Annotated in this window: 47 protein-coding genes and 2 tRNA genes (1 of these 49 running past the window's edge); 23 read left to right on the forward strand and 26 right to left on the reverse strand. The window is 61.5% G+C overall.

Annotation, left to right across the window (positions count from 1 at the left end):
• Positions 1–52 precede the first annotated feature (52 nt).
• Both ACP2AV_RS14200 and ACP2AV_RS14205 read right to left on the reverse strand, forming a co-directional pair.
• Complete coding sequence (locus tag ACP2AV_RS14200; protein ID WP_426373445.1) at positions 53–772, reverse strand: RNA polymerase sigma factor; 720 nt, start codon at positions 770–772, stop codon at positions 53–55.
• A 426-nt stretch (positions 773–1,198) separates the two neighbouring features.
• Positions 1,199–3,448 (reverse strand): hypothetical protein, encoded by a 2,250-nt coding sequence (locus ACP2AV_RS14205; RefSeq protein WP_426373446.1) that lies wholly within the window; start codon positions 3,446–3,448, stop codon positions 1,199–1,201.
• 395 nt (positions 3,449–3,843) lie between these two features.
• Between ACP2AV_RS14205 and ACP2AV_RS14210 the strand changes: the two genes are divergently transcribed.
• Genes ACP2AV_RS14210 through ACP2AV_RS14220 form a run of 3 tightly spaced genes read left to right on the forward strand, consistent with a single transcriptional unit; the run spans position 3,844 to position 5,992 of the window.
• Positions 3,844–4,296: a DUF2924 domain-containing protein gene (locus ACP2AV_RS14210; RefSeq protein ID WP_426373447.1), complete on the forward strand. Its 453-nt coding sequence runs from the start codon at positions 3,844–3,846 to the stop codon at positions 4,294–4,296.
• Positions 4,293–5,603 carry a recombinase family protein gene (locus ACP2AV_RS14215; RefSeq protein WP_426373448.1) on the forward strand — a complete coding sequence of 437 codons (1,311 nt, stop codon included), beginning with the start codon at positions 4,293–4,295 and terminating at the stop codon, positions 5,601–5,603. Before ACP2AV_RS14210 ends, ACP2AV_RS14215 begins: the two co-directional genes overlap by 4 nt.
• A complete protein-coding gene (locus ACP2AV_RS14220) occupies positions 5,600–5,992 on the forward strand; it encodes a hypothetical protein (RefSeq protein ID WP_426373449.1) in 393 nt (130 codons plus the stop codon). Before ACP2AV_RS14215 ends, ACP2AV_RS14220 begins: the two co-directional genes overlap by 4 nt.
• Positions 5,993–6,139: 147 nt before the next feature.
• Here the strand turns inward: ACP2AV_RS14220 and ACP2AV_RS14225 are convergent, their stop codons facing one another.
• From ACP2AV_RS14225 to ACP2AV_RS14245, 5 genes are all read right to left on the reverse strand, one after another.
• Positions 6,140–7,201: a PD-(D/E)XK motif protein gene (locus tag ACP2AV_RS14225; protein WP_426373450.1), complete on the reverse strand. Its 1,062-nt coding sequence runs from the start codon at positions 7,199–7,201 to the stop codon at positions 6,140–6,142.
• An 11-nt stretch (positions 7,202–7,212) separates the two neighbouring features.
• On the reverse strand, positions 7,213–9,915 hold the full coding sequence (locus ACP2AV_RS14230; RefSeq protein WP_426373451.1) for a Z1 domain-containing protein: 2,703 nt from the start codon (positions 9,913–9,915) through the stop codon (positions 7,213–7,215).
• 107 nt (positions 9,916–10,022) lie between these two features.
• Positions 10,023–11,957 (reverse strand): DUF262 domain-containing protein, encoded by a 1,935-nt coding sequence (locus tag ACP2AV_RS14235; RefSeq protein ID WP_426373452.1) that lies wholly within the window; start codon positions 11,955–11,957, stop codon positions 10,023–10,025.
• Positions 11,954–13,384 (reverse strand): DNA (cytosine-5-)-methyltransferase, encoded by a 1,431-nt coding sequence (gene dcm / locus ACP2AV_RS14240; RefSeq protein WP_426373453.1) that lies wholly within the window; start codon positions 13,382–13,384, stop codon positions 11,954–11,956. Before dcm ends, ACP2AV_RS14235 begins: the two co-directional genes overlap by 4 nt.
• A 466-nt stretch (positions 13,385–13,850) precedes the next feature.
• Positions 13,851–13,940 (reverse strand) — tRNA-Ser (locus ACP2AV_RS14245).
• Between the two features lie 230 nt (positions 13,941–14,170).
• Between ACP2AV_RS14245 and ACP2AV_RS14250 the strand changes: the two genes are divergently transcribed.
• From ACP2AV_RS14250 to ACP2AV_RS14290, 9 genes are all read left to right on the forward strand, one after another.
• A complete protein-coding gene (locus ACP2AV_RS14250) occupies positions 14,171–15,016 on the forward strand; it encodes an SPOR domain-containing protein (RefSeq protein ID WP_426373498.1) in 846 nt (281 codons plus the stop codon).
• Positions 15,017–15,031: 15 nt separating this feature from the next.
• Positions 15,032–16,195, forward strand: coding sequence for a D-alanyl-D-alanine carboxypeptidase family protein (locus tag ACP2AV_RS14255; protein ID WP_426373454.1), 1,164 nt, complete (start codon positions 15,032–15,034; stop codon positions 16,193–16,195).
• Positions 16,196–16,200: 5 nt separating this feature from the next.
• Positions 16,201–16,803, forward strand: coding sequence for a dTMP kinase (gene tmk / locus ACP2AV_RS14260; RefSeq protein WP_426373455.1), 603 nt, complete (start codon positions 16,201–16,203; stop codon positions 16,801–16,803).
• Positions 16,800–17,936, forward strand: coding sequence for a DNA polymerase III subunit delta' (locus tag ACP2AV_RS14265; RefSeq protein ID WP_426373456.1), 1,137 nt, complete (start codon positions 16,800–16,802; stop codon positions 17,934–17,936). The genes tmk and ACP2AV_RS14265 overlap by 4 nt, the downstream gene beginning before the upstream one ends.
• Positions 17,937–17,945: 9 nt before the next feature.
• Positions 17,946–18,725, forward strand: a complete 780-nt coding sequence (locus tag ACP2AV_RS14270; protein ID WP_426373457.1) for a TatD family hydrolase — start codon at positions 17,946–17,948, stop codon at positions 18,723–18,725.
• Positions 18,725–19,528, forward strand: coding sequence for an MBL fold metallo-hydrolase (locus tag ACP2AV_RS14275; RefSeq protein WP_426373458.1), 804 nt, complete (start codon positions 18,725–18,727; stop codon positions 19,526–19,528). Before ACP2AV_RS14270 ends, ACP2AV_RS14275 begins: the two co-directional genes overlap by 1 nt.
• On the forward strand, positions 19,528–20,466 hold the full coding sequence (locus ACP2AV_RS14280; RefSeq protein WP_426373459.1) for an AEC family transporter: 939 nt from the start codon (positions 19,528–19,530) through the stop codon (positions 20,464–20,466). The genes ACP2AV_RS14275 and ACP2AV_RS14280 overlap by 1 nt, the downstream gene beginning before the upstream one ends.
• Positions 20,467–20,805: 339 nt before the next feature.
• A complete protein-coding gene (locus tag ACP2AV_RS14285) occupies positions 20,806–23,403 on the forward strand; it encodes a Hint domain-containing protein (protein WP_426373460.1) in 2,598 nt (865 codons plus the stop codon).
• An 82-nt stretch (positions 23,404–23,485) separates the two neighbouring features.
• Positions 23,486–24,607, forward strand: coding sequence for a hypothetical protein (locus ACP2AV_RS14290; RefSeq protein WP_426373461.1), 1,122 nt, complete (start codon positions 23,486–23,488; stop codon positions 24,605–24,607).
• 215 nt (positions 24,608–24,822) lie between these two features.
• Here the strand turns inward: ACP2AV_RS14290 and ACP2AV_RS14295 are convergent.
• A tRNA-Leu gene (locus tag ACP2AV_RS14295) sits at positions 24,823–24,909 on the reverse strand.
• A 93-nt stretch (positions 24,910–25,002) separates the two neighbouring features.
• Entirely contained in the window at positions 25,003–26,358 is a 1,356-nt protein-coding gene (locus ACP2AV_RS14300) for a peptidoglycan-binding domain-containing protein (protein ID WP_426373462.1), read from the reverse strand.
• Between the two features lie 185 nt (positions 26,359–26,543).
• Here ACP2AV_RS14300 and lipB point away from each other — a divergent pair, with 185 nt between their 5' ends.
• From lipB to ACP2AV_RS14325, 5 genes are all read left to right on the forward strand, one after another.
• A complete protein-coding gene (lipB, locus tag ACP2AV_RS14305) occupies positions 26,544–27,263 on the forward strand; it encodes a lipoyl(octanoyl) transferase LipB (RefSeq protein WP_426373464.1) in 720 nt (239 codons plus the stop codon).
• A gap of 118 nt (positions 27,264–27,381) precedes the next feature.
• Positions 27,382–27,792, forward strand: a complete 411-nt coding sequence (locus ACP2AV_RS14310; protein ID WP_426373465.1) for a c-type cytochrome — start codon at positions 27,382–27,384, stop codon at positions 27,790–27,792.
• Between the two features lie 210 nt (positions 27,793–28,002).
• Positions 28,003–29,673, forward strand: a complete 1,671-nt coding sequence (gene ctaD, locus ACP2AV_RS14315; RefSeq protein WP_426373466.1) for a cytochrome c oxidase subunit I — start codon at positions 28,003–28,005, stop codon at positions 29,671–29,673.
• 133 nt (positions 29,674–29,806) lie between these two features.
• Entirely contained in the window at positions 29,807–30,352 is a 546-nt protein-coding gene (locus ACP2AV_RS14320) for a DUF2244 domain-containing protein (protein WP_426373467.1), read from the forward strand.
• A gap of 35 nt (positions 30,353–30,387) precedes the next feature.
• Entirely contained in the window at positions 30,388–30,831 is a 444-nt protein-coding gene (locus ACP2AV_RS14325; protein ID WP_426373469.1) for a DUF305 domain-containing protein, read from the forward strand.
• A gap of 250 nt (positions 30,832–31,081) precedes the next feature.
• On the opposite strand, the gene ACP2AV_RS14330 is transcribed toward ACP2AV_RS14325, so the two are convergent.
• Both ACP2AV_RS14330 and ACP2AV_RS14335 read right to left on the reverse strand, forming a co-directional pair.
• A complete protein-coding gene (locus tag ACP2AV_RS14330) occupies positions 31,082–31,261 on the reverse strand; it encodes a DUF3008 family protein (RefSeq protein WP_426373471.1) in 180 nt (59 codons plus the stop codon).
• 82 nt (positions 31,262–31,343) lie between these two features.
• Positions 31,344–31,802 carry a GatB/YqeY domain-containing protein gene (locus ACP2AV_RS14335; protein WP_426373472.1) on the reverse strand — a complete coding sequence of 153 codons (459 nt, stop codon included), beginning with the start codon at positions 31,800–31,802 and terminating at the stop codon, positions 31,344–31,346.
• Between the two features lie 184 nt (positions 31,803–31,986).
• Between ACP2AV_RS14335 and carA the strand changes: the two genes are divergently transcribed.
• Both carA and ACP2AV_RS14345 read left to right on the forward strand, forming a co-directional pair.
• Positions 31,987–33,153: a glutamine-hydrolyzing carbamoyl-phosphate synthase small subunit gene (carA, locus tag ACP2AV_RS14340; protein ID WP_426373473.1), complete on the forward strand. Its 1,167-nt coding sequence runs from the start codon at positions 31,987–31,989 to the stop codon at positions 33,151–33,153.
• Positions 33,154–33,223: 70 nt separating this feature from the next.
• Positions 33,224–35,170, forward strand: a complete 1,947-nt coding sequence (locus tag ACP2AV_RS14345) for a glycosyltransferase family 2 protein (RefSeq protein WP_426373475.1) — start codon at positions 33,224–33,226, stop codon at positions 35,168–35,170.
• Here the strand turns inward: ACP2AV_RS14345 and ACP2AV_RS14350 are convergent, their stop codons facing one another.
• Positions 35,171–35,812, reverse strand: a complete 642-nt coding sequence (locus ACP2AV_RS14350) for a GntR family transcriptional regulator (RefSeq protein WP_426373476.1) — start codon at positions 35,810–35,812, stop codon at positions 35,171–35,173.
• 100 nt (positions 35,813–35,912) lie between these two features.
• Between ACP2AV_RS14350 and ACP2AV_RS14355 the strand changes: the two genes are divergently transcribed.
• Both ACP2AV_RS14355 and ACP2AV_RS14360 read left to right on the forward strand, forming a co-directional pair.
• Positions 35,913–36,602: a pyrimidine 5'-nucleotidase gene (locus ACP2AV_RS14355; protein ID WP_426373477.1), complete on the forward strand. Its 690-nt coding sequence runs from the start codon at positions 35,913–35,915 to the stop codon at positions 36,600–36,602.
• Positions 36,599–37,798, forward strand: a complete 1,200-nt coding sequence (locus ACP2AV_RS14360) for an FAD-dependent monooxygenase (protein ID WP_426373478.1) — start codon at positions 36,599–36,601, stop codon at positions 37,796–37,798. Before ACP2AV_RS14355 ends, ACP2AV_RS14360 begins: the two co-directional genes overlap by 4 nt.
• 65 nt (positions 37,799–37,863) lie before the next feature.
• Here ACP2AV_RS14360 and ACP2AV_RS14365 read toward each other — a convergent pair whose 3' ends face one another.
• The 3 genes from ACP2AV_RS14365 to ACP2AV_RS14375 form a co-directional block, all read right to left on the reverse strand.
• Positions 37,864–38,994, reverse strand: a complete 1,131-nt coding sequence (locus ACP2AV_RS14365) for an aminotransferase class V-fold PLP-dependent enzyme (RefSeq protein ID WP_426373479.1) — start codon at positions 38,992–38,994, stop codon at positions 37,864–37,866.
• Positions 38,995–39,487: 493 nt separating this feature from the next.
• On the reverse strand, positions 39,488–39,943 hold the full coding sequence (locus ACP2AV_RS14370) for an Lrp/AsnC family transcriptional regulator (protein ID WP_426373480.1): 456 nt from the start codon (positions 39,941–39,943) through the stop codon (positions 39,488–39,490).
• Positions 39,940–40,398: an Lrp/AsnC family transcriptional regulator gene (locus tag ACP2AV_RS14375; RefSeq protein ID WP_426373481.1), complete on the reverse strand. Its 459-nt coding sequence runs from the start codon at positions 40,396–40,398 to the stop codon at positions 39,940–39,942. The genes ACP2AV_RS14370 and ACP2AV_RS14375 overlap by 4 nt, the downstream gene beginning before the upstream one ends.
• Before the next feature lie 147 nt (positions 40,399–40,545).
• Between ACP2AV_RS14375 and ilvC the strand changes: the two genes are divergently transcribed.
• Positions 40,546–41,568 carry a ketol-acid reductoisomerase gene (gene ilvC / locus ACP2AV_RS14380; RefSeq protein WP_426373482.1) on the forward strand — a complete coding sequence of 341 codons (1,023 nt, stop codon included), beginning with the start codon at positions 40,546–40,548 and terminating at the stop codon, positions 41,566–41,568.
• Between the two features lie 392 nt (positions 41,569–41,960).
• On the opposite strand, the gene glmM is transcribed toward ilvC, so the two are convergent.
• From glmM to ACP2AV_RS14420, 8 genes are all read right to left on the reverse strand, one after another.
• A complete protein-coding gene (gene glmM / locus ACP2AV_RS14385) occupies positions 41,961–43,307 on the reverse strand; it encodes a phosphoglucosamine mutase (protein WP_426373483.1) in 1,347 nt (448 codons plus the stop codon).
• Positions 43,304–44,314: a dihydropteroate synthase gene (gene folP, locus ACP2AV_RS14390; RefSeq protein WP_426373484.1), complete on the reverse strand. Its 1,011-nt coding sequence runs from the start codon at positions 44,312–44,314 to the stop codon at positions 43,304–43,306. Before folP ends, glmM begins: the two co-directional genes overlap by 4 nt.
• Positions 44,315–44,323: 9 nt before the next feature.
• Positions 44,324–45,232 (reverse strand): dihydroneopterin aldolase, encoded by a 909-nt coding sequence (locus tag ACP2AV_RS14395; RefSeq protein ID WP_426373485.1) that lies wholly within the window; start codon positions 45,230–45,232, stop codon positions 44,324–44,326.
• A 51-nt stretch (positions 45,233–45,283) separates the two neighbouring features.
• A complete protein-coding gene (locus tag ACP2AV_RS14400; protein ID WP_426373486.1) occupies positions 45,284–45,943 on the reverse strand; it encodes a cell wall hydrolase in 660 nt (219 codons plus the stop codon).
• A gap of 214 nt (positions 45,944–46,157) precedes the next feature.
• Complete coding sequence (locus tag ACP2AV_RS14405; protein ID WP_426373487.1) at positions 46,158–48,695, reverse strand: putative PEP-binding protein; 2,538 nt, start codon at positions 48,693–48,695, stop codon at positions 46,158–46,160.
• A 78-nt stretch (positions 48,696–48,773) separates the two neighbouring features.
• Positions 48,774–50,999: a glycine--tRNA ligase subunit beta gene (gene glyS, locus ACP2AV_RS14410; protein WP_426373488.1), complete on the reverse strand. Its 2,226-nt coding sequence runs from the start codon at positions 50,997–50,999 to the stop codon at positions 48,774–48,776.
• 1 nt (position 51,000) lies between these two features.
• Positions 51,001–51,522, reverse strand: a complete 522-nt coding sequence (locus tag ACP2AV_RS14415; protein ID WP_426373489.1) for a DUF6446 family protein — start codon at positions 51,520–51,522, stop codon at positions 51,001–51,003.
• Positions 51,519–52,457, reverse strand: coding sequence for a glycine--tRNA ligase subunit alpha (locus ACP2AV_RS14420; RefSeq protein WP_426373490.1), 939 nt, complete (start codon positions 52,455–52,457; stop codon positions 51,519–51,521). The genes ACP2AV_RS14415 and ACP2AV_RS14420 overlap by 4 nt, the downstream gene beginning before the upstream one ends.
• Positions 52,458–52,612: 155 nt before the next feature.
• Here ACP2AV_RS14420 and ACP2AV_RS14425 point away from each other — a divergent pair, with 155 nt between their 5' ends.
• A complete protein-coding gene (locus tag ACP2AV_RS14425; protein ID WP_426373491.1) occupies positions 52,613–54,325 on the forward strand; it encodes a trypsin-like peptidase domain-containing protein in 1,713 nt (570 codons plus the stop codon).
• 27 nt (positions 54,326–54,352) lie between these two features.
• Here the strand turns inward: ACP2AV_RS14425 and ACP2AV_RS14430 are convergent, their stop codons facing one another.
• The 3 genes from ACP2AV_RS14430 to ACP2AV_RS14440 all read right to left on the reverse strand — a co-directional run.
• Positions 54,353–55,801 carry a TrkH family potassium uptake protein gene (locus tag ACP2AV_RS14430; protein WP_426373492.1) on the reverse strand — a complete coding sequence of 483 codons (1,449 nt, stop codon included), beginning with the start codon at positions 55,799–55,801 and terminating at the stop codon, positions 54,353–54,355.
• A 59-nt stretch (positions 55,802–55,860) separates the two neighbouring features.
• A complete protein-coding gene (gene folE2 / locus ACP2AV_RS14435) occupies positions 55,861–56,958 on the reverse strand; it encodes a GTP cyclohydrolase FolE2 (protein ID WP_426373493.1) in 1,098 nt (365 codons plus the stop codon).
• Positions 56,959–57,036: 78 nt separating this feature from the next.
• On the reverse strand, positions 57,037–57,671 hold the 3' portion of the coding sequence (locus ACP2AV_RS14440) for an aminotransferase class I/II-fold pyridoxal phosphate-dependent enzyme (RefSeq protein WP_426373494.1). It continues 547 nt past the right edge of the window; 635 of the gene's 1,182 nt are visible here — the last part of the coding sequence; its start codon lies beyond the right edge, outside the window; the stop codon is at positions 57,037–57,039.

The following is a 57,671-nucleotide window of genomic DNA, read 5'->3' on the forward strand; positions in this document are numbered from 1 at the left end:
GGTGGCGTCTGAATGGGAAAAGCCACCGCGCTGCAGGGATCGGGACATCGGCTCAGCGAAATTCTTGCAGGGCGTCGCGCAATCGCCGGGTCGCCCGCTGATAGCGTTTGCGTGTCGCCGCCTCAGACAGCCCCAACTCCGATGCGACCTCAGCCTGCGAGAACCCGTCGACGGCCACGCGGATCACCAGATCAGAATCCTTGCCGACGATGCGGACGAGATCGCGGTGGAGCAGTGCCGGGCTGGCGCTGGCTGGCGCTTCGCCGTCAGACGGGGTTTCATCGGGATCAGCGTCGGTAAGCTGGTTCTGGTGCCTGTCCTCGCGTTGACGCGTTCTGATCAGGTCGCGCTCGATGTTTCGGAGGATGGTGGAAGCGATCCAGTTGACGCGCTGCAGATCCAGACAGCGAATGGCCTCGGAGGCCCGTGCCAGGATTTCAGATGCAACCTCGTCACCGGTGCCGATCCTGCGCCAGGTCGATCTGCGCCGAACGGCATCCAGCCCCGGCCAGAGCGCCAGCAGCATGAGCGTCAGGGCACAATCGGCGGCCTCGTCGCCAGACTGTGCAGCCCGGACCAGAGCAACCAATATTCGGTTCTTCTCATCTGGCCCGCGGCTGCCGACTTGCAGCGTGTCCAGCAATGCAGCCGGATCAGCGAAATGCGCGAGCGGTTCGCTGATGCGCCGAAGGGCTTCGAAGTTCCTTTGGAAATTGAGAGTGGAAGAGGACAACATGAGGTGATCACGGATCTCGTGCCACGCGATAGACATTGGACGCCTGCCTTGCGGCCAGGCGTCCAGCGCCTTCTCGTGGCCAGGTCAGGACGTCGTGCGTCTCTGCGATTTCAGGGAATTGGAGAGATGCGCGCCTCAGCGCACGGGTGGTTGCGCCTGGTTCAGCGTGCCACAGCCGCGGCAGGTGGCCTGAACTGGAAAGCCCACGAGATATTCGTGTCCCCGTGCAAAACGCAGGTGCATACGGCCGTCCCGGCAGACGCCGAGCAGCTTGTCACAGCGCGTGCAGCGCCATTCCGGTCTCAAAGGGTTGGGGTTTGATTGTGCGCCGCCGGTCCAGCTCATCTGGGCTACCTGGCGGGAAGTATCGGGAGTCGGCATGGAAGTGCTCCTCTGACTGAGTGAGCCTTTCCAATAATCAACGATTTGTTAGACCGTCTCCCGGCGCATGTTAGACCGACGTTAGACGGGCCCTTCGGCCAGCGCATCGGAGACGTTTTCGGTCGGTTGCTCGGCGAGCACCAGACGCCAGTATCCGTTCTTTGCACCCTTGCCGATATAGACGTCCCGGATGCTGTCCCACATGTTTTTCCGGAACGTCTGTTGGGGACTTCTGGATTCGAAGCCTTCCATCAGCGCTTTGACCTGAATATCAGGACTGCCTTTCCCGGCGGCGACAACAAGGCGTTCGAAGATTGTAAGTTGATCGTTCCCGGTGAGGTGCAGCGGCGCCTTTCCCGGAATGAACAGGGTGCCAGACTGCGCACCTGTCCGGACGACCCGCGGCGACACGCCCCCGCGTGCGAGCGAGAGGTTGTTTCGATATGCGAGTTCGATGCTGTCGCGGGCGAACAGGAACTCCTCGTCGGCCGCTGCGAGATGGGATAGAAGTGGCACAACCACGTTGGAGCCGAGATGCGATGGCATTTCCTCACTGGCCGCGAGGATGATGCCGACGCCAGCTGTGTCTCGCGCGCGCAAAGCCAGGTCCAGCCTTTGGGCAGTTTTCGGGTCATTTAGGCGCCGGGCGAAATAGACGGGCACCTCGGCACCATCCACCCGCATTGCGCCGAGCATGGTCAGGTCCGGGTCGAGGATCTGGGCTGTTCGCTTGCTCAACAGCGGCTTTATCAGCCGCATGATGGTCTCGTGAAGCCATTGGCCGTTAATCGCGAACATCTCGACATCCGACACCGGGCGCTTGCCTGCGTCCTCGCCGAACGGGCCCACCGTGTTGACCATGCCCTCTGTCGCCGACGGCTTCACGGTGCCTTCGCCGTCGAGGTCGTCATCGTCGATCAGGACCACATCCTGACGGTCGCGTCGCTCAAGCAGCCCACCCTCGATCAGGCGACTGGCGTCGAGCCCGAGTTCCAGCAAGTATCCTCCGCTGACCTCATCTTCAACGCGGTCATGGAGTTGCACCAGTTGGGGGAAGATTGTCTGAAGGTCATCGGGCGCGATCTGCCGGAATGCGCTCAGGATCCCCAATTCTTTCAATAGAGCGAATCCCAGGGCGCGCTCTTCGGGATCCGTCTTGCTTTGCAGGTTACAGCTCTTCGTGCCGGAGATCGTGAGATTGAGCGTCCGCTCCTTTTCATCACCGACACGGTTGTAGGCGACAGCAATGGCAATCCGACTGAACGCTTCCGCGCGCCGAAAGATGTTCCGGGCCCCAAGATACTTGTCCGCAACCTCTTCAATATCGTCATCTACGGCGACCTTCAGTTGCAGCTTGCGGCGCCAGATCCCGAGCCGGATCTCGGCTTCCACGACGCGGACAAACGCGAATGCATAACCATCGATTTCCGGCGGCTGCAGACGAAGCGAGGTACGAAACCGCGAGAGGTTGTAACGCTTCCACGTCAGCGGTTTTTGCGAGATGTCGTGGCCGAGGGCAACTTCGGCGAACGAGTCGCTAACCGTCTGGCGCACCACGGGGCTGTCCGCGCAGACCTCAATCTGGCGGAGCGACGGCGTGTAAATAAGCGTCGCCTCGTTGGGTGGACGATAGTAGATGGTTCCCCTGCGTCCGTCATGTCGATGGTCATAGACGCTGGACAGCGGCCCGCCATGCCGGACGATCAACATGATGGACGCCGGGTGTGTTTCAGTTGCGGGCAGATCGAGCGCTTTCACCGTGCAGGAAATCTCGGGTTTCAGTTCGAGCACCCCCTTGATCTTGGCTGCCAGCACCACCTCGTCGATTGCGGTCGCATCGAGGGCGACATGGTTTTCGAGTTCGACCTCGAAGGCGTCATATAGCTTTCCGTGCTCACGAAACTGTCGTGCAAAATGAAAGCTTTCCGCGTCCTCAAACGTTTCACGCGCATTGAGATAGGTCCAAATGCTTCTGCAGAGCTGGTCTGGCTGCCGGTCGAACTCCTGCGACTGCGCATCATCAAGTTGCTGGTCGACAATGGTCATGAGGGAGGTCACGCCCTTTCCGTCGGCGAGCGCCCGGATTCGGCGTGATCGTTGCTCTGCCGGTCGCAGTTCGTCCTGGTCAAATTCAGAGAGCGTTTGGATGAGGTCCAGCCGAAACGCCTCCACGGCACCATCATCTGTCAGGTCAGATGGGTTATGTGGCAGGGCGAAATCTGGCTCGTTTTCGCCCTCTCGGACGGCAAGCGCTGCTCGAGCAAGGTCGATGCGCGCATCTTCGATCAACGCAAGAATATTTGGACCGATCGGAATTGCTTTGCGCGCCATGAACTAACCTCTCAATGCATGCTGTCTCTCAACTTGATTCAACCTCCGATAATCGTTGACGAAAGGCAGTTCCACAAGGGTCGATGTTCACTACCTGTTCGCATTTCGGTTGGCAGTCCAAAGCGCATGTCCCACAAAGGGCTGCCAGGTGGCTTTTGGTTGGTGACGACACCAGCAAGCACGGCCGCCCTAGACATGAAACGACCCAACCCCTTGCCACCCGACTATATGACGCCCGCGGAACGCCGCGCCGAGTTGTGCGCCCTGCTGGCTGTCGGGCTGGTTCGATTACGGATGCATAATCGGGCGGAAGTATCTGACGAAATTGGAGAAAGTAGCCTACACTATCCAGCCAACGAATGGCGTCATGCAACTCCAACTCACCGGAGAAACGCATGACCAAACAAGATCCCATTCCCGCCCGCCTGGCCGCGCTCAAGACCACCTCGACGCCAGACCTGAAGCAGCAATGGCGCGACTTGTTCGACAGCGAGCCGCCGCCGTTTAACCGGCGCTATCTGGAAAGTCGCCTGGCCTACCGCATCCAGGAACTGGCCTACGGCGGCCTGAAGCCGGACACGGTGAAAAGGCTGGAGGCCCTTGGCGAAAAACTTGATGGCGGTGATCGCAAAAAGAGCCGCATCCGGGCCGATCTGACGCCCATCGTCGGGACGAGGTTGATCCGCGAATGGCAGGGCATCGAGCATGTCGTCACCGTGACCGCCAACGGCTTCGACTGGCAGGGTCGCCCCTACAAATCGCTCTCAGCCATTGCCCGCGCCATCACCGGCACACGCTGGAACGGCTGGGTCTTCTTTGGACTGAAAAACCATCGGAGGGGCGCATGACCAAGCCGATTATCCGGAAGCTGCGCTGCGCGATCTACACGCGGAAATCCTCCGAGGAAGGGCTCGAGCAGGAATTCAACAGCCTGCACGCGCAACGCGAGGCCTGCGAAGCCTATATCGCGAGCCAGCGCTCCGAGGGCTGGGTACTGGTCCGTGATCAGTATGACGACGGTGGCATCTCCGGCGGCACGCTGGACCGCCCCGGCCTGAAGCTGTTGATAGCGGACATTGAGGACGGCCTCGTCGACGTGGTGGTCGTTTATAAAATCGACCGCCTCAGCCGCTCGCTGGCGGATTTCGCCAAGCTAGTGGAAGTCTTCGACCGCAATGATGTGACCTTCGTGTCGGTCACGCAGTCGTTCAACACAACCACGTCGATGGGGCGGTTGACGCTGAACATCCTGCTGTCCTTCGCGCAGTTCGAGCGCGAGGTGACGGCGGAGCGCATCCGCGACAAGGTCGCTGCGAGTCGAAAGAAAGGGATGTGGATGGGCGGGGTTCCGCCCTTCGGTTATTGCGTTGAAAACCGGAAGCTTGTCATCGACGACGAGCGCGCCGCACATGTCCGCTGGATTTTCGCCCGGTTCCTCGAGATCGGGTCGGGCACAGAGCTGGCCCGCGAAGTTGCAAATCGGGGCATCCGCACACCGCGTGGCAACCGGATCGACAAGAAGTACCTCTACCGCATGCTGAGCAACCGCGCCTATATCGGCGAGGCCGTGCACAAGGGCGACAGCTATCCCGGCGAGCATGATGCCATCATCGACATGGGTGTTTGGGACAAGGTCCACGCTATCCTGAAGGAGAGCCCCCGCAAGCGCGCCGCCCGCACGCGCGCCGATACACCCGCGCTGCTCAAAGGGTTGCTCTACGGCCCCGATGGCGCGGCGTTCTCGCCGACTCACACGCGCAAGGGCGGCAAGCTTTACCGGTACTATGTCAGTCAGACAGTTTTGAAGCACGGCTCCGGATCGTGTCCCGTGGGCCGTGTCCCAGCGGGCGAGATAGAAGCCGCCGTCGTCGACCAGCTTCGTGCAGTGTTCCGCCAGCCTGAGATCGTGGCCGGGACGTGGAAGGCGACCCGAGCGCATGACGGCGACATCACCGAAGAAGACGCCCGCGCCGCGTTGCAGCAGATCGATCCGCTGTGGGATGAACTCTTCCCCGCAGAGCGGACCCGCATCGTGGCGCTTCTGGTGGAGCGAGTGGAGATCGGGACGGAAGGCCTCAACGTGCGGCTGCGCGTCGACGGTCTCAGTGGCCTTGCGCTCGAGATGCTTGCAGGCGACATCGAGGCGGCGGCATGACCAGCGGGACGTCGATCCCGGACACCGTGACGCTGCATATACCATTCCACGTCGTGAAGCGCGGCGGGCGAAAGGAGATGCAACTGCCAGAGGGCGCTCCCCGACTGCGCCGGACCGACAGCACTCTCGTCAAGGCGCTCGCGCGAGCGTTCCGGTGGAAGCGGATACTGGAAACGGGTGAGTTCACCACCATCGCAGAACTGGCGGAACACGAGGGGATTGCGTCCTCGTACATGACACGCGTCCTGCGTCTGACCCTGCTCGCGCCCGAGATCGTTGAGGCGATCCTAGACGGGCAACAGGGGCGGGAAGTGACACTGGTGAGGGTGCTGGAGCCTTTTCCAGTTGAGTGGGAGAAACAACAGTTTTCGAAGAAAGAAACGACGTGAACGGCCCTCAGCTGCCGTTGGCCGTTTCGCGATTAGCTACTCTGCAGCTTCACTGAAGCTGACATCTAGGGCCGCGCGTAGGACGGCCATCCAAGCCATGGCCAACCAGTCCTTCGAGGGTCAGCTTTGCTCAGAAGTGAACAGTCCCTAACTGTGCAGTCTCAGGATCGCTTCCACGACGCCTCGGACACCTACGATGGGATTTTTCGAGCTGATCATAGCGGGAAGCTCCATGCGGAAAGTGACCGACTGGGCATCCACATGCTGATGGGTGATAACGTCATCGCGCCTCAGGACCTCAACTCCTGGGTCTGCCATGTCGTACCCACGAACAAAGGTCACGCCAAATTTAGTCGTAAACGGTGCTTCGTTGACCATCGTGGCATGCTCGTACCCGATGCCGGACTCCGTGCCGTAAACAGACACGCGCTTGAGGAACTCGTCGACCAAGCCGCCAGCTCCGGTGGCGATGAGACGCTCCAGAATGCTCTCCACCAAGGAAGGGATCGACAAAGCTGGCGCATTGAGATCGGCTTGGCACAGGCCGATGCTTACGAGGAGCAGATGCGATTCACCTGCCGTGTCATCACTGGCAGGGGTAGGTTCAATCTGGTGGATGCCATGGATGGCATGACTTGAGGTGGTGCCAGTAGTGGTTTTTATTTCTACGCCCGTGCCTTCCCATATGAAGTCCCTTGCCGAGCGGCGCCAACCATCCCAAGCTTGCACGATTGGTCCGACCTGAGGATCAGTCGCCCGTCGGCAAAGAGCGTCGAGTAGTAGCAGTTCCCCGATAAGTCCGAGGATCGCATTCTCGGAGATTTCCAAGCGCTTAATGGCAAGTTCGATCAGCGGCTCGGTGACGGCAAAGGCGCGCTCCAAATTGGCATCTGCCTTCTCGCGCAGCAGTTCAGCGGCAATAAATGCACCGACCTGGTCGAAATGCCCCAGCGCAGGCAAGCAAATGCGGTTTGCGTTCAGCGGAGGCAGAGTTTCACGGTGCCAGGAGTGGTAGTGAAGCGCAGTCTTCACCGCGCCGGTCCGGGGCCTTAACTCGTCGCCTGCAAGGAACAGCTCCAAATGGCCGCGACTATTCCTAGCGATCCCGACCACCTTCGCATCCGTCAACCAAGTAATGGCTCGGTCATCTCCATTTGTGCCCGCCGGAACGGTGTTGATCTGGTTTAGAACTGCTTCGTAGCTGGTCATGAGAATTCCTTCTAAACGATGGAAGCGCCAGCACGGGTGGCGGAAAACTGCTCTGGACCTCCCGCAGGAAGACAGACTCCAACTGCGACAGTGGGATGCTCGTCGTCCGAATGCTGATTGACGTAAAAGAGAATTTGACCGTCGGAACCGCTGGGTCGCCATCCTGTGTTGCTGCTCGACGGCACTTCAGCGCTACGGTGGTAGTAGTCGAAATAGACGTCGCCGCGATACTGGCCCGGACCGGCGTTGGGGTCACTCGCACCCCAAGTGGTCTTGAGTTCGCCTCCTGCTACCCTCTTTGTGGTGGCGCGTATTTTAAATGGAAGCCGTGCCAACGGGCTTTTCGATATGGTAGCACCGCCTCCATATCGAATGCCGATCCAGAATCGTGGTCGCTCGGCGTTCTTGCGGGTCAAGTCAGCGTAGGACCACAGATCGCTGGGCTGGCCGGTGACAAATAGGCCCGGAATCGACCGAGAGAGGCTGGCCGACCAAAGTCGAAGATAAGCGGCGATCGCATAGGGACAGGCTCGCCTCGGCTGGTCTCCCTCACTATGCCTTACCGGGGGTCGATAGAAAGGTGAGTCCGCTAGTGGGGCGACTGCGTTTGCACGGGCTTCGATATCGCTCCAGAATTCCGCGTAAAGTCCCTCGTTTCCAGGACGGTAATCCGCGAAAGTAAGACTATCTAAGAGTTCGGCGGCCTCGGTCAATTCGAGTGGATCATTTAGGATTCGGCCCCGCAGCACATTGGCGACAGTGAGGTCGCTGGATTCGGATGGCCGAACAAAGAGTCCAGCCACGACGTCTGCATTGGGATCCGCCCGGTGGCTGTCATTGATGACCGTAACGAAGGGGCGCGCACCCGGTGATAGTGGAAGGTTACCCAGGCCTGCGATCTTGCCTGTGGCTTCGAAATTGAGCCCCTGCAAGACGGTAGGTTTGGGCGTGTCGCTCATCATACGCTCAATGATGGCAGTTCGAACCGCTTCGTCGACATCGTGATAAGCACTGAAGAGGGAGAGTTGGTCGCTGGAGGCGAAGACGCGGCACATCTCAATATATGACCCTCGGTAACCGAACCAGCGCTGCATCTGCATCTGGGTGTCTGCCAACGGGTTGGCCGATGAGCGCTGAAACAACGCTGTGGTCATCCCTTCCAGTGTCAGCCCCCGGGCCATTACATTTCCTGAGACGAAGATCGTGCAAAGGTCACGAGCTGCTTTCCATTTGCCGGTTTCGGCATCCTGGATCGGTGCGTAGACAGGGCGATCGTCAGCGTTAGGGTCGCTGTTGACCACGGCGATCCTAGTTCCAGGTATCACCTCCCTAACCAATAGATCTTCGACAGTCTGCCAGTCCGGGAAACTCGCCGGTGGCAGAACGTCGAACTCCTCCTCGACTACTTTTGCGGAGGCACGATACTTTTCGAGCCATTGCGCCCATGGGGCGGGGTCTGCCAGCAGTTGTTCCACCAAGGTTTGCGGAAGCCCGGTATCTCCAGCTTCCAGGATATCTCGAGCCGTGGCTCGATCCTGAATCCCCGCCCAAATCAAGAGGTCCTCAGCACCCTTGAAGTGGTGCTGGATTGCAGCAGAGGGGTGATACAGCATCGAGTGCGGTGAAGTCACTTTAGTAAGGGCTTCTTCCCTGGTGTCGAACTGCATTGCGAGTGCGGACGCTGGGCCGAGCTTGCCAGAGCGGTATAGGCGGATGGCCCCCGCTACTAAAAACGCTCGGACGGCGTCGGCGAGGTCCTGCTGCACGGAGTCGGTTGTGGGCACGCAAAGTTTAGCTGCTTTCGCGCGGCGATAGAAAACCTCACCGCCGGTGTAGCAAGAACGAATCCCAGCCGCCTCGGGGTAAGTCGATGAGCGAGGGGCATCGAGATTGCCAGGGTCGGTGGTATCTACGGGATGGCCGACGTCAAGCGGCGTGCGAAGAGAGATCAGGAAGTCTCGTGGTGCCAGGGGGTTGTGGTCCTCCTGAAGGAGGTTGGCCTGGGGGGTCGCCGTGTAGGCGATGTAGGTCGAGAAGAGATTCGCAGGCGAACCTTGTGGAGGATCCCAGAGGTTGGCGATCGCACGCGGGATCTGCTTCAGGTTGCCGTAAATGGGGTCCTGCGAGGACTCAACTATGGCGTCGAGAATCGAGCCATCGTCGGCCTCATCGTCAAGCACGAGCATGTGGACGGTGCGACCAAGCTCGTTAACTTCTTTGAAAACGTTGTCACGGAGGCTTGCTGCCAGGGCATGTAGATGGTCAGTCTGCTTCATCGCCACGATGATCAGAGGCATGCCCTGACGCAGCCGTTTTCGAACCTGTGCAGACGACAAACGGTAGGTGGTTGTCAGCGAGTGGGCCTGTTCTGACAGAGCGATGCCAGGCGCAGGACACAGCAGGCGGCGTTTAACTTTCTGTGCGTTTTCCTCGCCAGAGTCCAACTGCTGCAGCAGCCTCTGATAAGTCTGGCGCCACAAGGAGAGGCGGGTCCCGGCGAGTACAACGATAATGTCGAGACCGTTGTCGATGGCCAAGGCTGAGACACCCAGCATTGAAGCGGTCTTGCCAGACTGAACAGAGCCCATGACGAGTCCCGTGCGCGAGCGGCGGAATGACCACTCGTCGGGCTTCGCGGTGTCGGCCGCCAATATTCCGCGCTGCAAAATGTAGCGAGAGTCTGCCTCAACTGCGGCACGCGCTGTGTCGGTCAAGCCGGCGAGTTGAGCCTTGTACCTTGCCCACCAAGAGTCCACCTCTTGGGGAGCGGGTGGATTGAAGTAGACGTGCTCGACGAGTGGGGAATGTCCTGGCACCGCTCTCAACTCTTCGGTTCGATGCGCATCCGCTGCAACGACGCGTACCCAGAGGTTCCAAACTGCAGACGCACTGCCTCAGCTGCTTGATCAGGGTCGATTTCCAACAGTTCGAGGAGACTTTTGCTAATCTTGGCGATGTAATCCCACTGAGTTTTCGTCTGCGTCTTTTCGGGACGTTCCCAGTCCTCAGCTTGCTCGCTCGCTGTTCGGATAGTATCAGCGTTAGCCTCGATGCGATCCTCGATGTCGTCTGGCGAGGCCGCTAAGGCCATGGCAATGCCGACCAGTGAACCTACGAGTTGGAGTTCCTGCCACTTGGCGCCCTTGCCGCCATCCTTGAACTGATCAGACCACAACTCATCGTGCGCTGAGTGGAGTTCGACAGCGTGTAGCAGCAGCGTGAACAGCTTGTTTAATGTCGATGAGTCGGCTAGCGGGTGCTGCTTGTTCTTCTGGATCGCGATCAGCAACTGGTCGATGTTACGGCTAGTCGATGCCAAGTCTTTTTCTTTGGTGTCATGCACCAAGACAGAGATGACCCAGGCGAGAACCTTAGTGCGCTTGTAGCGCGTGCCGCCAAAACCGTAGTCTGTCAGCGCCTCACCAAGGCGGTCAAGATCGTGGATGCCGGCAAGCGACCCGGAGATTTTGGCTACATCAGTGTTTGGGTCGGCGTCGCCGGCGGCGGCTAGGGTCGCGCGTGTAAGTTCGACCTCGTGGTAGACGGCGTTACGGATCTCTTCAGCATTCAGGTGCACACCCTGCTTGTTGTAGAGGCGAAAGACTTCATGGATCTGGGCTTGACTGGCCTTAGTGTATTCGATGACGGGAATCTTGTACTGTGCCGTTCCCTCGAACAGGTACTCAATGGTGGTTTGCTCACCAGCGACGTCGATCACCTGCGCCTTGATTTGCGTGTAGTACTTTCCGCGGAGAGGCTCAAGGTAGGAGCCAACCAGCCCGCCGTCTCCGGTCGTTCGCAGCTTGAATGGGAAGTAGTATTCGTTCTCATCTGCGGATTTAAGTGGGCTGCCTTCTAGCGCTTTCCAGGCACGGCGAAACGCAGGGTAATCGTCGTTGAAAAGATCTGTCAGATTCCTCTTACCCAGGTCATCAAGACGTCCTTGTTCGTTGAATCTTTTATCTTTGTGCCGAGCTGTGACCTCCGCAACCTTCTGCTTTGCGACAGGGTGCTTTCCTACAAACCGGAGAATGGCCGTGAGCCTCTGCTTGCCGTCAACGACCTCATGCGGTGTCGAAGGTCCGGTTCGCAGCAAAATGATGGATGGCAAAGGTACACCACGCAAGATGGACTCCAGCAACGACTGACGGTCGCTGTTGGTCCATACATCACCACGCTGGTACGACGGCGTTAGGTTGGGCGCCCTCATGGTGAGTTGGTAGATCGGCCATACGTCGGCCTTTGCCGTGACAGGCTCTGGGCTTACCACTTCCTCGATCCCGTCGATCTCGGCCCAAGCGTCAGCCCATGACTGGGTTGCCGTTGCGCGGTTAGTGCCCTTGGCCTCGAATTCTTCGAGAAAATTTCCCTGGAGTCGTACCGCTTTTTCGACACGCTCGTTTAGGCGCTCAAGCGCGCGAAGACTCAGCGGCGGGTTGACACCTCCGGGAGCAAGGAGGTCGGTCGGTTCAAGGTTGAACTCAGCGATTAGTGCCTGAAGGAATCGTTCGCCGCCTGTTAGCGGAAGGTCCTCGCTTAGGCTCAGCCAGCCTTGAACCTCAGCCAGTTTGCTCATCCACGAGGCAGAGGCGAAGTCGACGTCACTGCTGCTGAAAATTGACGAAACCGAGCGAACGCCGTCGGGCGTGTCAGAAGCCTCGGATAGTGTTGCCAGCCCGTTGGCGATGCTCTCCAGGAAGAGAACCCGTTGGTCTTCCTCGTCGAAGTCGTTTTCTTGTTCAATGTGATCAGTCATTCAGCAGCTCTTAAGGGTTCGAGGTCAGAGGTTATGCTCGACGTGGGCCGGATGAGCCCGTGCAACAACCGTTCGGCAATTGCTTTGACAACGCGAGCGTTCACTGCGTTCCCCAAAGCTTTGTACGCGTCGATGTCGGACGCTGGCAGTTGGATACCTCCGAGGCTCTGAAGTTCAGCGCATTCGGCTGGCGTAATGTAACGACGTTCACCGGCCAGGTTGGCACCGAGGATGGGCACTTGGGTCTGCGTGAAGGAGACAAGACTTGGGGAGGTAGTGGGACGCTTGATCCGTAGTCCTGACGCACGCACCTGCAGCACGAAGTCGTCGATGTCACGGTTCTCACCTTGCGCGTTCCACTCCATCTTCTGGAAGCTAGACGAGAAGCTTTGTGGGCTCCATCTTGAGATCCAAGGGTCGATCCAGTGGCGGTTGGCTAGGTAAAATTCGCGGTTTTGCCTGATAAAAGTCCGCTTCCACTGCGGGAAATTCAAGTCGCCTGGGCGGTTAGCGTGGCTAGGTATCCTCGTAAGTTGTTCGTCGAGCGAGCAGTCGAGAGACTGGCCGAAGCTGCCCTTAAAACCCATCCGGCTAAGACCTCGGACAGGTCTGCGAACCCAAACCCCTGCCGGTGTCTCGTCCAAGTAGGGATAGGTTGCCCCAAATTCCATCGACCAGATTGGGAAAGAAGGCAGCTTCAGCGAAGCCGGAGAGCACCTTAGGAAGTCGCCCCACATGTCAATGGCTCGCAGCGTCTGTTCCGGGATGGCGCGCCCGGAATGCCCTTCTTGGCGCAGCACCCATTGGATTTCGGTTGGACCTCTATGCTTCGCGGGCCAATCAAAATTATCGAGACCCTGTAGCGACCCTACAAAATATGCGCGGTCTCGCACCTGTGGAATGCCGAAATCGTGGGGCGAGAAGTGCTCAACAGCGACGGAGTAGCCGAGTTCCTCCAACAAGCGAATGATCGTAGTCTTAGTGCGACCGCCGTCGTGCTTTAGGATGTTGGGAACATTCTCCAAGATGAAATTGAGTGGCCGCTTGACGCGCAAAATGTCGTGCACCTTGAAGAAGAGATTACCCTGATTTGTGTCTTTAAAGCCCAGCTGGTCTCCTGCTTTAGAGAACGGTTGGCAAGGAAAGCCTGCAGTAAGTACGTGGTGATCGGGCACATTGAGGGCTATGATTTCGTCGCTGCTCAACTCATTGAGGTCACCCCAAGCATCGACACCGAAATTGACCTTATAGAGGGCCTTCAGTTTAGGCTCCCTCTCTGCAGCGAACACACCACGCCCGTCCAACTCCTCGAGCGCGACGTGAAAGCCACCCAGCCCAGCGAAGAGGTCGACAAAATGAAATGCCTCTTCACTGGTTCCCATATTTTTGCCTCCTCCGTCTCTGCCTGATTGGGCGAGATTTCTCATGATTTGCTCAATTATTTACATAGCCCCACTTCATGTGGTATGTCCAACGGTCTGTTGATCACTACGCGGACTTTGCTGTGCCTCCCGGAATCTCTCTTCCACGAGGAACTAGAGTCTGGCCCAATCCGCCCTTTCTTCTGGTGCCCTGGAATACAAAATAACTCCGAAACTTGATCGCTTCGGCCTGGTCAGCAAGAAGCGAAGGTTCGATTTCTGTTCCTTCTCGCCGAACGCCACCTGCGTCGAAGTGCTCAGGTCTCGGCTCCAGAAAATGCTTCTTTTTCAACGCCCTATAAGAAATTCACCAAATGGCAGAAGTCATGAGGTTCAGAGAAAAGCTCGCCGAGAGAACGGATTTTGTGCCGATTGCTGGCACGTTGGTGTTCAGCCGGTTCTGCAAACCCCTTTGAAAACGCGGAAAAATCCGGCCGCAGCCGGATCGAGAGAACGCTTTCGCAGGGGCAAGTGGCGGAGGAGGTGGGATTCGAACCCACGGTACGCTTTCACGCACGCCGGTTTTCAAGACCGGTGCATTCGACCACTCTGCCACTCCTCCGGCGAAGGGCTGTCTAGCGTGCTGCTCACGATTCTGAAAGCGTGTTTCGGGCTGCTGATTTTCGCCGAGCTGGCGGCGCGCTCTTTCCATGTTGGCGCGACGCCGCTAGACTGCGGCCAAAGTCGCGGGACGCCCGCGAAAAAACAGTTGAGCAGATCGTACCAGGCAGGCCGGATTGGCCGGGTCTGCAAGGGGGCAAAATGGCAAGTATTCGGGCAGCAAGATTATGGGTGGTCTTGAGCGCAGCGGTGGCGGTTGCCGGATGCGAAGACGGCGCCAACTTTCCGTTATTCCAGAAAAAACCGGGGTCAGACAGCGCCGCGCAAAGCGAAAACGCCACCACAATGATCGAACGTGACGTGGAATCGCCCGACGTGTTTTCGGCCACCGGCCAGGGCCTGTGGGATGGGCGCCCGTCGCTGGGTGGCGTGTGGGTCGCCCATGACGACGCTACCGACCCCGAACGGGTGATCATCCGCAATACGCAAAACAACAAGTTCGTGATTGGCGCGCTGTTCAAGCGCGAACGTTCGAACCCCGGCCCGTCGATCCAGGTGTCGTCGGATGCGGCCGAGGAATTGGGCATGCTGGCCGGCGCGCCCACCGATCTGTCGATCGTGGCCCTGCGGCGCGAAGAAGTGCCGGTCGAAGCCGAAGTCGACACCCCGGTTCTGGCCGATGCCGAAGCGATCGAAACCCAATCGCTGGATGGCGATCCGCTGGCTGCGGCCGCTGCGGCCATCGATGCCGCCGAAGCGGGCGAAGCGCCTGCATCGTCCGTCATCGCGCCCCCCGCTCAGGTCGCGTCGACGACCGCCAGCGCGCCAAAACCGACAGTCAATCTGGACAAACCCTTCGTCCAAATCGGGATTTTCAGCGTCGAGGCGAACGCCGCGCGCACCGCAGACATGATGCGCAAGGCAGGGATCGTGCCGACGATCAAACCTGGCACGTCGTCGGGCAAGTCGTTCTGGCGTGTCGTGGTCGGACCGGCCACGACCAGCGCGGATCGCAGCGCATTGCTCAAGAAAGTCAAAGGCATGGGCTTTAACGACGCCTATGCGGTCACGAATTAACGAAAGGCACGCCCTATGTTTCGCCTCACCCGCCTGATCACCGCCGTCATCGCGCTGATGCTCGTCGGGACGGCCGCGCAGGCCGCATTCGAAACCCGCGCACGGGCGGCCTATGTGCTGGATCTGACCACGGGCACGGTGCTCTTGGAAAAGGATGCCGACACGCCCCTGCCCCCGGCTTCGATGTCCAAACTGATGACGCTGAACATGCTGTTCGAGGCGTTGAAAGACGGGCGCGTCACGCTGGATACGCGGTTTGGCGTGTCGACCAAGGCCAAGTCGATGGGCGGCTCGACCATGTTCCTGAACGAAACCGACCGTCCCACCGTCGAAGAGCTGATCCAGGGCATCATCGTGCTGTCGGGCAATGACGCCTGCGTGGTGGTGGCCGAAGGGCTGGCCGGGTCGGAAGACGCCTTTGCCCGGCTGATGAATGACCGCGCCCGCGCCCTTGGCATGGACAATTCGACCTTTGCCAACGCCAGCGGATGGCCGAACCCGAACCACCGTTTGTCCATGCGCGATCTGGGCACGCTGGCCGCCCGCCTGATCACCGAATTCCCCGAATACTACGGCTATTTCGGGCAGGCTGAATTCCCCTTTGACGGGCGCGCGCCGCAAAACCGCTTTAACCGTAACCCGCTGCTTAAACTGGGCATCGGGGCCGATGGGCTGAAAACCGGTCACACGCAGGAAGCAGGCTACGGGCTTGTCGGGTCGGCGCTGCAAGGTACGCGCCGCATCGTTTTCGTCATCACCGGGCTGAATTCGGAAGCCGAACGCGCGCAAGAGGCCGAGCGTGTGGTGAACTGGGCCTTTCGCCAGTTCGTCGAAAAAAAGGTGATCGACAAAGACACCGAACTGGCCCGGGCCGACGTGTGGATGGGCGATCACCAGGAAATCGCCCTGCTCACCCCCGAGGACATCACCTTGCTGCTGCCCGCCACCCAGCGCGAGGCGCTGAGCGGCACGATCGAATACCGCGGCCCGCTGGAAGCACCCATCAGCGCCGGCGATGCGGTCGCCGAACTGATCATCGCCCGCGACGGGCTGCCCGAGGCCCGCGTGCCACTGGTTGCCGACCGTGACGTGGCGCGCGGCGGGTTTCTGCCGCGTCTGCGCACCGCCACGCAGGTGCTGTTGCGCGACGTGATCGGGCGCTCGGAATTGCTCAACTGACGGCCATGTTCATCACCTTCGAAGGCATTGACGGGTCGGGAAAATCGACCCAGGCGCGCCGGCTGGCCGCCTATCTGCGCGCGCAGGGCCGCGACGTGGTGCTGACGCGTGAGCCGGGCGGATCGCCGGGGGCCGAAGAAATCCGCGCGCTTGTGCTGCAGGGCGATCCCGACCGCTGGTCGGCCGACACGGAAATCCTGCTGTTCACAGCCGCCCGCCGCGACCATCTGGAAAAGACGATCCGCCCCGCATTGGCGGCGGGCAAGACCGTGGTGTGCGACCGCTTCGCCGATTCAACCCGTGTCTATCAGGGCGTCACCCGCGGCGATCTGCGCGCCAAAGTCGATGCCCTGCACGAGACGATGATCGCGATTGAGCCCGACCTGACCTTTCTGATCGACATATCGGCTGACACCGGGCTGGGCCGGGCCAAGGCGCGCCAGACCGCCGAAGAACGGTTCGAGGATTTCGGCCTGCCCATGCAGCGCCAGATGCGCAGCGCGTTTCTGGACCTGGCGCGTCAGCCCCGCTTTGCCGTGATCGACGGCGAAGGCAGCCCCGATGACGTGGCCGCCCGCGTCGTCGCCGCCTGGCAGGCCCGCGCATGAGGGCGACGCAGGTCGACACCCCCGACGTCGCGCCCCAGGCCGACTGCGCACCGGGCGCCCCCCACCCCCGTGACACCGCCCGTCTGATTGGCCAGGGCGCCGCCGAGGCCGCCTTTCTGGACGCTTACAATTCGGGCCGCCTGCATCACGCCTGGCTGATCACCGGCCCGCGCGGCGTGGGCAAGGCCACGCTGGCCTGGCGCATCGCACGCTTCCTGCTGGCCGAACCTGCGGGCGACGGGCTTTTTGGCGCGCCGCCCCCGCCCGGCACGCTGGATGTGTCGCCCGACGATCCGGTGGCGCATCGCATTGCCGCCCTGTCCGAACCCGGTCTGCACCTGATACGCCGTCCGTGGGATCAAAAGACGGGCAAGCACGCGGCGCAAATCACCGTCGATACGGTGCGCGGGCTGAACAACTTTTTCCACATGTCCGCCGCCGATGGCGGGCGGCGCGTGGTGATCGTGGACGCTGCCGACGACATGAACACCTCGGCCGCCAACGCCTTGCTGAAACTGCTCGAAGAGCCCCCCGCGAACGCCACGCTTCTGCTGATCGCCCACCAACCCTCGCGGCTGTTGCCAACGATCCGCTCGCGCTGCCGCGAATTGCGCTGCGCGACGCTGGGCGCGCAGGACCTGGCCGAAGCGCTGGCCCAGACCGGGGTCGAGGTGCCGGACGCCGGGTCACTTTCTGCCCTTGCCGCCGGGTCCGTGGGCGAGGCATTAAGGCTGACGACGATGGGTGGAACGGACATATATCACGAGATCACGGCGCTTTTTGCGACCTTGCCCCGGCTGGACCGCCAAAAGGCGCTGCGCCTGGCGGAAAGCTGCGCGGGCAAACAGAACGCCGATCGGTTCGATTTGATGCTGCGGCTGTTCGATCTGTTCCTTGCACGACTGGCGCGCACCGGCGCTGGCGCGCCGCCCGTCGTCGAAGCGGCGCCGGGCGAAACCGCCCTGCTGACCCGGCTGGCCCCCGGCCCCGATGCCGGTCGCGCCTGGGCTGAAATGCAGCAAAGCCTGTCCGCCCGCGCCCAGCATGGCCGGGCGGTCAATCTTGACCCCGCAGCGCTGATCCTAGATATGATCTTGAAAGTGAACGAAACGGCGTCCCGCGTGGCCGCCTGACAGGCCAGTATGATCCAACTTACCGACAGCCATTGCCATCTGGATTTTCCCGATTTCGATTCAGAGCGGCCCCAAGTCATCCAGCGCGCCATCGATGCCGGCGTCACGCGGATGGTGACCATTTGCACCCGCCTTAGCGCCGCGCCGCAAGTGCGTGCAATCGCAGAAGAATTCGCCCCCGTGTACTGGGCTGCGGGCACGCACCCGATGTCGGCGGCCGACGAACCGCTGGCCACGGTGGACGATCTGCTGGCACTGGCCGAACATCCCAAGTTTGTCGGCATCGGCGAAACCGGGCTGGACTATCACTATTCCGCCCAAAGCGCCGAGGTTCAGGCCAAAAGCCTGCGGATCCACATCGAGGCCGCCCGTGTCAGCCGCCTGCCGCTGATCATCCATGCCCGCGCCGCCGATGACGATATGGCCCGCATCCTGAGCGACGAAATGAAGGCCGGCGAATTCACCTGCGTGATGCATTGCTTTTCGTCGTCCCCGGCGCTGGCCCGCGTCGCGCTGGATCTTGGGTTCTACCTGTCGGCCTCGGGCATCGCGGCCTTCCCGAAATCCACCGAAATCCGCGACATTTTCGCAAGCGCCCCGCGCGAGCGGATCCTGGTGGAAACCGATGCGCCCTACCTTGCGCCCCCGCCCCATCGCGGCAAGCGCAACGAACCGGCCTATACCGTGCACACCGCCGCCCGCGTGGCCGAAGCGCTGGACATGGACATCGACGCTTTTGCGGCCCAGACGCAGGCCAATTTCGAGCGCCTTTTCTGGAAGGCCGCGTGATGGGTGAATTGCGCTTTACCATACTTGGGTGCGGGTCGTCCGGCGGGGTGCCGCGACTGGGCGGGCATTGGGGCGAATGCGATCCGAGCAACCCGAAAAACCAACGCCGGCGCTGTTCGATGCTGGTGGAACGGATCACCGACGACGGCACCACCCGCGTGCTGATCGACACCACGCCGGACATGCGCGCCCAGCTTCTGGACGCGGGCGTGGGCGATCTGTCGAGCGTGGTCTACACCCATCCGCACGCCGATCACGTGCACGGCATCGACGATCTGCGCATGATCGTGTTCAACATGCGCAAGCGGCTTGATGTCTGGGCCGACAATGACACGCAGGCGGCGCTGCTCGATCGCTTCGCCTATGTCTTTGTCCAGCCCGAAGGCTCGAACTATCCGCCGATCCTGAACCTGCACACGATTGACCGCGAAAAAGACGTGGTGGTGGATGGGCCTGGCGGGCCGGTCACGCTGACCCCGTTCCTGGTCGGTCACGGGGGCATCGACGCCCTGGGATTTCGCATTAACGATCTGGCGTATCTGCCTGATGTTCATACCATTTATGACGCCGCATGGGACAAGCTGACGGGGCTGGACTGCTGGGTCGTCGATGCGCTGCGCCGCACGCCCCATCCGACCCACGCGCATCTGGATATGACGCTGGACTGGATCGCCCGCGCCGCGCCCCGCCGCGCCGTGATCACCAACATGCACATCGATCTGGACCATTCAGCGGTTGAGGCCGAAACACCCGCCCATGTTTCGGCGGCCTATGACGGCATGACAATCAGCTACCCGCTCTGATGCAGGCGCTGGTCGACGTCATCCTGCCTGTCTTTCTGGTTATCGGTTTTGGTTACGTGGCGGTGTGGCGGCGGCTGTTCAGTGACAGCGCGATGGACGGGGTGATGCTGTTTGCGCAGAACTTTGCCGTGCCGACACTGCTGTTCAACGCCATCGCGCATCTCGATCTGGGCCAGAGCTTTAATCTGCCCCTGCTCACCACCTTTTACGGCGGCGCCTTCGCGGGCTACATGTTTGCCTGGGCCGGGGCGAAATACCTGTTCGCCCGCCCGCCCGAGGATTGCGTGGCCATCGGTTTTTGCGGGCTTTTTTCCAATTCGCTGCTGCTCGGGATCCCGATCACCGAACGGGCCTATGGCAGCGAAGCGCTGGCGTGGAACTTTGCGATCATCTCGGTTCACGCGCCGATGATCTATGCCTTCGGGATCACCATGATGGAGGTGACCAGATCGCGCGGCAGCGGCCTGCCGCTGGGCAAACTGGCGGCGCAGATCTGGCGCAGGATCATCCACAACCCGCTGGTCATCGGCATTGCGCTTGGCTTTGCGGTGAACCTGTCGGGCGTTCGCCCGCCCGAGCTGTTCTGGTCGGCAATCGAAATGATGAACCGCGCCGCGATTCCCGCCGCGCTCTTTGGTCTTGGGGGGGTGCTGTATCGCTATAAGCCCGAAGGCGACTTCAAGGTGATCGTCTGGGTGGTCGTGGCGTCATTGGCGGTGCATCCGGCCGTCGCCTGGGTGATCGGTGGGCCGCTTTGGGGGCTGGACACCGGCCCGCAGCGCAGCGCGGTGCTGACAGCGGCGATGGCGCCGGGGGTAAACAGTTACCTCTTTGCCAATATGTACGGGCGGGCCAATCGGGTTGCGGCCTCGGGCGTACTGGTGGGCACCGGCCTGTCGATCCTGACGATCTGGGGCTGGCTGCTGATTCTGCCCTGACCCACGCCGCCCACACCCGTATGTGCGCGCCATTCCCCACCCGATGGCAGCCGCTGCGCCGCGCCGCAGGGAAAAGCGGTTAATCAACGCGCGTGCGGTGATGACCCACGGTCCCCATTCTTGTCACAATCTGGTGCGAATTCCAAACTCCCGCATAGGGAGAAAGGTTTTTTATTTCATGACCTTAAAACGATACCCTAACGGAAATTAACCAAGGAATTCCCACACGCCGCCGCATCCGCGCCGAATTCGGCAAGCATAAACACGGTTAATGCAAAGCGTGACCGCGCCCACTTTCTGGGCGCTGAAGCGCACGTTGAATTTGAGTGGTAAAATATCATGCCGACGTATTCGGTAAATTTTTATAATTCCGATTATACCCGATCCTGGCCCAATTCCGCGGGCAACACATTTGTCTATTCCGGCCCCACCCAGTGGGATGGCTCGGCTGTCATCACCGAAACCGATGCCAACACCGAAGGCCAGACGCTTGTCGATGACAATTCGTCCGAAACCGCGACCGGCGACATCACCGTTGGGGGCACCACCTATTCGGGCGCCGAACTGGATGCCGAACAGCAATACACGATCCGCGACACGGTCACGGGCCAGACCTTTCAGGTGGTCCAGTTTCAGTACGAGTCGGGCCGAACCACCTATACCGGCACTTTGTCGGAAACCCAGCTTATCAACGGGCGCACCTACGAAGTGGTCGCGCGCGACACCTGGACGGATCTGGACGACGGCGATGTCGCCTTTGCCTACAGCGATTTTCGCGACGGTATCATCGACGGCACGGCCGGCAATGACACGATCGATGCCGCCTATACCGGCGATCCCAACGGCGATCGCGTGGACACCGGCGACGGGGTCAACGACACCGCCACGAACACCACCTTTCGCTGGGCCGACCTGCCCGATCAGGACCTGACCGGCGGCGCCAGCGCCACGATCAACGGCGCGCAAATCACGATCGGCTATACCGATCTGGGCGTCGGGCAGGAGTTTTCCGTTTACGACGGCGCAAACGATTATTTCAGCGGCGACGTCTACGTTGAAAACGGCGAACCCTTCGATCCCCAGTCGTCCGCCTTTCTCTTTGGGGACGGCACGGGCAACACCGCGTTGGTCGAAATGGACTTCGCGTCAACCAGCGCGGGCGTCGATGACGAAGTGCGCAATGTCCAGTTCCGCATCAATGACGTCGACCGGAGCAGCTTTGTCGATCAGTTGGTCATTGAAGCCTATGACGCCAACGGCAACCCTGTCGAAGTGGTCATCTACACCGACGGCGACGATGTCGTGTCGGGCAACACGATCACCAGCGGGTCGTCATCGGATGCGCCCGATAGCGATGACGGCTCGGTCCTTGTGCAGATAGGCGGCCCGGTCCAGAGCATCGACATCACCTATTCCAACCTTGGCTCGGGCACGCAGGGGGTATGGATTTCAGACGTCAACTACGACGTGATGACCCCCACATATGCTGACAGTATCAACGCCGGCGCGGGGGATGATCTGATCGTTGCCGGGCTGGGCGATGACACCGTTTCGGGCGGCGATGGCGACGACCTGATCGATCTGGGCACCGGCAACGATTCCGGTGAAGGCCGCGCAGGCGACGACACCTTCCTGGGCGGCGCGGGCAACGACACGATGGATGGCGGTTCCGGCATGGATTACGTGGATTATTCCGCGTCCGGCGCGGGGGTATCCGTCGATCTGTCCACCAACAGTTTCTCGGGGGGGGATGCGGCGGGCGACAGCGCCACCTCGCTGGACGGTGTGTTGGGGTCGGATTTCGACGATACGCTGATCGGCTCGGATGCGGAATACCTGACCCCCGGCCCGGAATTCCACACCAGTGACATTCATGGCGGCGATGGCGACGACTACATCGACGGCATGGGCGGTAGCGACAGCCTGTATGGCGATGCGGGCAACGACACGATCCTGGGCGGCGCGGGCGATGACCATGCCGAAGGTGGCACCGGCAATGACAGTATCGCGGGCGGTGCCGGGGCCGATACGATGCTTGGCGGAAGCGGCGCAGATACGCTGACGGGCGGCGCGGGCGCCGATATCCTGGATGGCGGCGACGGGGACGACACGCTTTTTGTCGGGTCGGGCGATACGGTCGCGGGGGGCGACGGCGACGATCTGTTCATCATCGACCCGACCCTGCTGACGGGCGGCACCATCACCATCGACGGGCTGGAAGGCGACGAGGACGACGGCGGCGACGTCATCGATTTCAACGGCACCCTGGCCGCGCCGATCATCTGGACCGCGCAGGGCGACGACCCGGGCGGGCGCGCGGGAACGGCCACGCTGGTCGACGGCACAGTCATCAATTTCTCGAATATTGAAAAGGTCATCTGTTTCGCGCGCGGCACCCGGATTCTGACACCGCGTGGCCCGGTGGCGGTGGAAAACCTGCGGGTTGATCACATGGTGCTGACCCGCGACAACGGGCTGCTGCCGATCCGCTGGATCAATGCGCGCCGGGTTCCGGCCACGGGTGATTTCGCGCCGATCCTGATCGCAAAGGGCGCGATGGGCAACGATACCGACCTGGTCGTGTCGCCCCAGCACCGCATGCTGATCAAAGGCCCCAAGCCCGAACTGCTGTTCGGCCAACGCGAGGTTCTGGCCGCCGCCAAACACCTGGTGGACGGGCGCACGATCCATCGGCTGGACGGCGGGCTGGTGGACTATTTCCACATCATGTTTGACCAGCACGAACTGATTTTCGCCGAAGGGGCGATCACCGAAAGTTTTCACGCCGGCGAAGCATCGCTATCGGGCATCAGCGATCCCGCGCGCGAAGAGCTTTTTGCGCTCTTTCCCGAACTGCGCAGCGCGCCCATGGCCCGCAGCAAGACCGCACGCCTGTGCCTGCGCAAACACGAAGCGCACCTGCTGCGCGCTGCGTGAGCCTTGCGCGCGGGCGCGTCCCGCCGCATCCTTGGGTATGACGCGCCATTGCGCCCTTCCTTTTCGCGCCGCGGGCTTGGCCATGCTGGCGGTCTCCTTTGCGGTGACGCTGGGGGGGCTGTGGCTGGACTGGCAGGCGGGTGGGCATGCGTGGCAACAGGCCGATTGGCTGATCCACGCCGACGCGGGCCCGGTGCGGCGCGGGCTGTTTGGATCGGCCATGTTGTGGCTGGCGGCGCTGAGCGGGCTGTCGCCTGTCACCGTCGTGATCATGGTGCAGGGCGCGCTGGTGATCGCGCTCTATGCGGTGACGTGCGTGCTCTTGCGCGACCGGCGGCTGGGCTGGATCGCGCCGGTCATCGCCTTTTCGCCCCTGTTTTTCGCGGTGTTCTGGGCGCAAGACCCAGATGGCGGGCTGCGCAAGGACCTGTGGGCCTTTTTGGCGCTGCTGATCCTGGCGGCAGGCGGTGCGCCGTGGCGCATGTGGCTGGCCGGGGCGCTCTTTGTCTGTGGGTTGGCCGGACACGAGGCACTGATCCTTTTTCTGCCGGCCATGATCGCGCTGGCGGCGCTGACCCAGCGCCGGCGCGCCGCGCTTGGCTTTGCGGCGGTGCTTGCACTGCTGGGCGCGGGGCTGATGCTGTGGCACTTGCGATTCCCCGTGGGTGATGCGGCAGCGATCTGCGCCGCACTGGCCGGGCCGGACCTGCCGCAAGGCTTCTGCGACGGCGCGATCCGCTGGGTCGGCGCGGCGCCCGAGGCCCATCTGACCCGCCCGGCTCAGCGTCTGAGCCCGTCCAACCTGGGGCAACTGGCGATATCTCTGGGGGCGGCGCTGGTGCCCTTGGTGTTGCTGTGCGCGGTCGGGACCGTGCGCACGCGCCGGATCCTGATGGCCGTGTTGGTGCTGTCGGCCCTGCCCTATCTGCCACTCTATCTTGTCGCCATCGACTGGGGACGCTGGATGAGCTTTCATATCGTCACCGTCGCGGCCCTGATGATCGCGTTGGTCCGCACGGGCCGACTATCGCCGCCCGCGACCTACCGCGCGCCGCTGATCGCGCTCTGTGCCCCCATTGTGGTGGCGCCGCATCATTATATCGGGGTCAATCCTGACGCTTGGGTCTTTGCCTTGCTGGGCGTGGTTCTGTGCCTTGCGGCGCTGGCGTGGCACGCCGCCAAACGGCGCGCCGACCCGGCCTGAACGACCTGCCCGGGGCCAAATCGCCCCCGATCAATCCACACCTGGCCAAACCCTAAACGAACAAACGCGCCCAAAGGCGCGCGTCACTGTCGAAATAGTCAGGGGGCTGCGGGGCTGTAGATCTTTGATCTGGGTACTCGCCACTGGTTTCGGCGAAACCGCTACCGCGCTGTGACCCTGTCTGAAGGCGGCCCACCTTTGCGGGGAAGGGTGTTTGGTGCGGTCGAGAAGACTCGAACTTCCACGGGTGTTACCCCACAGCGACCTCAACGCTGCGCGTCTACCAATTCCGCCACGACCGCACGTCCCAGCTTGGGTCCGCGCTAATTAGCCGAGGTCCCGTGCTTTGTGAAGGGGCAAATTCCGCCCCTTCACCAATTTTCCGCAAGCTCCGATTATTGCTGGATTTCAAAACTCGGCAGCGGGGCCGCAGCCGTGCCTGCTGCCTTTTCAAGCTTGGGCAGGTCGGGGGTACCCCCCAATGCGGCGGCGCGCAGCAGCGCGGGGCGTTCGGGCTGACCGGGGGCAAAAGCCGCCGGGGCACCCGCGTCCAGCGCGTCCAGCGCAATTTCGTACCAACCAGCGGCCAGGTCCGCACGCTTTGACGCGCCAAACCCCTGACTGAGGTGATGGCCCATCAGCTCGCCATAGACCTTGTCGCCCAATGCCACCAGCAGCAGTGCCGATCCCACGGCGACGTCGATATCGTCGGTCCGATAGCCTGCCGACAGACAGATCTTGGCGGTGCCCGACAGCTCAGCGGGGGACATGCCGCTGGTCAGGACAAATTCACTGACCTGGCGCAGCACCGCATCGCGCGGCTCTAGCGACAGGGCCGAAACATAGGGTTTCATCGCGGGGCCGAACCCGGCGCATTGCTGCACCACCTGATCCGGGGTCACCGACGGCAGCTTGGCGACCATCGCCTCGCCGGTGGTGATCGCATAGGTCCGGGCCAGGCACAGCTGTTCGGACAGCACAAAGTCGGGGTCTGACATCGACGACACGGTGGTGAACCCGCCATTGGTGTTGGTCAGAAGGCTGATCTTGTTGCAGTGGCTGTTCAGCGACGCGCCCGAAGCCTGCCCGCTGGCCATGAAGCTGGGCAGACCGCCCGCCTTGGGTGGTTCGGGGTCGCTTGCGGCCACTTCGACCGGGGCGGGCATCGGGGCCGCGGGGGCTGCCGCAGCAGCGGGCGGGGTGACCGTGACCATCGCCATCTGGCCGCCCATTGGGGTCATCGGCTGCGGCGTAACAGCGGCATAGGTGCCGGTGCCGCCCGCAGCCTGGTCGCGAAAGCCGTGCAGCAGACCCTGCACACCGCCGCGCTGCGCGATCATCTGGCTGACTGCCGGTCCGCCCGCCACCGCGCGGTGATAGGACGAAAACAGAAAGCTCTTTTCATATTCCGACAGATAGCCCGTCACCGGATAGCCCATATGCGCCTGAAAGCGCGAAATGCTGGCGCGGGTGCCGCTGCCGATCTGGCCATCGACCCGGCCCGCGTTGAACCCGAAATAGTTCAACGAGGTTTGAATTTCGCGGCCCTGCTGCGTCGCCGGAACAGACGGGCGGTAGGACTTTTTGTAATAGGTCTTTTTCTTATTCTGGTCGGCCATGATCGCGCCGCCGACGATACCGCCGATAATCCCGGCGGCCACAGCCGAGCCATCCGCGCGCGCCGGCGCGCTCTGGCCCAGTGTCATTGCAGTGCCAATCGCGGCCGTCATCATGAGTTTCGTGAAATGCATTGGATTATGTCCCCCTTACGCATGGTACAAACAAAGTACAAACAGACAAACTTACCCCCGTATAACATGATTCCCGCGATTTCCCGACTAGAACCTGCCGGTCTTTGCGCGGTATATTTGTATAAATGTCTGTTTTTTGGACACCGCACTGTTTTTGAACACCGCACTGGTTTTGGACACAGCACATGGTCGAATGGATCACCAGCACCGGGCTGACCGCCTATGACGACGCCGTGGCGGCCATGGACGCGCGCGTTGGCGATATCGCCGCCGGGCGCGCGCCCGAGGCGATCTGGCTGGTCGAACACCCCCCGCTCTACACTGCCGGAACCTCGGCCGACCCGGTCGATCTGGTCGATCCGGACCGCTTTCCCGTGTTCCAGAGCAAACGCGGCGGCCAGTACACCTATCACGGCCCCGGCCAGCGCGTGGCCTACGCGATGCTGGACGTGGGCGCGCGCGGGCGCGACGTGCGCGCCTTCGTGGCGCAAATGGAAGACTGGGTCATCGCCACGCTGGCCGAATTCGGCGTGACCGGCGAACGGCGCGCGGGCCGCGTCGGTGTCTGGGTGGTGCGCCCCGACAAGGCCCCGAACCCCGACGGCACCGCGCGCGAAGACAAGATCGCCGCCATCGGCCTGCGCATCCGCCGCTGGGTCAGTTTTCACGGGCTTTCGATCAATGTCGAACCGGATCTTGGCCATTTCGACGGGATCGTGCCCTGCGGCATCCGCCAGCACGGGGTGACCAGCCTGGTCGACTTGGGCCTGCCGGTCACGATGGACGACGTGGACGTGGCCTTGCGCAAGACATTTGGCGATGTGTTTGGGGATGTGGCCAGGGATGTAGCGGGCGACCCGGTTGCGGGTATGGCCGGGATCCCCCCGCGCCCTGCCCCAAGGTAAGCGCAGGGCCGGGAAAAGCGCGGGCCAGCCTGCGACAAAACTTCTCTCGCGCTCGCGGCGTTGCACACTATATTGCAGACCAAGATCAGAATTCAGCAAGCACTCAAAAGGAGAGCAGATGAAGTACGTGATGATTGCCGCCACAGCTCTGGCGGCCGCCACCGCAGCCCATGCCGACGGGGATGCCGCGGCAGGCGAAAAAGAATTCCGCAAGTGTAAATCGTGTCACACCATCGCCTCGGCCGACGAAGTGATTGTCAGAGGTGGCAAGACCGGCCCGAACCTTTATGGCGTCGTGGGCCGCGCGGCCGGCTCGGTAGAAGATTTCCGCTATGGCAACGACTTGCTGGCCGCCGGCGAAGCGGGCCTGGTCTGGGACGAAGAGCAGATCACCGCCTATATCCCGAACCCCAAGGAATACCTGGCCGATGTGCTGGACAAACCGGCCGCCAAATCCAAAATGGCCGGCCAGCGTGTCAAGGACCCTGCCGATGTCGCCGCTTACCTGGCGACCTTTTCGGACGAATAACCCAATCAGGCGCGGGTCAAGCGCTTGAAAAGGGACCGAAACGCGGCGCGGCGCCCCCGTTCAAGGGGCCCGCGTCATTTTTTCACCGGCTGCGGCCATGTGGAACATTGCCCCGCCGGGGCATTCGCTCTAAAACCCAAGCCAAATCCGTATTGAGTCCCGTAAACGGGCCTACGGTTTGGGACGCAACGCATAATCCGGGAGGACCGCATGGCAGACGCAGCCATTCACGGCCACGAGCACGAGGACAATCGGGGGTTTTTCACCCGCTGGTTCATGTCCACCAACCACAAGGATATCGGGATCCTCTACCTGGTCGTTTCGGCGGTCGTGGGTCTGATCTCGGTCCTGTTCACTGTCTACATGCGACTCGAGTTGATGGACCCGGGCGTTCAGTACATGTGCCTGGAAGGGGCGCGGTTCTTCGCGTCTGACGCGGCCTGTACCCCGAACGGGCACCTGTGGAACGTCATGATCACCTATCATGGTGTGCTGATGATGTTCTTCGTGGTGATCCCGGCGCTTTTCGGCGGCTTTGGCAACTATTTCATGCCGCTGCAGATCGGTGCGCCGGACATGGCCTTTCCGCGGATGAACAACCTGTCGTTCTGGATGTATGTCGCGGGTGTGTCGCTGGGCGTGGCTTCGCTGCTGGCGCCGGGTGGCAATGACCAGCTCGGCTCGGGCGTGGGATGGGTGCTCTACCCGCCGCTCTCGACGTCGGAAGGCGGCTATTCCATGGATCTGGCGATCTTTGCCGTGCACATTTCGGGCGCCAGTTCGATCCTGGGCGCGATCAACATGATCACCACCATGCTGAACATGCGTGCCCCCGGCATGACGATGTTCAAGGTGCCGCTGTTTTCCTGGTCGATCTTTGTCACCTCGTGGCTGATCCTGCTGTCGCTGCCCGTTCTGGCCGGCGCCATCACCATGCTGCTGACCGACCGTAACTTTGGCACGACCTTCTTTGATCCTGCCGGTGGCGGTGACCCGATCCTGTACCAGCACATTCTGTGGTTCTTCGGTCACCCCGAAGTGTACATCATCATCCTGCCCGGCTTCGGCATCATCAGCCACGTGATCGCCACCTTCTCGCGCAAGCCCATCTTCGGCTATCTGCCGATGGTCTGGGCGCTGATCGCGATCGGCGTTCTGGGCTTTGTCGTGTGGGCGCACCACATGTACACCGTCGGCATGTCGCTGACCCAGCAGAGCTACTTCATGATGGCCACCATGGTCATCGCGGTGCCCACCGGCGTGAAGATCTTCAGCTGGATTGCCACGATGTGGCGCGGTTCGATCGAATTCAAGGCGCCCATGGTCTGGGCCTTCGGGTTCCTGTTCCTGTTCACCGTAGGCGGCGTGACGGGCATCGTGCTCAGCCAGGCCGGGGTCGACCGGGCCTACCACGACACCTACTACGTGGTTGCACACTTCCACTACGTGATGTCGCTGGGCGCTGTCTTTGCCATCTTTGCAGGGATCTACTTCTACCTGCCCAAGATGTCGGGCCGCATGTATCCTGAATTTGCCGCCAAGCTGCACTTCTGGATGATGTTCATCGGTGCCAACCTGACCTTCTTCCCCCAGCACTTCCTGGGCCGTCAGGGCATGCCCCGCCGCTACATCGACTACCCGGATGCCTTTGCCTTCTGGAACAAGATCTCGTCCTACGGCGCGTTCCTGTCCTTTGCATCCTTCTTGCTGTTCTTCGGGATCATCATCTACACCCTGCGCGCCGGCAAGCGCGTGACCGAGGCGAACCCCTGGAACGAATACGCGGACACGCTGGAATGGACCCTGCCCAGCCCGCCGCCCGAACACACGTTCGAAACCCTGCCCAAGCAGGAAGAATGGGACAAAGGCCACGCCCACTGATCCCAAGCGACACGGTCAAGGCCCGGGCATCACCGCCCGGGCCTTTTTCTTTCCCCGCCATCCTTTCGAAATTTCCCGGGGCGCAGCCCCCCTGCCCCCCTGCCCCTGCCCCGGTAACCACACGGCACAGCCCATGCCCTATCGCTGGAACGATTCCGCCCAAACGGCCCCGCGCATTTCCGCCCACGCCAGCCACGCCGATGGCGATGCACCGCTGGCGCGTCTGACGCTCTGGCCCCACCGCTCGCTTGCGCCGAAGGGCTTTGTCGCGGTCATCGCGCTGATGTTCGTTCTGGGCCTGATCCCGGTGCTGCCGCTGCTCGGCACCACGCTGATCTGGATGATCCTGATCTTTACGCTTGGGGTATTGGCGGCGCTCTATTTCGCGCTGCAGGCCAGCTATCGCCACGGTCTGGGTGAGCACCTGCTGATCTGGTCCGACCACATGGAACTGACCCGCACCAACCCCAAGGGCCCGCCGAAAACCTGGGCCGCGAACCCCTATTGGGTGCGGATCGACCTGCACAAAGACGGCGGCCCGGTCGAACAATACCTGACGCTCAAGGGCGCGAACCGCCAGGTTGAACTGGGCGCCTTCCTGTCCCCCCACGAACGCAAACAGCTGCGCGATGACCTGGCCTATGTGCTGGATCAGTTGCGCGATGGCGGAACCACCTGAGATCCCGTGCATTGACCCTGAAAAGGAGCCTGTGCATGACCTATTCCCGTTTCGCCCTGATGATCGCCACCTCGACGCTGGTGATGTTCGGTCTGATGTATCTCAATACCTACGCCTTGGATCACGCCTTTTACAGTCAGACCCGCGCCTGGATGGCCCTGCTGATGGGCAGTGTGATGGCCATCGTGATGATGGGCTTCATGGCCCGGCACTACCCCAACAAACGGGTCAACGCGGGCATCATGATTGCGGGCGCGCTTGTGGCGGCCGGATCGCTTTACATGGTGCGCAGCCAGGTTCTGGTCGCCGACGTGGCCTGGATGCGGGCGATGATCCCGCACCATTCGATTGCCATCCTGACGTCAGAGCGCGCCGACCTGTCCGACCCGCGCGTGCGTGATCTGGCCGACGGCATCATCGACGCCCAGCGCCGCGAAATCGCCGAAATGAAACTCCTCATCGATGACCTGACCGACTAGGGCCAGGCGGCCGGCCAACTGGGGCCAACGGGGGCCGCCGCACAACGCGCGGTGCCCCGACCCGCGGGTGGCACGCAACGCGCGTTGCGTGCCTTGTCCATGTGATCCACAGAGTGCCAGACATTTTGCCCGACACATGTCCGACACTGTGCCAGACACCGTGCCCGACAACTGGGCCCGACACATGTCCGACGTTGGGCAGACGCCATGCCGACGGCCCGCAGACGCCAATCCGACGGGTTGCCGACACCTATTTCTCGTCCGGCAAATCGCCCCGCGATGTGCTGGCCATATCCTCTAATTCGTCCTCGGTCATGCTGTCGTACATGTCCTTGGACGCGCCTTGCAGGTCGCTGACCTTGGATTCGCCGCGCTTGGCCGACAGGGCGGCGCCGGCGGCTTTCTGTTGGGCTTTCGATTGCGCTTTCATGCCAGGTCTCCTTTCGGGAAGACCAACGCATGACAACGCCCGCGGGTTTCCCCACGGGCGTTTTTCGTTTTTTATGAGTGGCTTAGCTCAGCCGGTCCTTGACCAGCGGGCCGACCGATCCAAAGTCCAGTTGCCCGGTATACTTGGATTTCAGCACGCCCATCACCTTGCCCATGTCGCGGATCGATTCCGCCCCGGTGTCGGCAATGGCCGCATCGATCGCGGCGGCAGTTTCCTCTGGCGACAACTGGCGCGGCAGAAAATCTTCGATCACAGTGATCTCGGCCAGTTCCTTTTCGGCCAGTTCCAGCCGCCCGCCCTCTTCGTAGGCCTTGGCGCTTTCCTGGCGCTGCTTGACCATTTTCCCAAGGATTCCAAGCACATCGCTTTCGGTCACGCCATCTTCGTTGCCTTCGCCGCGCAGGGCGATATCCCGATCCTTGATGGCCGCGTTGATCAGGCGCAGTGTCGACAAGCGCACCGCGTCCTTTTCCTTCATCGCCTTTTTCATGGCGTCGTTGATTTGTGCACGTAGTGGCATTCGGTGTCTGATCCCATGACTTTTCCGAAGCCACCATCATACAGTGGGTTTGATTGGCCGACAACCATCCCATTTTCGCTTAAGCCCTTGAAAACGCGTCATTCTCAAATCTTCTCGTATCGGCTTGACCCGGCCCGTGCCATTCCTTAGGTTCCGCCCAATTTGTCATCCCGGGAGTCTCATCATGCCTGCTGTCGCCGCAACCAACGCGTCACAGAAACCGACCGCCTGTCTGGCGCTGGCAGATGGAACCCTGTTCTATGGCCGCGGCTTCGGAGCGACCGGTGAAACCGTAGCCGAGCTGTGTTTCAACACCGCCATGACCGGCTATCAGGAAATCATGACCGACCCGTCTTATGCGGGCCAGATCGTGACCTTTACCTTCCCCCATATCGGCAACGTCGGCACCAACCCCGAAGATGACGAAACCGCCACGCCCGTCTCGCAGGGCATGATCGTGAAATGGGATCCCACCGAACCCAGCAACTGGCGCACCGCCGAAGAGCTGGGCGATTGGCTGGCCAAGCGCGGCCGGATTGGCATGGGCGGTATCGATACCCGCCGGCTGACCCGCGCGATCCGCCAGCAAGGTGCACCGCATGTGGCCTTAGCCCATGATCCTGAAGGGAATTTCGACATCGAGGCCCTGGTTGCCAAAGCCCGCGAATTTTCCGGTTTGGTGGGGCTGGATCTGGCCAAAGAGGTCAGCTGCACCCAGTCTTACAAGTGGGACGAAATGCGTTGGGCCTGGCCCGACGGGTTTCCCAAGCGCACAGAACCGGGCCACAAGGTGGTGGCCATCGACTTTGGCGCCAAGCGCAACATTCTGCGCTGTCTGGCCAGTGCCGGGTGCGATGTGACGGTCCTGCCGGCCACCGCCACCGCGCAAGACGTTCTGTCGCACAATCCGTCCGGCGTGTTCCTGTCCAACGGTCCGGGCGATCCGGCGGCGACGGGCGAATATGCCGTGCCGATGATCCGCGGTGTTTTAGAGGCAGAGCTACCGGTTTTCGGGATTTGCCTGGGTCACCAGATCCTGGCCTTGGCCCTTGGCGCCAAGACGATCAAGATGAACCACGGCCATCACGGCGCCAATCACCCGGTCAAGGATCTGGAAACCGGCAAGGTCGAGATCACCTCGATGAACCACGGCTTCACCGTCGACGCCCAGTCCCTGCCCGACGGGGTCACCCAAACCCATGTCAGCCTGTTTGACGGATCAAACTGCGGAATTCGCATGACAGACCGGCCGGTGTTTTCCGTTCAATACCACCCCGAAGCCAGCCCCGGCCCCATGGACAGCTACTATCTGTTCGAGCGCTTCGCCGATGAAATGACGAAACGCGCCTGAAAGACCGGGTTTTAACGCCGTATTAACGCTATTTTACGACACCTGATCTGCCCGATACACGGACGGATCCATGACCTTTCCCACCTCGCACCCCTTGCACGCTGACCCGGCCGTGTTTCCGGCTGCGTCTGCGCAGGACAAGGTGCGGGTTCCATTGGGAAAAATGCTGGTCGATCGGGGCTACCTGGCGCCGGAAAATCTGATCAAGGCAATCGCCATTCAGGCGCGCGAGGAAGCGCGGTTCGGGGACATCCTGCTGGCCCATGACATGGTGCGCGAAGATGATCTGTATCGCACCCTGGCCGATCAGTACGGCGCGGTCGTCGCGGATCTGCGGACCAATCCACCGGACGTGCGATTGATCGATGCTGTCGGTGCGGCGCGCTGTTTGCGTGACGGCATGCTACCGTGGCGGCGCGTCGGCGGGGCCACGATCGTGGCGTGTTGTCGCCCCGAGCTGTTTGACAGCTATCGCGCCAGCCTGCCCAAATCCTTTGGCAAGGTCCGCATGGCCGTGGTCAGCGAAACCGACCTGCACCGGGCACTGATGCTGGCCCGCCAGCGCAGACTGGCCCGCTATGCCGAACGCCGTGTTCCCAGTCACGAAAGCTGCCGCGACTGGAACGTGCGCCCCTTCGTTGCGGTGGCTCTGGCAGCGGTCATTGCGGGTATCGCGCTGGCCGTCACCATGCCCCATATCCTGTTCGCGATCCTGTGCGGCTGGGCGGTTCTGACGCTATTGGCCAGTTCATTTCTGAAACTGGGCGCCGCCATCGCGCAGACCCGGTGGGCCGATCAGAACGCGCCCGGCCCTGTGCCCAGCGGTGCTGCTGCGCCGATGAAAATGCCTGTCGTGTCGGTGATGGTGCCTCTGTTCAAAGAACGTGCCGTCGCCGAGCGTCTGATCAAACGCCTGTCGCGCATTTCCTATCCCAAGGAACTGCTGGACATCCTGTTGGTGGTGGAAGAGGACGACATCATCACTCAAGAGGCCATTCGCGCCACCCACCTGCCCCGCTGGATGCGTCAGGTCATCGTGCCGCGCGGCGCGGTTCAGACCAAGCCGCGCGCGCTGAATTTTGCACTGGATTTCTGCCGCGGGACGATCATCGGGGTCTATGATGCCGAAGATGCGCCCGAGCCCGATCAGATCCACAAGGTCGTCCGCCGTTTTCACGTCAGCGGGCCGGAAGTGGCCTGCCTGCAAGGCATTCTCGATTTTTACAACGCGCGCCATAACTGGTTGGCGCGCTGCTTTACGATTGAATACGCAACATGGTTTCGTCTGGTTCTGCCCGGTCTGGAACGCATGGGGCTGGCCGTTCCGCTGGGCGGTACAACGCTGTTTTTCCGCCGCGATGCGTTGGAATTCCTGGGCGGCTGGGATGCCCACAATGTGACCGAAGATGCCGATCTGGGCATTCGTCTGGCGCGCCACGGGTATCGGACCGAATTGATCCCGACCGTCACCGACGAAGAGGCCAATTGCCGGGTGTGGCCCTGGGTGCGCCAACGCTCGCGCTGGCTGAAGGGCTACGGGATGACCTGGGCGGTACACATGCGCACGCCCCGCCGGCTGTTACGTGAACTGGGGGCGTGGAAGTTCTTTGGCGTCCAGTTGCTCTTTCTTGGCACCTTGTCGCAATTCGTTCTGGCGCCGATCCTTTGGACGTTCTGGTCAATCCCGCTTGGCCTGGGTCATCCGCTTCAGAACCTGATCCCCGGACACGGGTTTATCGTTCTGGGCACAGTGTTCTTTTTGACCGAGATCCTGTCGATCTGGGTCGGTGTGCTGGCCGTGTCCCGCCCCAAACACAAGGGCATGTGGATCTGGGTGCCGACAATGCACTTTTATTTCCCGCTGGGATCGCTGGCCGCGTACAAGGGCATCTGGGAAATCGCCACCCGGCCATTTTATTGGGACAAGACCGCGCACGGGGTCACCGAAGCGCACGACGACGATGACGAAAATGACGATGTGCCACTGGGAGACGTTGGCACACCGCGGCCCGCCTGATCAGTCGTCCGCCGTGTCGATCTTCAGACGTGTGACGAACGCCTGGCTGATGTGGGCACGCAGCGCTTCATAGGCCGCGTCACCGTCGCCTGCCGCGATCGCGGCAACAATGCGGCGGTGTTCGTCCAGCGCATCCGCACCCCGCCCCTCGGCGGCCAGCGATGTGGTGGCTAGCAGGGCCATGGATCGATGCACCAGATCCAATTGCTGAACCAGGAACCGGTTATGCGAGGCAAGGTGAATCAGCTTGTGAAAGCGCCGGTTGGACCGCGATAGCGCCGCGGGATCGCCCACCAGTTCCTGGTCTTCTTCGACCATTTCGCGCAACACGCGCACCTCTTCGGGCGTGGCATGACGCGCGGCCAGTCGCGCCGCCAGCCCTTCCAGTTCGGCGCGCACCACGTAAAGATCTGCCAACTGGTTGTGATCCAGCGATGCCACGATCAGCGAGCGCCCGTCGCGCGTCAGCATCGACTGGGTTTCAAGCCGTTGCAAAGCTTCGCGGATTGGCGTGCGTGACACACCGAACCTGTCAGCCAGTTCGCTTTCGACCAGACGGTCGCCCGGCTTGTAGATCCCGGTGTCGATGGCATCCAGAATGAGCCCGTACGCATCCTTCTGGGTCGTTTTCATGTCCCGCATTCACCTCTCCTTCGCGCCTGACGCACAGCTTAGACATGTCCGGCCTGCCCGATCAAGCAACGCATTGCCGCAGAGCGCGCTTGGCAGTAGCTTGACAGCCATGGTAGCCCGACATTTTTCGCATGTGACCCAATGGGTCTTTGACCTGGACAACACGCTGTATCCGCCTGAGGCACGCCTGTTCGACCAAATCGAAACGCGCATGACCGACTGGGTCATGGACATCGCCGGCGTGGATCGCACCGAAGCCGACCGCCTTCGGCTGCACTACTGGCAGACCTACGGCACCACGCTGGCCGGGCTGATGTGCGAACATGACGCCGATCCCGTGCCCTATCTGACCCACGTGCATGACATCGACTTTTCCCCGCTGGCGCCCGACCCTGCCCTGGCCGCGCTGATCGGCGCGTTGCCCGGCCGCAAGATCGTCTATACCAACGGCGCTCGCCCCTATGCCCAAAACGTGCTGGCCGCGCGCGGGTTGGATGGGTTGTTTGACGCGGTCTACGGGGTGGAACACGCCGACTTCCGCCCCAAGCCCGAACGCGCAGCCTTTGAAAAGGTATTCGCGCGCGACGGCATTACCCCGGCCACAGCAGCCATGTTCGAAGACGATCCGCGCAATCTGACCGCCCCGCACGCCATGGGCATGCGCACCGTCCATGTCGCGCCAGCACCACACAACGGCGCCCATATACACCACCATACCGATGATCTGGCGGATTTCTTGTCGCAGATCGTCGATGCCCCCTCGCCGCCGCGCGCCCCGCGCGCTAAGTCAGGCACATGACCCGGGAACAGATCGATATCCTTGTCGTCGGTGGCGGCATTGCGGGCCTTGTGGCCGCGGCGGCCATGGGACGGGCCGGGTATCGCACGGTACTGGTCGATCCGACCCCGCCTGTCACCGATGGCACAGCCCAAGGCGCCGACCTGCGCTCGACCGCCTTCCTGCGTCCAGCGCGCGATCTGTTCGCCCATATCGGCATCTGGACGGCGCTACGCCCCCATGCCACGCCGCTCGAAGCGCTGCGTGTTGTGGACACAAGCGGTGATCCGGTCACCGTTCGCGCCGAGCGGACCTTTCGCGGCGCCGAAATGGGGGACGAGCCCTTCGGCTGGAACTTTCTCAACTGGGTGATCCGGCGCGAGCTGTTGGCGATCATCCCGACAATCCCCGACGTCGAGCTACGCTATGGCACCGGGTTCAAATCGCTGGTCAACCGCACAGCCGGGGCCATCGTCACCCTGAGCGACGGCAGCCAGGTCCAGGCCAAACTGGTCATCGGCGCCGACGGGCGCGATTCACCCCTGCGCGACGCGGCGGGCATCGGCGTACACACCACGCGCTATGGGCAGAAATCGCTGGCCTTTACCGCCACCCATGCCTTGCCCCACCGGTTTATTTCGACCGAGATCTACCGCACTGGCGGGCCCTTCACGATGGTGCCTCTGCCCGACGTGGGTGGCCAGCCCGCCAGCGCCATCGTCTGGATGAACCCCGGCCCGCGCGCCGAAGCCTTGCGCGCGATGGACGACGATGCGTTCAACGCTGAAATGACCGAGCGTTCTGCGGGCCTGTTCGGTCCGATGCAGATCGCCAGCCCCAAAGGTATTTTCCCGATCATTTCGCAACATGCGCGCCACCTGACCGAAGGGCGCATCGCCCTGATCGCAGAAGCTGCCCATGTTCTGCCGCCCATCGGCGCGCAGGGGCTCAATACTTCGCTCAACGACATCTCTGAACTGCTGACACGGATCGAAACCGCGCCCGCCGACCCCGGGGCCGCCGCAACCCTGCAGGCCTATGAACGCAAGCGTCTGCCCGACATCACCGCCCGCGCCCGCGCAATTGACCTGTTCAATCGCGTCACTCGTGGCAGCGGCGATCTCAGCCAGATGCTGCGCCTGTCTGGCCTCACGCTGGCCCACGACATCACGCCGGTTCGGCGCGGCCTGATGCGCGCTGGCATGGCCCCGCTCTGACGCCTTCTTCTTTCTGGAAATCCTTGGCGTGAATGCGCCTGCACGGGTGCAAAGACGCAAAGCGCCTAGTCGGTCGCCGCATCCAACGCAGCCTCAAGCCGTGCGACAGAGGCGTCGACATCCATAAGCTTGTCCAGCCCGAAAAGCCCCAGCCGAAAGGTTGAAAATTCGGGCCCTTCGCCGCATTGCAAGGGCACCCCGGCAGCAATCTGGACCCCTTGCGCAGCAAAGGCCTTGCCCGTCTTGAACGCGGGATCGTCGGTATAGCTGACCACCACGCCGGGCGCCTCGAACCCTGGGGCGGCGACCGATTTGATGCCCCGCGCGGCCAGCAAGGCCCGCACGCGCCGTCCCTGTTCCCATTGGGCCTTGCACAGCTTGTCAAAGCCATAGTCGCGCGTTTCGAACATCGCATCGCGAAACGCACGCAGCGAATCGGTCGGCAGGGTCGCGTGATAGGCATGCCCGCCCCCGGTGTAGGCCGCCATGATAGATTGCCATTTGGCCAGATCAATCGCAAACGACGTACTTTGCGTTTCCCCAAGACGCGCAAGCGCGGCCTCGGACAGCATCACCAGACCGGCTGACGGCTGCGCCGACCAGCCCTTTTGCGGGGCCGAGATCAGCACATCGACGCCGCAGGCCACCATGTCGACCCAGGCGCAGCCGCTGGCGATACAGTCCAGCACGAACAGCCCGCCGTGGGCATGGACCGCCTGGGAAATCGCCTGCAGATAGTCGTCAGGCAAGATCACCCCCGAAGAGGTTTCCACATGCGGGGCGAATACGACCGCCGGTTTTACGCGGGCGATTTCGGCCACCACCTCATCAATTGGCGCCGGTGCAAAGGGCGCATCGGGCGTGTTGCCGGTGCGGCGCGCCGCAAGCACAGTCTCCGACGCCGGGATCGACCCGGCTTCGAAAATCTGGCTCCAGCGGTACGAGAACCAGCCATTGCGAATGACCAGCGCATCGCGACCCGTGGCGAATTGGCGCGCGACAGCCTCCATCGCGTAGGTCCCGCCGCCGGGCACAACCACCGCCGTATGGGCATTGTAGACCGCGCAGAGCGTGTCGTGGATGTCGCGCATGACCTGTTGGAAGGCGGCGCTCATGTGATTCAGCGACCGATCGGTGAAGACTACGGAAAATTCCAGCATCCCATCGGGGTCAATATCGTTGCGCAGGGCTTTCATGGCAGGCTCCGTTTGTGGTTCAGATTGGGTGTACCCGCCTGGGCCGGCAATGTCACCGCCCTGAGGCGAAGGTTGGGTATTCCATACTTTCCCCGGGGTCAACGAAACGGTATTCATTAGATGCTAGCGCCCATGCACCGCAGTTCTTAACGAGTGATTTGTTACCCTGTGGCTGACGCGTGATCGCAGCTATGCACCGTGATGCTTGGCTTGTCCGCGCGTTTGTCACGATCAAACTCAACATTACAACGAACAGATGGCCGCCCCCGTGGCCAACCCGGCGCTGGCGATATGTGCGGTCAGCAGCAGGGGGCGCTGCGCGCGCATTCCGTCGGATCGCGCTGTGTTCCCATTGCAGCGGTCAACGGCAAGGGTATCGTCGAGGCATCGTCGGGCACGGCGGCTTCGCCGCGGCTGGCAGTGTCATGCGCCAATACCGAAATCCGGAAAATACCCGCGCGAAAACAGGGCGGCTGTGAAATTTCGGGAACGTTCAGATCGGGCCTGGCCGGCGTTCTTCGGACAAAAGAACGTTCGCCTCGACGTTTCCAACCCCCGGCAAGGTCATGATGCGGCGGCGCAGGACGCGTTCGAAATCCGGCAAGTCCCGCGCAACCACCCGCAGACGGTAGTCGTAAAGCCCCAGTACGTGCTGGACGGTCTGAACCTCGGGGATGGCTGTGACCGCGCGTTCGAAATCTTCGAGACTCACACGCCCTTTGGTGGCCAGCTTGACCCCAAGAAACACCGTGACGCCAAAGCCGAGCGCCTGCAGGTCGAGATCGACCCGTCGCCCGGCCAGAATGCCTGCGTCGCGCAACCGCTTGGTACGCCGCCAGGCAACCGACTGGCTGATCCCCAGCTCGCGCGCCAAAGCCCCGGCGCTGCGGGTGCCGTCATGTGTCAGCGCGCGCAGAATGTGCCGATCAATGTCGTCCAGATCGCTCATAATGGCACCGTCTGGGCGTTCTTGATCGTGGCCACGTGCATCAGCGCTTCGATATCGGCGATATGCGGCAAAGTCAGGATCTTGCTGCGGTAAATGTTCTGGTAATGCGGCATGTCGCGCGCGACCACAAAAAGGCGCACATCCACCCGGCCCAGGAACGTCTGGATCGACGTGACCTCGGGCACGGCGCGCGCGGCATCGATGAAATCGTCGAACGCACGGGAATCGGTCTTGTCGAGCGTAAAGCGCAGCGACACTTCGACCCCATACCCCAAGGCGGCCCAATCAACCTCTTCGCGGAACGCCTTGATCAACCCCGCAGCGCGCATGCGATCCACACGCCGCTGGTAGGTCGCCGGTGTCACGCCCGCGCGCTCGGACAACGCGCGCGGCAGCGCCCCCGGATCGGCCTGAAGTTGTCGCAATATTCTGCGGTCAGTGTCGTCAAGTTGCATGATTTTTTCATCATTATACGATTCTAGGAATGATTCCTTAAAGAAATCCGTCAGAAGGTCAAATTTTGCGCGCCCTTTTCAATGCATCACATCTAGGCTGCGCCCATGTTTCAACGCCCCGGCAGAGGGCCAAAGAAAGGAAATGCCATGCGCGTTTACTATGACCGCGATTGCGACGTGAACCTGATCAAGGACAAGAAAGTTGCCATTCTGGGCTATGGCAGCCAAGGCCACGCCCACGCGCTGAACCTGCGCGACAGCGGCGCCAAGAACGTCGTTGTCGCCCTGCGCGACGGCTCGCCGAGCGCCAAGAAAGCCGAAGGTGAAGGGCTCAAGGTCATGGGGATCGCGGAAGCGGCCGCCTGGTGTGACGTCATCATGTTCACCATGCCCGACGAACTGCAGGCCGAAACCTACAAGAAATATGTCCACGACAACCTGCGTGAAGGCGCCGCGATTGCCTTTGCACACGGTTTGAACGTGCACTTCGGCCTGATCGAACCCAAGCCGGGCGTAGACGTCATCATGATGGCCCCCAAAGGCCCGGGCCACACCGTGCGCGGCGAATACACCAAGGGCGGCGGCGTGCCTTGCCTTGTTGCAGTCAACCAGGACGCCACCGGCAAGGCGCTGGAAATCGGCCTGTCCTATTGCTCGGCCATCGGTGGCGGGCGCTCGGGCATCATCGAAACCAACTTCCGCGAGGAATGCGAAACCGACCTGTTCGGCGAACAAGCGGTTCTGTGCGGCGGTCTGGTTGAACTGATCCGCTGCGGGTTCGAAACGCTGGTCGAAGCCGGGTACGCCCCGGAAATGGCCTATTTCGAATGCCTGCACGAAGTGAAACTGATCGTTGATCTGATCTATGAAGGCGGCATCGCCAACATGGACTATTCGATTTCGAATACCGCCGAATATGGTCAGTACGTCACTGGCCCGCGCATCCTGCCCTACGAGCAGACCAAAAAGGCGATGAAAGAGGTTCTGACCGACATCCAGCAGGGCAAGTTCGTCCGCGACTTCATGCTGGAAAACGCTGTCGGCCAGCCGACCATCAAGGCTGCACGCCGCGCCAACGACGAACACGCTGTCGAAGAAACTGGCGCGAAACTACGTGGCATGATGCCATGGATTTCCGCCGGCAAAATGGTCGACAAAGAGCGCAACTAAGCGCCGGTATGTAAAAATGGCAAGGGCGGTCCATTTGCCCTTGCCACACCACCCATCGCCTGGCGCTCAACCATCCAAGCCCGGCGTGGCCCGTTGGTGCACCTGTTGTTGCGCTTGGCACTCAAACGACATCCCGCGTTTCGGGCGATACGATTAGTCGGCCCCAACATGTTCGACGATCTCGACCGGAAACAGGTTCAAAAACCCCGTCATAGCTTGCGCCGTCAGACAGATGGTTTGGTGTCCTTTCGCACCAGACCACGCTAGGCATCAAACTCGGCGACGAAGCGATCAAAAACGAAATCTCTACCGTCCCGCTCACCGTTTTTGGCGCACAATGCAGCGATCGGCGTGAATACCGGTTGTCGCACGGGGTCCAAGCTGTTTGCGGGTCAGTTGGCAGCGCGTTGCACTTCGGACACGACACGGGCGACGACCTTGTCGAGCAAGGCGGGATCCTCGCATTCGGCCATGACGCGGATCAGCGGTTCGGTGCCGGATTTCCGGATCAGCAAACGGCCCTTTCCCGCCAATTCAGCCTCGCTTGCGGCAATCGCGGACTTGACTGCATCGGCGTCGAGCGGGGTTTGACCTGCGGCGTAGCGGACGTTTTCTAGCTTTTGGGGCACGGTATCGAACTGCTTGGCCAGTTCGCTTGCGCGTTTGCCGGTTTCGACCATCGCGGCCAGAACATGCAGCCCGGCCAACAATCCGTCGCCCGTGGTCGCGAAATCGCTCATCACGATGTGGCCAGATTGCTCGCCGCCCAGATTGAAGCCCCCCTCGCGCATCCGCTCAACGACGTATCGATCCCCTACCGCTGTGCGTTCCAACCGCAGGCCGCGGTTCTGCAAGAACCGTTCCAGCCCGAGGTTCGACATGACCGTGGCCACCAATACCCCGCCCTGCAGGCGCCCGGCGTCGGCCCAACTTGCGGCCAAGAGGGCCATGATCTGATCGCCATCCGCGACCGCGCCCGTCTCGTCGATGATCATGACGCGATCTGCGTCTCCGTCCAGACAGATGCCGACATCGGCCCCATGCGCGACGACCATTTCGGCCGCCGTTTGCGGCGCGGTCGATCCGCAATTGTCGTTAATATTCTTGCCATCGGGCGACACGCCGACTGCGATGACCTCGGCGCCAAGTTCCCACAGAACTTCGGGGGCGGTGCGATAGGCCGCCCCGTTGGCACAGTCGACGACCACCTTCAAACCACTCAGGGACAGGCCGCGTGGCAGCGTTCCCTTGACCCGTTCGTTGTAGCGAAACCGGCCATCGTCAACCCGCTTGGCCCGTCCAATGTTGGCCGCCTGCGCCGGGTCTACGCCGTCAAAAGTCATGGCTTCGATTTCGGCCTGTGCCTCATCGGACAGCTTGAACCCGTCGGGGCCAAAGAATTTGATCCCGTTGTCGTCTGCCGGGTTGTGGCTGGCCGATATCATCACGCCCACATCCGCGCGCATTGACGTGGTCAGCATCCCGACAGCTGGCGTCGGCACCGGCCCCAGCAAGAAGACATTCATGCCGGTCGACGTAAATCCCGCAGTCAGCGCGTTTTCAAACATGTACCCGGACAGGCGCGTGTCTTTCCCGATCACCACGCGGTGCTCGTGCCCGCCATCGCGCCGGAAATAGCGCCCGGCTGCAGCGCCCAGACGCAGCGCCATTTCAGCGGTCATGGGATAGGTGTTCGCCTGCCCGCGAACGCCATCCGTCCCAAATAATTTGCGGCTCATCCGGCTTTCCCCACTGTCGCGGCGCGCCATGTCGTCAGCGCCTGGTAGGTTTGTGGGATATCATGCACGCGAATGATTTGAACCCCTTGCGATGCAGCGGCAAGAGCAACCCCGACCGATCCGGGCATGCGGCTTGCGGCCTGCTTGACCCCTGTGAGAGTTCCGATGAAGCGTTTGCGCGATGCCCCCAGCAACACAGGGCAACCCAAGCTGTGAAACAGGCTGATCCGCGAAAGCAGCTCTAGGTTATGCGCCAGCGTTTTGCCGAAACCGATCCCGGGATCGACGCAGATGTTGGCGCGGTTTATGCCGGCCTCTTCTGCCAGCGCGATGCGCGCCGCCAGGTAGTCGTACACATCCAGCAGCACATCGTCATAGGTCGGCGCGTCCTGCATCGTCTTGGGGTCCCCTTGCGCGTGCATGAGGCACACCGGGACTTGCGCCTTGGCACAGGCTGTACCCATGTCAGGATCGTATGACAATGCGCTGACATCATTCACGATTTTAGCGCCGGACGTGATCGCTCGGGCGGCCACTTGCGCTTTGCGCGTATCGATGGATACCGGAACCGACATAGCTTTTCCGAGTGCCTGGATGACCGGGGCTGTCCGCGCGATTTCCTCGTCGGCGGGAACAAAGTCTGCGCCGGGGCGGGTGCTTTCGCCGCCCACATCCAGGATCGCCGCGCCATCCGCCACCATCTGCCGCGCATGTGCGATGGTTGTATCCAGATCGGTGAACTGGCCTCCGTCGGAAAAACTGTCCGGCGTTACATTCAAAATGCCCATCAGGTGGGGGCGGCCCATCGGTAGGCCGGCCAGATCCGAACGCGCTGCAGTCAAACGGGCCAAGGCATCGCCCGGAATGTCCCCGGCGGGCACGACAACCGCCTCACGTCCCCGCTCCAGGCATTCAACCAGCGTGAACCACCCTGCGCCACCGGCCAGGATCTGAGCATTATCAGGGCGCGTGGGCCCGAAAGAAACAATTGGTCGATAATAAATCAACGTCGCCTCTTAAATGTCTGGAATAAAATCAGTTTTTGAACTTCCGGGTCCCGACCCAGCATCCAGTTCCAGCGTTCGCACTGCGTTCAGTTCCCGGGCCAACCATTCGGCAAGCTCTTTGGGTTGCACTGTCCCCTGCGGGGCGCTCGCCGTATCGAGCACCATCTTGGCCGGGGACCAAACGAGCATTTGACCATGCTTCAACGCCCAATCGATTTCCGTGCGCGCGGACATGACCACACAGCGACGATCGCGTCCGGCCAAGACCCAGGCGTTCTGTTCGATCGCCGCCAGATCGATCCGCCGCTGCGCCGCTGGAACGTCAGATTGGGGGCGTGGTTCATCAGGAAGGCCGACGCATAACACGACCGGGACGCCCTGCCCCTGCAACTGATCCAGCCACGCCCCAATCCGGTCCGAAGCTATGGCCATGTTGGTCAAAAATACGATCTGTGGGGCCAACGCGGGGGCAGCCATCACAGACGCGTCGCTGGCCACATCGTCGTGGCTGCGGACAATCTCGACCCCCAGGGCACCGGGGCCACGGTCCAGTTTTTCAATCCGGACAAACACCCGCATGGCCCGCGGTTCGGTCAAAATGCGTTCGGCGATGCGCTCGGCAAGGGTTTCAAGCAGATTGACACGCTGGGCGAAAACCTCGGTTTGGATGGCTTCGGTGATGCGGTCATATGAGAGGATCCGATCAACATCGTCATCAACCCGCGCTTGCCCGGGGCGCACTTCGACCACGATGTTGAAGCATACCCGTTGACGGGTTCCGCGTTCGGATTGAAATGCCCCGATTTCAACTTCGATCACATGGTCGCGCAGGGAAATCCGGTCGCGCGGCGCCGATCCGCTTGTGGCGACGGCGCGGGCTTCGGGGTGATCGAACGCGTTTGAGATATCTTTGGTCATGCGCCCTCGGAGGTCAATCTCGCGAGGTGTCGCCGATCACACCCGTGAAGATTATGCGTTGCCACCGGGCATCCGGTAGAAGTGGTGAACGCCGATGGTTGTGGTGCGCGGAAATACGCGGGCCCACCGTGGGTTTACGGCACGCGTGTGGTAATGCGTTGCGCCCTTGGTCAGTTTGCGTTCGGCCCCGTCGACCATCAGGCGCGCAATCTTGCCCACGCGATCCCAGGCTTTCTTTTCGTGAACGACTTCGGCACGTCCATCACAGGTATAGGTGAACTGACACTGGTATCGTTTTCCTGTGCCTTGATTGACGACGCCGCAGATCGTTTCGGGAAAGCGATCGGATTCCACACGGTTCAGAATCACTTCGGCAACAGCCACCTGCCCCTTGACGCTTTCACCGCGCGCTTCGAAATAAAGCGCCTGGGTCAGGCAGTTCCATTCGTCGCCGCCCTTGGCAGCCGGCAAGCTGTCGACAAAGGCACGTGAATATTCGATGGTGATGCCTTGGGCCTGATCGGGTGTCGAGGGTTTGCCGACCATCTTGTTGGCGTCAAACGTTTGAAGGGCCAGGTGCTCCATGTTCACCAGAGCCATGACCTCATCGCCAAGTTGCAGCGATGGGTCGTTGGATTGGCTGACGGTCACTTCAGAATGGGCAGCGCTTGCAAAAAAAGCAGCTGCCACAAGCCCAATGGCCCGTGTCATTGTTTTGGTATCCAATTTGCCCCCAACTCGGCCCCCAGAAGGCCTTGGCAGTTTCGACTTGCCTGCGACTTAAGTCAAAATGTCCGCTTCGTAAAGGCTGGCACGGTCCGATGGACCCTGACGGGTTGTGGAAAACCGGTGGATATGGTCATCTGCCGTGCAACCCCCGACCCGCATTTTTTAAATGAATCAGATGTTTAACTGTTTCTGAAATTCAAACGGTCTGTTTTAGGGCCAGTTGCGCCGCAGCAAGCCGCGCCACCGGAACACGGAAGGGTGAACAGGACACATAGTCGAAACCTGCCGCCCTGCAGAACGCGATGGATTCGGGGTTTCCGCCATGTTCCCCACAGATCGATACGGTGATCCCCTTCGCGGCGGTCCGGGCGCGTTCTGCACCGATCATCAGCAATTCGCCCACACCTTCGATATCAAGCGTGTGGAACGGGTCTTCGGCATAGACGCCCAGATTGACATAGGCACCCATGAAACGGCCTGCGTCGTCGCGCGACAGCCCGTAGGTCATCTGGGTCAGGTCATTGGTCCCAAAGGACAGAAAATCCGAAAACTGGGCAATTTCACCCGCCCGCAGCGCAGCGCGGGGCGTTTCGACCATCACGCCCAGCTTGTAATCAAAACCGCATCGTTTTTCGATCCGAACCGCGGCTGCCACGGCATCGACGCGCGACTTGACCAATTCGACCTCGCGCATGGCCGACACAAGCGGAACCATGATTTCTGGCACGACCGCATCACCCGAACGGGATGCTTCCGCCGTCGCTTCAAAAATGGCGCGTGCCTGCATGTCGTAGATTTCCGGCACCGTGATGCCCAAACGGACCCCGCGCATCCCCAGCATCGGGTTGAATTCCGACAGCGCATCGATCCGCCGGGTCACGGTGCTCAGGGGGACATTCAGCGCTTCGGCCAGTTCGCGCATCCCTTCGCGGTCACTGGGAAGAAATTCATGCAAGGGGGGGTCGAACAGGCGGATGCAAACAGGCTGGCCCGACATGATCCGAAACAGCTCGATGAAATCCTTGCGCTGCATCGGCAGCAGTCGCGCCAGCGCGGCCGCGCGATCATCCGGATCGTCGGTAAAGATCATCTCGCGCATCACCGTAAGACGCTCGCCTTCGAAGAACATGTGCTCGGTCCGGCACAGGCCGATGCCCTCGGCGCCGAAGTTTCGGGCCACGGTTGCGTCCACAGGCGTATCTGCGTTGGCGCGCACCCCGATATCCCGGCGTTCGTCGGCCCATTCCATCAAGGTGTGGAAGGGGCCGTCCAGCGACGCCCCGAGCATCGGGACCTCGCCCACCAGAACCTGACCGCTGGTGCCGTCTAGCGTGATCGTATCGCCTTCGTGCAGAACACGGCCATCGGGAACGCGCAGGGATTTTTCGCGCCGGTTCAACGACATCATCGACGCGCCGACCACGCATGGCAACCCAAGCCCGCGGGCGATCACCGCCGCATGACTGGTCATTCCACCCCGTTCGGTGAGAACCCCGACTGAACTGTGCATCCCGCGAATATCCTCGGGCGCGGTTTCGCGGCGCACAAGGATCACCGGCTCGCCGCGCGCAGCCATCGCCTGCGCACAGGACGAGCTGAAGGCGACTTTCCCCACCGCAGCGCCCGGGCTGGCTGCGATGCCGGTGACGATGACATCGCGCTTTGCACCGGGGTCAACCTGCGGGTGAAGCAATTCGGACAGGGATCGCGGCGGGATACGGCTAATCGCATCGTCGTGGGTGATGACGCCGTCTTGGCCCAAGGCGACGGCAATCCGCACGGCCGCACGCGCGGATCTGTGGACGCGCACCGCATCCAAGATCGCCAACTTTCCCGCTTCGATCGTGAATTCGATCTGCATTTCCTCGCGCAGCTTGGTTCGGCAAACCGCGCCATAGCGCACCAGGTCATCGAAGATGTCCGGACAAAGTTCTTGCAGCGACGGGCCCCGCTGGTCGCGCGTCAGGAACATGGCCCCCTCCGGCTGCGACAGGGCATCGCGCGCTTGACACTGCGATGCATAGCGCCCGGTGATTTGTGGCTGCCCTGTCACCCCATCGACGAACTGGATCACGCCCGATCCGCTTTCGGCCGGTCCCAGACCAAGCGACATTTCCTGAACGACCAGTCCCAACCCCGCATCGGCCGGCGCACCCTTGGCCTGGCGCAGAAGTCGCGCTGTCGTTCCGCCCCAAGCGCGCGCCATCGAGCGGAGCACTTCGGTCAGCTGCGTCCCGACATCTTGTGGAAATTCCTCGTCGGTCTCGTCCTCATAGGCCTGCAACGCCGCTTCCAGCGTCAATTCGCCCTTGTCCAATTCGAACATTTCAGGGTCCAGGCGCGCGACGTGAATGGCAAAGGCTTGCACGAACCGAAGGTAAAGCGCATCGGCTGCCTTTTTCCCATGGCTTTCGATCAGTTCGGCGTGGCGGTCGTGGTTCATTCCGATGTTCAGGATTGCGCCCGGCCCACCCCAGTCTGGCACCTGAGACGACGGGCGCACCGAAACCAGTGTCTTTTCGCTGAAATGGCGCAGCAGGGCCTTGGCATCCGGGCGCTGGCCTTCGGCAATCCGGTGGACCGCATCAAAGCTCAGCGCGACGGTTTCCGGCACAGGAAAGTCCAGCCGGATCAGGCGTTGCAGGCATTTTGCGCGTCCGCCATGCGTGTCGACCGCAATCGGGGCGACCCGGCGGATTCGCGTAAACCCTGAGAATTCAACGTTTTCTTGCATCGCTGCTATCCTTGCCCCCCGCGCGGAAGATACTCTGGTGAGTGCGCCATGCAACGAAAACGTTACAGAAAGGGGAATTTACCCTTCAATGCGGGTCAGGTCCGCCACGCCCAGACAGGTGCTGCGAATGCGCGCCAAGAGATTCAGCCGGTTGCGTCGTACCACATCTTTGTCGGCGTTGACCTGAACCGCCTCAAAAAACGCATCAATTGGCCCGCGCAAATCGGCCATCGCAGCCATTGCGGCGGCAAAGTCCTGCGTTTTTATCGCCGGGTCGATCCGTTCTTGCGCCCCATCAAGGGCGTCGAACAGCGCGATTTCAGCCGCGTCTTCTGCAAACTTGCGGTCTGCGCCAAAGCTGTATTCGACACCGTCCTTTTCTTCGGCCTGCGTCAGGATGTTATTGGCCCGTTTGAACCCCTGGATCAGGTTTTCACCGTCTTCGGTGCTCAGCATGTCCTGAAGCGCGCGGGCCCGCGTGACCAGCAGCGCAAGATCATCCGATCCGGGCATGGCCAACGATGCGTCGATCACGTCGTGGCGCAGCCCCTCGCCGCGCAAGTAAACCTTTAGGCGGTCGTGGATGAAGGCCAGCAAATCGGCGGACCTATCCGGGATTTCCGCTTCGATACGCACCAGATCGGCCGGCTCGTCGCCCTCGATCGCGTCCTTGACGACGCGGACAGCCGCCCCGAACACGCCGTGATCGGCAATCTCGTCGAGCAGGTTATGAAGCAGCTGCTCGGTCTCTTGGGAATGCCCGTTCAGCGCGATTTCATGTTTGAGCAACTGGCTATCGATGAACCGGTCCAGGTTGAGCCGCAGCCCACCGTCCAGAATGATGCGGATCACCCCCAAGGCGGCGCGGCGCAGCGCGAAGGGGTCCTTCGACCCGGTCGGCTTTTCATCGATGGCCCAGAACCCGGTCAGCGTGTCCAGCTTGTCGGCCAGCGCCACAGCGCGCGATACGGCCCCGCTGGGCACGTCGTCAGATGGGCCAAGCGGGGAATAATGCTGCTCGCACGCTTCGGCCACGGCATCAGGCAGGCCCGCAGCCTGCGCATAATAGCGGCCCATCAAACCCTGAAGCTCGGGGAATTCATAGACCATTTCCGAGGACAGATCGGCCTTGGCAACGCGCGCGGCCTGTCTGGCCAGCTTGGCCTGAGCGCCGGTGACCGGCGCCAATTCGCCCGCCAGAGATTCGATCCGCGCGATCCTGTCGGCTTGACTGCCCAGCTTGTTGTGGAAGGTCACGTTGGCCAGCTGTTCGGTCCATTTTTCCATCCCCGTCCTGGCGACGCGCAGGTCGTTTTCCCAAAAGAACTTGGCATCCGACAGGCGTGCGAACAGAACCTTCTGATTGCCTGCCAGAACCGTTGCGCCATGGTCGGCGGTTTCGCGGTTGGCCACGGTGATGAACCGTTCGATCCGGCCCGTCTTGGGGTTGCGCACCGAAAAGAACTTCTGGTGTTCCTTCATCGATGTCTGCAGCACCTCGGGCGGCAGGGCCAGAAAATCGTCGTCGATCTGACCCATCAGCGTCACCGGCCATTCGACCAGCCCGGCGACCTCGGCCAGAAGGCCCGCGTCTTCGACCAGTTCCAACCCTTGGGCAAAGGCCAGTTGCTCGGCGTCATGCTTGATATGGTCGGCGCGTTCAGCCGGGTCCAGCATCACGAACGCCTTTTTCAGCTTGGCAGCGTAGTCATCAAAGCCCGTGACCGTGATCCTGCCAGGCGCCATGAAGCGATGCCCCTCAGTGGTATCCCCCGCGCGGATCCCATCGATGTCCAGCGGAACGACGGTCGCGCCGGCGTCGTCGGACAGAATGCAAAGGATCGAATGGAGCGGGCGAACCCACCGCAAACTGCCCGCGCCCCATCGCATCGATTTGGGCCAGGGGAAATTGCGCACGGTCTTGTCCAGCACCTCGGCCACGATATCGGCGGCGGGGCGGCCGGGCTTTTCGATCACGGCGAAAAACACCTTGCCTTTCTTTTCGTCCCGGATTTCCAGGTCGTCGCGCGACACCCCTGCCCCGCGCAAGAACCCGTCAATCGCCTTGTCGGGCGCATCGACACGGGGCCCTTTGCGTTCTTCGCGCGTGGTCGGCGAATGCTCCAAAAGCCCTTCGACGGCCAGAACCAGACGGCGCGGCGTGGCGAAGGCCCCCGCATGGGCATAGGTCAAACCGGCTTCGACCAGACCGTCAGTGACCAGCTTTTTCAGGTCCTCGCCGGCACGCTTTTGCATGCGGGCGGGGATTTCCTCGGAAAAGAGTTCGATCAGCAGATCAGGCATGTCACTGTCCTTCGGGTACGGGCGGGCAGCCCTCGGGGGCGCGGGCACCGTCAAAGACGACTGCGCCGCATTCATTGATCTGGTTCCAGGCATAGGCACGCCCGTCACCGAATACGGCGATCACGCGGTCGATGCCGTATTCAATGTCTTTCTGGCCCAGAAAGGCCGTTGCAGCCCCGCTTTCCAATGCCGCACCGATCGCGGCTGCGTCAAAACAGTCAAACCACCCCGGTGCGGTCAACGGTTCGGCGTGCTCATAGATTTCGAAGGTTTCCGTCATCATCGCGGCCGACATCGTCACGTTGAAACAGGCGCGGTAGCGGATTGGCGAGCTGTCGGCATCGATCCCTTCGAACCCGGTCACGGGCACGGGTTCTTCCATCCCGTCCAGCCGTGTCAAAACAACCGGCGCGCCGCCCTCCGGCACCGGTTCGTAAAAGGCGTAGACCTGCAGATAATAAAGGGACACCCCAGCGACGAGCGCTGTGATCACGATGAAGCCTGCCAGAATTTTCCCGGTCATTGCGCCACCTCTGGGACAAAACCGCCCGCCTCGGTCTGCACGAACGCATCGGCGCAGGCCTTGGCCAAAGCGCGGACACGGCCGATGTAGGCCTGTCGTTCGGTCACTGAAATCACCCCGCGTGCATCAAGCAGGTTGAAGATATGGCTGGCTTTGATGCACTGATCATAGGCCGGGTGCACCATGATGATCCGCTTGCCGGTCTTGGGGTCAGATGCCGGTTCCGTCAGCAGGGCGTGGCATTCGGCTTCGGCCTCTTCGAAGTGCTTGAGCAGCATCGCGGTGTTGGCCGCGTCGAAATTGTGGCGGCTGTATTCGGATTCAGTTTGGCGGAACACGTCGCCATAGGTCAACGGCACCGGCGACTGGGGATCGTTGTAAGGCATGTCCATGACGTGATCGACACCCAGCACATACATCGCAAGACGTTCCAGTCCGTAGGTCAACTCACCCGACACCGGATGGCAATCGTGCCCGCCGACCTGCTGAAAATAGGTGAACTGCGACACTTCCATGCCATCGCACCAGACTTCCCAGCCCAGCCCCCAGGCGCCCAGCGTTGGGCTTTCCCAGTCGTCTTCGACAAACCGGATGTCGTGCATGTCCATGTCGATGCCGATCGCTTCGAGCGAGCCAAGATAGAGCATCTGCAGATCGGGCGGGCTGGGTTTGATGATCACCTGATACTGGTAGTAGTGCTGCAAGCGGTTCGGGTTTTCGCCGTACCGCCCGTCGGTGGGTCGGCGCGACGGCTGGACATATGCCGCTGCCCACCCGCGCGGGCCGAGCGCGCGTAGCGTGGTGGCGGGATGGAACGTGCCTGCGCCGACTTCCATGTCATAAGGTTGCAGCATCGCGCATCCCTGCGCCGCCCAGTAGGATTGCAGGCGCAGGATGATTTCCTGAAAGCTCTTGGGCTGGGCGGGTTTGGCCATGGTGCGTCCCTCTTGAAAAAGCGTGCCCTGATTAGGCGAGCGCGCCGGCAGGGTCAATTGCGCTGGCGCCGCTATATTGATCTTTCGCGATGGCGGAAATTCCTGATAACAGGGGGGTCAGCACGCGCAACAGGCAAGATAACGGCATAGGCAAAATGACGACCCTAATCAAACGCACACTCTTCGCAGCTCTCATTTCTTTTTTTCCGCTGGTCAGCGCGGCACAAAACGTCTGGATCCAGATCGAGGCACGCCCAAGTCTGGAACAGGCGCAGGACCGGGTGCAAGCCTATTCCGGCGCGCTGGACAATGTGAACGGGTTTGCCCTGCGCGGGGGGTGGTATGGCATCGCGCTCGGGCCCTATGGAACGGCTGACGCGGATGCGCTTCTTCGCCAACTGCGCGCGGCCGGCCAGATTCCACGCGACAGCTTCATCGCCGATGGCAGCCGCTTTGCCCGGCAGTTCTGGCCTGTGGGCGGGATCCGCGCGCCCCAGAGCAACGGATCCACGGCGCCGGCCGAGCCTGTCGCCCTGCCCGAACCGGTCCCGTCCGACGAAACCCCCGCCCAAGCGCGCCGGTCCGAAGCACATATGTCCCGCCAACAACGCATGGAACTGCAGACCGCCCTGCAATACGCAGGTGCGTATACCGGTGCGATTGATGGCGCCTATGGGCGCGGAACGCGCGGCGCAATGGCCGACTGGCAGATCGCCAATGGCTATGAGGCGACCGGCGTTCTGACCTCCAAGCAGCGCGCCCAAGCACTCAAGACGTATCACGACGCCGTCGCGAGCCTTGGCCTGGCCCCGATCAGCGACCAGACCGCTGGCGTCGAGATCACTTTGCCGACGGCCTTGGTCGAATTTGACCGCTATGATCCTCCGTTCGCACATTACAGTGCCAAGCAGGACGGCGGGCCGCAGATCTTGTTGATCAGTCAAAGCGGCGATACGGCGATGTTCGGCGGGCTCTACGACATTTTGCAAACGCTGGATGCTGTGCCGCTTAATGGCGAGCGCACCCTGAAACGCACGACGTTCGAAATCAATGGCCAGGACGAGCGTTTCGACACGACCATCTACGCCGAGCTGTCGGGCGAGCAGATCAAGGGATTCGGCCTGATCTGGCCAGCCGGTGACGCGAAGCGCCGCGCATTGGCACTGGACGCGATGCGCGCCAGTTTCCGTAGCACCGACGCGGTTCTGCCCGACATCTATGGCGACACCCCGGAGCAAAGCATTGATTTGTTGGCCGGTCTGGAAATCCGCCGTCCGGACAAAGCGGCGACGGGGGTTTTCGTGACCGAAGACGGACAGGTTCTGACCAGCGCGCAAACTGTCGCCTCGTGCGGCCGTGTGACGATCGAAGATGACGTCGCCATGACCGTAGCGGCAGCAACCGGAGATCTGGCGCTGCTTCGCCCCACCACACCTGTCGCCCCGGCAGCGATTGCGCAATTCCAACCCGGCAGGGCACGCCTGAACAGCGAAATCGCGATCGCTGGTTTTTCATACGGCGGGCGTTTGGGCGCGCCGACGCTTACCTATGGCACCCTGGCCGAACTGCAGGCGCCCGATGGCACACAAGGCGTCCTGCGCCTTGCGCTGAACAGCCTGGACGGTGATGCTGGCGCAGCCGTGTTCGACACGCACGGCGCGGTCCTGGGAGTTCTGAGCGCGCAAGATCCCGCCGGGCGACAGCTGCCACAAAATGTGTCCTTGGCCACTGACATGAACGTGGTTGTCAGTTTCCTGTCGGACAATGGCGTCGCAGCGATGCCCGCATCAAACGCCGAGCCGGTTGCGCCGGAAGACCTTATCCGGATCGCAAGCGACATGACCGTTCTGGTCAGCTGCTGGAACTGACATTGCCTGGCGCGGGGCCTTTGCAGGTCACCCGCGCCAGAAATTCACGGTGAACAGGGCGAAAACGGCCATCAGTTCCAACCGCCCGATAAGCATCGCGACGGCGAGCAGCCATTTGGCCGTATCGTTCAACGGCGCGAAATTTCCCGCCGGACCGATTGTGTCACCCAGCCCCGGCCCGACATTGGCAATCGCACTGGCAGCGCCCGATACCGACGTCGCGAAATCCAGACCCGTGGCTGACAGCGCGACCGAAAGCACCCCCATCGACACGATGAACAGCACAAAGAACGCCATGACAGAGCTCAGGATATCCTCGTCCACGGGGCGCCCGTCATAGCGCGGCATGAATATCCCGTGGGGGCTGTGGATGCGCCTGATCTGCGAGCGGATCGACGAGAACAACAACTGATAGCGAAAGATCTTGACCGAACAACAGGTTGACCCGGCGCACCCCCCGATCAGCCCAATGAAAAAGAACGTCACGACCGGGAATGCGCCCCACAATTGGTAATCGACCGACGCATAGCCGGTGCCGGTAAGGATCGACGTGACGTTGAAGCTGGCCTCGCGGAACGACGATTCTAGATGGGCATCATCGAACACGATCCGGTAGGCGCTCAGCAACACGATCAAGACCAAGTTCACCGCCAGATAAACGCGCACCTGGCTGTCATGCAGGATCGGTTTGGCAGAGCCGGCCAGCATTTGCACGTAGCGGACAAAGGGCAGCGACGCGAGCACCATGAACACTGTCGCGACATATTCTGCCGGGCCCTGAAACGCCCCGAACGATGCATCACGCGTGGAAAACCCACCCGTCGACATGGTTGTCAGCGCGTGGTTGATGGCATCCCATCCGCTCAGCCCGACCATGAGATAGGTAAAGGCGCAAACCACTGTGAGGCCGACGTATATCACGGAAATACGGCTGGCGATCTGTGCGGCGCGTGGCAGCACTTTTCCATCGGTCTCAAACGCTTCCGACCGAAAGATCTGCATCCCCCCGACACGCAATTCGGGCAGGAAAACCATGGCCACGACAATGATGCCCACCCCGCCGAACCATTGCAGCATGGACCGCCAAAGCAAAAGACCGCGCGGCAGGTCATCAAGCCCCGAAAACACCGTGGCACCCGTCGTCGTCAGGCCCGACATGGCCTCAAAGAACGCGTCCACAGCGCGCGCCTCGGTGGGGCCGATCAGGAACGGAATGGCCGCGAAAACAGGCAGCATGAGCCAAACGCCAGTGGTCAACAGAAAGGTCTGCTGCAGGCTCAAACGGTCCGACACGCCATTGGAACAGGCCATTGCGGTCATGCCGCCGACGGCAATCGTAATGATGGCGCTTTCGACGAAAACGAACCAGTGACCGTTCTGATCGAACGCATCGACCAGCATCGGGATGATCATCGTCGCCCCGAGCGCTGCGACCAAAAGGCCGATCACATATCCAACGGGGCGCAGGTCATACATGGGCGAAAGGCTTGGCCGCAGGTGCCGCGCCTGTCAAGATGTCAAACGCAAACGCGGCTTTAGCCTGCGTGGATCAAACTCTTGAAAAGCTTGGGATCCAGACTTTCGGCTGCGAATGTGTCGCCTTCGACCAAGACTGACACGGCATCGTGGCTGTGCAGGCTTTCCTGATGGCTTGCGATGACGCGGAAATCCCCTACGCGTGGATCGTTTTCCAGCGCTTGGGCAAAAAGCCGCGCCGCGTCTTCAACAAAGATCGGATTGGCTGCGTTCAGTTCGGCAAAAGCTTGCTCGTCCTCACGCTTGACCATCACTTGCGTTTCGGTTGGCACGGCGTTGCGGCACAAATCGATCAGATCTTCGAACCACAAGGTTGGCTGTCCTTCGGCCAGTTCAACCGATACCCGCGCCACGGAACGTTGCGAATGGGGGGTCGCCATTTGTCCACGGGTTGCGCGGGCGTGTTCGCTCAGTTCCAGCGAACATGGGCAGGTCGAGGAATATACAAAGTCCAGATGCAGGATTTTCTTGCGCACCCCTGCCCGTTCAACCAGTTCCAATGCGATGTCGTAATACTGGTACCCTTCCAGCCCCGACCGCAGGGACGGCCGCTTCATCGGAAACGAAATCCCCATCTGGATGCGCGCATCAAAGCTGTCCAGATCGGTGATATAATCGTCCAGCGCGGCTTCGATCGTCTGGAAACTGAACGTTCGTTCAGAATGACGATAGAATGACCGCATGATGCGGCTCATGTTGATGCCCTTCTTGCCCGCCTCAAGGCTGACCGTCCCGGTCACGGATGTTTCAAGCGTCAAATCGCCGTTGTCACGGGTGTGAAAGCGGATCGGCAGGCGAAAATTGGAAATGCCAACGTGTTCGATCACGCGCCGGGCGCCCTTGATCAGGCTTTCGGGGCCATTCTGAAGATCCGGCAGGGTCGCGCGATAGGCCTCGTCAGCTTCGAACTCTTCAGGGTAAGCCCTTGCCAGAGAGGGATAATTCGACAGCTCTCGATCGGGCAGCAAGCGCGCGATTGCCGGGTCCAGCGCTGCGATCTGCTCGGGCGTGACACTTGCGGCCCAGGCACGCAGTTTCGCCAATGCTTCTGCCGCTTCTGCTGTCACGATATCCATTTCTGTCAGGTGTTTGTTCATCAGGTGCCCCCCCGCCATTGCACGATATATGTAGTTCTTTGACGTCGATTCACCAAATGCTACGTTCGGGGTGCGGGATCAGATCACTTCGAGGGCCTGAAGCACGTCTTCGATCAGATCCTCGGCGTCTTCCAGACCGGCCGACAGCCGCACCAGCCCCGGCGTGATGCCCAGCGTTGCCTTTTGGTCGTCGGGCAAGCGTTGGTGCGTGGTGGTCGCAGGATGGGTCGCGATCGACTTGGCGTCGGCGAAGTTGTTGGAAATAATGATGACCTTGAGCGCGTTGAGAAATGCGAAACACGCCTGTTTCCCCCCCTTGACGTCGAACGCCAGAACCGTGCCGCCGCAGGACGCTTGCGCACGGGCCAGTTCGCACTGCGGATGGGCGTCGTGCGTCGGGTAGCGTACTGCGTTCAGTTTGGGGTGACCATTCAGCGCCTCGGCCAGTTTCAATGCCGTATCAGCCTGCGCTCGAACGCGCAAATCAATGGTTTCCAGCGCCTTCAGGTGCGTCCATGCGGTGAACGGGTTCATCGCGCCGCCGGTATGCTTCATGTAGGCTTCGATCGGGCCCCGGATCAAATCACGCGAGGCCGCGATGATCCCGCCGAGCATTCGCCCCTGCCCGTCCACATGTTTGGTCGTCGACACAACGCACAGATCTGCGCCGCACTTGCGCGCATAAGAAAATACTGGCGTGGTCATCGCATCAT

The organism is Aliiroseovarius sp. PTFE2010 (genome assembly GCF_049943335.1).
In the GTDB taxonomy this organism is placed as follows: Bacteria; Pseudomonadota; Alphaproteobacteria; order Rhodobacterales; family Rhodobacteraceae; genus JBNFVY01.

Coding starts and splice junctions, on each gene's coding strand:
- ACP2AV_RS14325 (WP_426373469.1), top strand. CDS start 30,388: ATGACCTATTCCCGTTTCGCCCTGATGATCGCCACCTCGACGCTGGTG.
- ACP2AV_RS14285 (WP_426373460.1), top strand. CDS start 20,806: ATGCCGACGTATTCGGTAAATTTTTATAATTCCGATTATACCCGATCC.
- ilvC (WP_426373482.1), top strand. CDS start 40,546: ATGCGCGTTTACTATGACCGCGATTGCGACGTGAACCTGATCAAGGAC.
- ctaD (WP_426373466.1), top strand. CDS start 28,003: ATGGCAGACGCAGCCATTCACGGCCACGAGCACGAGGACAATCGGGGG.
- ACP2AV_RS14425 (WP_426373491.1), top strand. CDS start 52,613: ATGACGACCCTAATCAAACGCACACTCTTCGCAGCTCTCATTTCTTTT.
- ACP2AV_RS14210 (WP_426373447.1), top strand. CDS start 3,844: ATGACCAAACAAGATCCCATTCCCGCCCGCCTGGCCGCGCTCAAGACC.
- ACP2AV_RS14225 (WP_426373450.1), bottom strand. CDS start 7,201: ATGACCAGCTACGAAGCAGTTCTAAACCAGATCAACACCGTTCCGGCG.
- ACP2AV_RS14405 (WP_426373487.1), bottom strand. CDS start 48,695: ATGCAAGAAAACGTTGAATTCTCAGGGTTTACGCGAATCCGCCGGGTC.
- ACP2AV_RS14400 (WP_426373486.1), bottom strand. CDS start 45,943: ATGACACGGGCCATTGGGCTTGTGGCAGCTGCTTTTTTTGCAAGCGCT.
- ACP2AV_RS14360 (WP_426373478.1), top strand. CDS start 36,599: ATGACCCGGGAACAGATCGATATCCTTGTCGTCGGTGGCGGCATTGCG.
- ACP2AV_RS14375 (WP_426373481.1), bottom strand. CDS start 40,398: ATGCAACTTGACGACACTGACCGCAGAATATTGCGACAACTTCAGGCC.
- ACP2AV_RS14430 (WP_426373492.1), bottom strand. CDS start 55,801: ATGTATGACCTGCGCCCCGTTGGATATGTGATCGGCCTTTTGGTCGCA.
- ACP2AV_RS14290 (WP_426373461.1), top strand. CDS start 23,486: ATGCTGGCGGTCTCCTTTGCGGTGACGCTGGGGGGGCTGTGGCTGGAC.
- ACP2AV_RS14270 (WP_426373457.1), top strand. CDS start 17,946: ATGATCCAACTTACCGACAGCCATTGCCATCTGGATTTTCCCGATTTC.
- ACP2AV_RS14355 (WP_426373477.1), top strand. CDS start 35,913: ATGGTAGCCCGACATTTTTCGCATGTGACCCAATGGGTCTTTGACCTG.
- dcm (WP_426373453.1), bottom strand. CDS start 13,384: ATGAGAAATCTCGCCCAATCAGGCAGAGACGGAGGAGGCAAAAATATG.
- ACP2AV_RS14320 (WP_426373467.1), top strand. CDS start 29,807: ATGCCCTATCGCTGGAACGATTCCGCCCAAACGGCCCCGCGCATTTCC.
- ACP2AV_RS14345 (WP_426373475.1), top strand. CDS start 33,224: ATGACCTTTCCCACCTCGCACCCCTTGCACGCTGACCCGGCCGTGTTT.
- ACP2AV_RS14255 (WP_426373454.1), top strand. CDS start 15,032: ATGTTTCGCCTCACCCGCCTGATCACCGCCGTCATCGCGCTGATGCTC.
- glmM (WP_426373483.1), bottom strand. CDS start 43,307: ATGAGCCGCAAATTATTTGGGACGGATGGCGTTCGCGGGCAGGCGAAC.
- tmk (WP_426373455.1), top strand. CDS start 16,201: ATGTTCATCACCTTCGAAGGCATTGACGGGTCGGGAAAATCGACCCAG.
- ACP2AV_RS14335 (WP_426373472.1), bottom strand. CDS start 31,802: ATGCCACTACGTGCACAAATCAACGACGCCATGAAAAAGGCGATGAAG.
- ACP2AV_RS14330 (WP_426373471.1), bottom strand. CDS start 31,261: ATGAAAGCGCAATCGAAAGCCCAACAGAAAGCCGCCGGCGCCGCCCTG.
- ACP2AV_RS14200 (WP_426373445.1), bottom strand. CDS start 772: ATGTCTATCGCGTGGCACGAGATCCGTGATCACCTCATGTTGTCCTCT.
- carA (WP_426373473.1), top strand. CDS start 31,987: ATGCCTGCTGTCGCCGCAACCAACGCGTCACAGAAACCGACCGCCTGT.
- folE2 (WP_426373493.1), bottom strand. CDS start 56,958: ATGAACAAACACCTGACAGAAATGGATATCGTGACAGCAGAAGCGGCA.
- ACP2AV_RS14300 (WP_426373462.1), bottom strand. CDS start 26,358: ATGCATTTCACGAAACTCATGATGACGGCCGCGATTGGCACTGCAATG.
- glyS (WP_426373488.1), bottom strand. CDS start 50,999: ATGCCTGATCTGCTGATCGAACTCTTTTCCGAGGAAATCCCCGCCCGC.
- lipB (WP_426373464.1), top strand. CDS start 26,544: ATGGTCGAATGGATCACCAGCACCGGGCTGACCGCCTATGACGACGCC.
- ACP2AV_RS14235 (WP_426373452.1), bottom strand. CDS start 11,957: ATGACTGATCACATTGAACAAGAAAACGACTTCGACGAGGAAGACCAA.
- ACP2AV_RS14350 (WP_426373476.1), bottom strand. CDS start 35,812: ATGCGGGACATGAAAACGACCCAGAAGGATGCGTACGGGCTCATTCTG.
- ACP2AV_RS14205 (WP_426373446.1), bottom strand. CDS start 3,448: ATGGCGCGCAAAGCAATTCCGATCGGTCCAAATATTCTTGCGTTGATC.
- ACP2AV_RS14280 (WP_426373459.1), top strand. CDS start 19,528: ATGCAGGCGCTGGTCGACGTCATCCTGCCTGTCTTTCTGGTTATCGGT.
- ACP2AV_RS14365 (WP_426373479.1), bottom strand. CDS start 38,994: ATGAAAGCCCTGCGCAACGATATTGACCCCGATGGGATGCTGGAATTT.
- ACP2AV_RS14275 (WP_426373458.1), top strand. CDS start 18,725: ATGGGTGAATTGCGCTTTACCATACTTGGGTGCGGGTCGTCCGGCGGG.
- ACP2AV_RS14420 (WP_426373490.1), bottom strand. CDS start 52,457: ATGGCCAAACCCGCCCAGCCCAAGAGCTTTCAGGAAATCATCCTGCGC.
- ACP2AV_RS14370 (WP_426373480.1), bottom strand. CDS start 39,943: ATGAGCGATCTGGACGACATTGATCGGCACATTCTGCGCGCGCTGACA.
- ACP2AV_RS14220 (WP_426373449.1), top strand. CDS start 5,600: ATGACCAGCGGGACGTCGATCCCGGACACCGTGACGCTGCATATACCA.
- ACP2AV_RS14415 (WP_426373489.1), bottom strand. CDS start 51,522: ATGACCGGGAAAATTCTGGCAGGCTTCATCGTGATCACAGCGCTCGTC.
- ACP2AV_RS14265 (WP_426373456.1), top strand. CDS start 16,800: ATGAGGGCGACGCAGGTCGACACCCCCGACGTCGCGCCCCAGGCCGAC.
- ACP2AV_RS14215 (WP_426373448.1), top strand. CDS start 4,293: ATGACCAAGCCGATTATCCGGAAGCTGCGCTGCGCGATCTACACGCGG.
- ACP2AV_RS14395 (WP_426373485.1), bottom strand. CDS start 45,232: ATGACCAAAGATATCTCAAACGCGTTCGATCACCCCGAAGCCCGCGCC.
- ACP2AV_RS14310 (WP_426373465.1), top strand. CDS start 27,382: ATGAAGTACGTGATGATTGCCGCCACAGCTCTGGCGGCCGCCACCGCA.